This window comes from Faecalibacterium sp. AF28-13AC, from assembly GCF_003478405.1.
In the GTDB taxonomy this organism is placed as follows: domain Bacteria; phylum Bacillota; class Clostridia; order Oscillospirales; family Ruminococcaceae; genus Faecalibacterium; species Faecalibacterium prausnitzii_E.
Genome location: NZ_QUFG01000011.1, coordinates 1 through 57,671, shown reverse-complemented (window position 1 = coordinate 57,671; position 57,671 = coordinate 1). Strand labels below are relative to the sequence as shown.

The 57,671-nt window shown below is 60.8% G+C and carries 50 protein-coding genes and 2 riboswitches; of the genes, 33 read left to right on the top strand and 17 right to left on the bottom strand.

Going from position 1 to position 57,671, the window contains the following annotated elements:
• Positions 1-61 precede the first annotated feature (61 nt).
• The 3 genes from pflA to DWY95_RS14005 all read right to left on the bottom strand — a co-directional run bounded on the left by pflA (position 62) and on the right by DWY95_RS14005 (position 4,223).
• Entirely contained in the window at positions 62-811 is a 750-nt protein-coding gene (gene pflA, locus DWY95_RS14015; RefSeq protein WP_118553984.1) for a pyruvate formate-lyase-activating protein, read from the bottom strand.
• Entirely contained in the window at positions 798-3,050 is a 2,253-nt protein-coding gene (gene pflB, locus DWY95_RS14010; protein ID WP_118553983.1) for a formate C-acetyltransferase, read from the bottom strand. The genes pflA and pflB overlap by 14 nt, the downstream gene beginning before the upstream one ends.
• Positions 3,051-3,644: 594 nt before the next feature.
• Complete coding sequence (locus DWY95_RS14005) at positions 3,645-4,223, bottom strand: hypothetical protein (RefSeq protein ID WP_118553982.1); 579 nt, start codon at positions 4,221-4,223, stop codon at positions 3,645-3,647.
• Between the two features lie 148 nt (positions 4,224-4,371).
• Between DWY95_RS14005 and DWY95_RS14000 the strand changes: the two genes are divergently transcribed.
• On the top strand, positions 4,372-4,656 hold the full coding sequence (locus tag DWY95_RS14000) for a helix-turn-helix transcriptional regulator (protein ID WP_118553981.1): 285 nt from the start codon (positions 4,372-4,374) through the stop codon (positions 4,654-4,656).
• A 198-nt stretch (positions 4,657-4,854) separates the two neighbouring features.
• On the opposite strand, the gene DWY95_RS13995 is transcribed toward DWY95_RS14000, so the two are convergent.
• The 4 genes from DWY95_RS13995 to DWY95_RS13980 all read right to left on the bottom strand — a co-directional run bounded on the left by DWY95_RS13995 (position 4,855) and on the right by DWY95_RS13980 (position 9,955).
• Positions 4,855-5,895: a lysylphosphatidylglycerol synthase transmembrane domain-containing protein gene (locus DWY95_RS13995; protein WP_118553980.1), complete on the bottom strand. Its 1,041-nt coding sequence runs from the start codon at positions 5,893-5,895 to the stop codon at positions 4,855-4,857.
• 426 nt (positions 5,896-6,321) lie between these two features.
• The gene (locus DWY95_RS13990; RefSeq protein WP_118553979.1) at positions 6,322-7,923 is read right to left on the bottom strand and encodes a glycosyltransferase family 4 protein; all 1,602 of its coding nucleotides are present in this window, start codon (positions 7,921-7,923) and stop codon (positions 6,322-6,324) included.
• Between the two features lie 16 nt (positions 7,924-7,939).
• Positions 7,940-8,761, bottom strand: coding sequence for a hypothetical protein (locus DWY95_RS13985; protein WP_118553978.1), 822 nt, complete (start codon positions 8,759-8,761; stop codon positions 7,940-7,942).
• A 57-nt stretch (positions 8,762-8,818) separates the two neighbouring features.
• Positions 8,819-9,955: an acyltransferase gene (locus tag DWY95_RS13980; RefSeq protein ID WP_118553977.1), complete on the bottom strand. Its 1,137-nt coding sequence runs from the start codon at positions 9,953-9,955 to the stop codon at positions 8,819-8,821.
• 373 nt (positions 9,956-10,328) lie between these two features.
• Between DWY95_RS13980 and DWY95_RS13975 the strand changes: the two genes are divergently transcribed.
• From DWY95_RS13975 to DWY95_RS13965, 3 genes are all read left to right on the top strand, one after another.
• A complete protein-coding gene (locus tag DWY95_RS13975) occupies positions 10,329-11,840 on the top strand; it encodes a class I adenylate-forming enzyme family protein (protein WP_243082799.1) in 1,512 nt (503 codons plus the stop codon).
• 182 nt (positions 11,841-12,022) lie between these two features.
• The gene (locus DWY95_RS13970) at positions 12,023-12,265 is read left to right on the top strand and encodes an acyl carrier protein (protein WP_118553976.1); all 243 of its coding nucleotides are present in this window, start codon (positions 12,023-12,025) and stop codon (positions 12,263-12,265) included.
• Positions 12,266-12,270: 5 nt separating this feature from the next.
• Positions 12,271-13,473 carry a hypothetical protein gene (locus tag DWY95_RS13965; RefSeq protein WP_118553975.1) on the top strand — a complete coding sequence of 401 codons (1,203 nt, stop codon included), beginning with the start codon at positions 12,271-12,273 and terminating at the stop codon, positions 13,471-13,473.
• 46 nt (positions 13,474-13,519) lie between these two features.
• Here DWY95_RS13965 and DWY95_RS13960 read toward each other — a convergent pair whose 3' ends face one another.
• From DWY95_RS13960 to DWY95_RS13950, 3 genes are read right to left on the bottom strand one after another with little or no spacing between them, the layout of a single operon-like run.
• Positions 13,520-14,326: a TPM domain-containing protein gene (locus tag DWY95_RS13960; RefSeq protein ID WP_118553974.1), complete on the bottom strand. Its 807-nt coding sequence runs from the start codon at positions 14,324-14,326 to the stop codon at positions 13,520-13,522.
• A 13-nt stretch (positions 14,327-14,339) separates the two neighbouring features.
• Complete coding sequence (locus tag DWY95_RS13955; RefSeq protein WP_118553973.1) at positions 14,340-15,437, bottom strand: Trm112 family protein; 1,098 nt, start codon at positions 15,435-15,437, stop codon at positions 14,340-14,342.
• Between the two features lie 14 nt (positions 15,438-15,451).
• Positions 15,452-16,735: an SPFH domain-containing protein gene (locus DWY95_RS13950; protein WP_118553972.1), complete on the bottom strand. Its 1,284-nt coding sequence runs from the start codon at positions 16,733-16,735 to the stop codon at positions 15,452-15,454.
• A 120-nt stretch (positions 16,736-16,855) separates the two neighbouring features.
• Positions 16,856-16,963, top strand: a riboswitch (TPP riboswitch).
• Between the two features lie 176 nt (positions 16,964-17,139).
• Between DWY95_RS13950 and thiW the strand changes: the two genes are divergently transcribed.
• The 4 genes from thiW to thiC all read left to right on the top strand — a co-directional run bounded on the left by thiW (position 17,140) and on the right by thiC (position 20,955).
• Positions 17,140-17,655 (top strand): energy coupling factor transporter S component ThiW, encoded by a 516-nt coding sequence (thiW, locus tag DWY95_RS13945; RefSeq protein WP_097791352.1) that lies wholly within the window; start codon positions 17,140-17,142, stop codon positions 17,653-17,655.
• Between the two features lie 10 nt (positions 17,656-17,665).
• A complete protein-coding gene (gene thiM, locus DWY95_RS13940) occupies positions 17,666-18,481 on the top strand; it encodes a hydroxyethylthiazole kinase (protein ID WP_118553971.1) in 816 nt (271 codons plus the stop codon).
• The gene (gene thiE / locus DWY95_RS13935; protein ID WP_118553970.1) at positions 18,465-19,097 is read left to right on the top strand and encodes a thiamine phosphate synthase; all 633 of its coding nucleotides are present in this window, start codon (positions 18,465-18,467) and stop codon (positions 19,095-19,097) included. Before thiM ends, thiE begins: the two co-directional genes overlap by 17 nt.
• 547 nt (positions 19,098-19,644) lie before the next feature.
• A complete protein-coding gene (thiC, locus tag DWY95_RS13930; RefSeq protein ID WP_097791349.1) occupies positions 19,645-20,955 on the top strand; it encodes a phosphomethylpyrimidine synthase ThiC in 1,311 nt (436 codons plus the stop codon).
• Between the two features lie 75 nt (positions 20,956-21,030).
• On the opposite strand, the gene DWY95_RS13925 is transcribed toward thiC, so the two are convergent.
• The 5 genes from DWY95_RS13925 to DWY95_RS13905 all read right to left on the bottom strand — a co-directional run bounded on the left by DWY95_RS13925 (position 21,031) and on the right by DWY95_RS13905 (position 26,851).
• On the bottom strand, positions 21,031-23,136 hold the full coding sequence (locus tag DWY95_RS13925) for a heavy metal translocating P-type ATPase (RefSeq protein ID WP_243082796.1): 2,106 nt from the start codon (positions 23,134-23,136) through the stop codon (positions 21,031-21,033).
• Positions 23,137-23,197: 61 nt separating this feature from the next.
• Positions 23,198-23,485 carry a DUF6110 family protein gene (locus tag DWY95_RS13920; protein WP_097791348.1) on the bottom strand — a complete coding sequence of 96 codons (288 nt, stop codon included), beginning with the start codon at positions 23,483-23,485 and terminating at the stop codon, positions 23,198-23,200.
• Positions 23,486-23,716: 231 nt separating this feature from the next.
• Positions 23,717-25,036: an SLC13 family permease gene (locus tag DWY95_RS13915; RefSeq protein WP_118553969.1), complete on the bottom strand. Its 1,320-nt coding sequence runs from the start codon at positions 25,034-25,036 to the stop codon at positions 23,717-23,719.
• Positions 25,033-25,770, bottom strand: coding sequence for a response regulator transcription factor (locus DWY95_RS13910; RefSeq protein WP_118553968.1), 738 nt, complete (start codon positions 25,768-25,770; stop codon positions 25,033-25,035). Before DWY95_RS13910 ends, DWY95_RS13915 begins: the two co-directional genes overlap by 4 nt.
• 1 nt (position 25,771) lies before the next feature.
• Positions 25,772-26,851: an ATP-binding protein gene (locus DWY95_RS13905; protein WP_118553967.1), complete on the bottom strand. Its 1,080-nt coding sequence runs from the start codon at positions 26,849-26,851 to the stop codon at positions 25,772-25,774.
• Between the two features lie 228 nt (positions 26,852-27,079).
• On the opposite strand from DWY95_RS13905, the gene DWY95_RS13900 reads away from it, so the two are divergent.
• From DWY95_RS13900 to DWY95_RS13885, 4 genes are all read left to right on the top strand, one after another.
• Complete coding sequence (locus tag DWY95_RS13900; RefSeq protein ID WP_118553966.1) at positions 27,080-28,102, top strand: aminotransferase class I/II-fold pyridoxal phosphate-dependent enzyme; 1,023 nt, start codon at positions 27,080-27,082, stop codon at positions 28,100-28,102.
• A gap of 118 nt (positions 28,103-28,220) precedes the next feature.
• Positions 28,221-28,736 carry a PTS glucose transporter subunit IIA gene (locus DWY95_RS13895; RefSeq protein ID WP_118553965.1) on the top strand — a complete coding sequence of 172 codons (516 nt, stop codon included), beginning with the start codon at positions 28,221-28,223 and terminating at the stop codon, positions 28,734-28,736.
• A gap of 184 nt (positions 28,737-28,920) precedes the next feature.
• Positions 28,921-30,264 (top strand): dicarboxylate/amino acid:cation symporter, encoded by a 1,344-nt coding sequence (locus tag DWY95_RS13890; RefSeq protein ID WP_118553964.1) that lies wholly within the window; start codon positions 28,921-28,923, stop codon positions 30,262-30,264.
• 770 nt (positions 30,265-31,034) lie between these two features.
• Positions 31,035-32,549, top strand: coding sequence for a beta-glucuronidase (locus DWY95_RS13885; protein ID WP_118553963.1), 1,515 nt, complete (start codon positions 31,035-31,037; stop codon positions 32,547-32,549).
• A 159-nt stretch (positions 32,550-32,708) separates the two neighbouring features.
• On the opposite strand, the gene DWY95_RS13880 is transcribed toward DWY95_RS13885, so the two are convergent.
• A complete protein-coding gene (locus DWY95_RS13880) occupies positions 32,709-34,400 on the bottom strand; it encodes a M3 family oligoendopeptidase (protein ID WP_118553962.1) in 1,692 nt (563 codons plus the stop codon).
• A 298-nt stretch (positions 34,401-34,698) separates the two neighbouring features.
• A riboswitch (THF riboswitch) is annotated at positions 34,699-34,794 on the top strand.
• Positions 34,795-34,935: 141 nt separating this feature from the next.
• On the opposite strand from DWY95_RS13880, the gene DWY95_RS13875 reads away from it, so the two are divergent.
• From DWY95_RS13875 to DWY95_RS13840, 8 genes are all read left to right on the top strand, one after another.
• Complete coding sequence (locus DWY95_RS13875; RefSeq protein ID WP_118553961.1) at positions 34,936-35,451, top strand: folate family ECF transporter S component; 516 nt, start codon at positions 34,936-34,938, stop codon at positions 35,449-35,451.
• Between the two features lie 67 nt (positions 35,452-35,518).
• Entirely contained in the window at positions 35,519-36,799 is a 1,281-nt protein-coding gene (locus DWY95_RS13870) for a folylpolyglutamate synthase/dihydrofolate synthase family protein (RefSeq protein ID WP_118553960.1), read from the top strand.
• Between the two features lie 805 nt (positions 36,800-37,604).
• The gene (locus DWY95_RS13865) at positions 37,605-38,981 is read left to right on the top strand and encodes an MATE family efflux transporter (RefSeq protein WP_118553959.1); all 1,377 of its coding nucleotides are present in this window, start codon (positions 37,605-37,607) and stop codon (positions 38,979-38,981) included.
• An 18-nt stretch (positions 38,982-38,999) separates the two neighbouring features.
• Complete coding sequence (locus DWY95_RS13860; RefSeq protein WP_118553958.1) at positions 39,000-39,752, top strand: exodeoxyribonuclease III; 753 nt, start codon at positions 39,000-39,002, stop codon at positions 39,750-39,752.
• A 37-nt stretch (positions 39,753-39,789) separates the two neighbouring features.
• Positions 39,790-40,272: a small multi-drug export protein gene (locus DWY95_RS13855; RefSeq protein ID WP_118553957.1), complete on the top strand. Its 483-nt coding sequence runs from the start codon at positions 39,790-39,792 to the stop codon at positions 40,270-40,272.
• Between the two features lie 89 nt (positions 40,273-40,361).
• The gene (locus DWY95_RS13850; RefSeq protein WP_118553956.1) at positions 40,362-41,750 is read left to right on the top strand and encodes a Sapep family Mn(2+)-dependent dipeptidase; all 1,389 of its coding nucleotides are present in this window, start codon (positions 40,362-40,364) and stop codon (positions 41,748-41,750) included.
• On the top strand, positions 41,750-42,172 hold the full coding sequence (locus tag DWY95_RS13845; protein WP_118553955.1) for a DUF3842 family protein: 423 nt from the start codon (positions 41,750-41,752) through the stop codon (positions 42,170-42,172). Before DWY95_RS13850 ends, DWY95_RS13845 begins: the two co-directional genes overlap by 1 nt.
• A gap of 78 nt (positions 42,173-42,250) precedes the next feature.
• Positions 42,251-43,351 carry a glycosyltransferase family 2 protein gene (locus tag DWY95_RS13840; RefSeq protein ID WP_118553954.1) on the top strand — a complete coding sequence of 367 codons (1,101 nt, stop codon included), beginning with the start codon at positions 42,251-42,253 and terminating at the stop codon, positions 43,349-43,351.
• A 98-nt stretch (positions 43,352-43,449) separates the two neighbouring features.
• On the opposite strand, the gene epsC is transcribed toward DWY95_RS13840, so the two are convergent.
• Positions 43,450-44,121: a serine O-acetyltransferase EpsC gene (gene epsC / locus DWY95_RS13835; protein WP_118553953.1), complete on the bottom strand. Its 672-nt coding sequence runs from the start codon at positions 44,119-44,121 to the stop codon at positions 43,450-43,452.
• 440 nt (positions 44,122-44,561) lie between these two features.
• Between epsC and DWY95_RS13830 the strand changes: the two genes are divergently transcribed.
• The 13 genes from DWY95_RS13830 (at position 44,562) to DWY95_RS17125 (ending at position 57,451) form a co-directional block, all read left to right on the top strand.
• Positions 44,562-45,752, top strand: coding sequence for a dihydroorotase (locus tag DWY95_RS13830; protein ID WP_118553952.1), 1,191 nt, complete (start codon positions 44,562-44,564; stop codon positions 45,750-45,752).
• 81 nt (positions 45,753-45,833) lie between these two features.
• Positions 45,834-46,700, top strand: a complete 867-nt coding sequence (gene pyrF, locus DWY95_RS13825; RefSeq protein WP_118553951.1) for an orotidine-5'-phosphate decarboxylase — start codon at positions 45,834-45,836, stop codon at positions 46,698-46,700.
• Positions 46,681-47,454, top strand: a complete 774-nt coding sequence (locus DWY95_RS13820) for a dihydroorotate dehydrogenase electron transfer subunit (RefSeq protein ID WP_118553950.1) — start codon at positions 46,681-46,683, stop codon at positions 47,452-47,454. The genes pyrF and DWY95_RS13820 overlap by 20 nt, the downstream gene beginning before the upstream one ends.
• The gene (locus DWY95_RS13815) at positions 47,454-48,380 is read left to right on the top strand and encodes a dihydroorotate dehydrogenase (RefSeq protein ID WP_097791327.1); all 927 of its coding nucleotides are present in this window, start codon (positions 47,454-47,456) and stop codon (positions 48,378-48,380) included. Before DWY95_RS13820 ends, DWY95_RS13815 begins: the two co-directional genes overlap by 1 nt.
• A 145-nt stretch (positions 48,381-48,525) precedes the next feature.
• Complete coding sequence (pyrE, locus tag DWY95_RS13810; protein ID WP_118553949.1) at positions 48,526-49,119, top strand: orotate phosphoribosyltransferase; 594 nt, start codon at positions 48,526-48,528, stop codon at positions 49,117-49,119.
• A gap of 33 nt (positions 49,120-49,152) precedes the next feature.
• Positions 49,153-50,259 (top strand): carbamoyl phosphate synthase small subunit, encoded by a 1,107-nt coding sequence (locus DWY95_RS13805; RefSeq protein WP_097791325.1) that lies wholly within the window; start codon positions 49,153-49,155, stop codon positions 50,257-50,259.
• A gap of 1 nt (position 50,260) precedes the next feature.
• A complete protein-coding gene (gene carB, locus DWY95_RS13800; protein WP_118553948.1) occupies positions 50,261-53,500 on the top strand; it encodes a carbamoyl-phosphate synthase large subunit in 3,240 nt (1,079 codons plus the stop codon).
• Positions 53,501-53,641: 141 nt separating this feature from the next.
• On the top strand, positions 53,642-53,953 hold the full coding sequence (locus DWY95_RS13795; RefSeq protein ID WP_055190838.1) for an HU family DNA-binding protein: 312 nt from the start codon (positions 53,642-53,644) through the stop codon (positions 53,951-53,953).
• Between the two features lie 126 nt (positions 53,954-54,079).
• The gene (locus DWY95_RS13790; protein ID WP_118553947.1) at positions 54,080-55,267 is read left to right on the top strand and encodes a DEAD/DEAH box helicase; all 1,188 of its coding nucleotides are present in this window, start codon (positions 54,080-54,082) and stop codon (positions 55,265-55,267) included.
• 107 nt (positions 55,268-55,374) lie between these two features.
• Entirely contained in the window at positions 55,375-56,028 is a 654-nt protein-coding gene (locus tag DWY95_RS13785) for a MerR family transcriptional regulator (RefSeq protein WP_118553946.1), read from the top strand.
• The gene (locus DWY95_RS13780; RefSeq protein WP_097791320.1) at positions 56,009-56,320 is read left to right on the top strand and encodes a heavy metal-binding domain-containing protein; all 312 of its coding nucleotides are present in this window, start codon (positions 56,009-56,011) and stop codon (positions 56,318-56,320) included. Before DWY95_RS13785 ends, DWY95_RS13780 begins: the two co-directional genes overlap by 20 nt.
• Positions 56,317-57,222, top strand: a complete 906-nt coding sequence (locus DWY95_RS13775) for a CPBP family intramembrane glutamic endopeptidase (RefSeq protein ID WP_118553945.1) — start codon at positions 56,317-56,319, stop codon at positions 57,220-57,222. Before DWY95_RS13780 ends, DWY95_RS13775 begins: the two co-directional genes overlap by 4 nt.
• 67 nt (positions 57,223-57,289) lie before the next feature.
• Positions 57,290-57,451, top strand: a complete 162-nt coding sequence (locus DWY95_RS17125) for a hypothetical protein (protein ID WP_158577567.1) — start codon at positions 57,290-57,292, stop codon at positions 57,449-57,451.
• Positions 57,452-57,671 lie beyond the last annotated feature (220 nt).

The following is a 57,671-nucleotide window of genomic DNA, read 5'->3' as shown; positions in this document are numbered from 1 at the left end:
CCGCCTCTCAGAGCGCTGCAACGCACCGAAGGGCGGGGGTGGTTTGGTTCAGAGAGGACCGTTAGCCGGGGTATCTCCGGACCTCCAGCAGGTCCTCAGCCCGGCGGACCTGTTCCGCAGTGGGCGGAACCGCGTCGGGCAGGGGGTAGGGGATGTTCAGCTTCTGCCACTTGAACAGCCCCAGTGTGTGATAGGGCAGCACCTCTACCCGCTGCACGGTCTTCAGCGAACGGATGAAGTCTGCGGTCCTGCGCAGACCCTCTTCGTCGTCGGTCAGGCCGGGCACCAGAACATGCCGGATCCAGAGCGGGACGCCCAGATCGGAGATGTGCCGGGCCATGGCAAGGATGTTGGCGTTGTCCCTGCCGGTGAGCTGGCGGTGCTTTTCGGGGTCGATCTCTTTCAGGTCCAGGATGACCAGGCTGGTGGACTGCATGAGCGCGTCGAAACGGGCGAGATACGCCGGGTCCTGCCGGAACGGCTCCCCGGCGGTATCCAGCGCGGTGTGCACGCCTTTGGCGCGGGCCAGCTGGAACAAGCGGGTCACGAAGTCCATCTGCCGCAGCGGTTCGCCGCCGCTGACGGTGATGCCGCCCTTTTTGCCCCAGTAATTGCGGTAGCGGTAGACCCGCTGGAACAGCTGCTCCGGGGTCCACGCCTCGCCGCCGTCGGCCCAGGTCTCCGGGTTGTGGCAGAACTTGCAGCGCAGCGCGCAGCCCTGCAGAAAGACCACGAACCGGACGCCGGGCCCGTCCACGGAGCCGAAGCTCTCCAGTGAGTGGACGTACCCGATGGGGTTACAGGGCTGCATGGCAGGTGCGGGAGATGACGTCCATCTGCTGCTCGCGGGTCAGGTCGATGAACTTGACCGCGTAGCCGGAGACGCGGATGGTGAAGTTGGCGTACTCTTCCTTTTCCGGGTGCTCCATGGCGTCCAGCAGCTTCTCCTTGCCGAAGACGTTGACGTTCAGGTGGTGGGCACCCTGGTCGAAGTAGCCGTCCATGACCTGGACCAGATTCTCGATGCGCTCGCCCTCGCTGTGGCCCAGTGCGTCGGGGTTGATGGTCTGGGTGTTGGAGATACCGTCCAGCGCCCAGTGATAGGGCAGCTTAGCCACGGAGTTCAGAGAGGCCAGCAGGCCGTTCTGCTCGGCACCGTAGCTGGGGTTCGCGCCGGGGGCAAACGGGGTGAAGGCGGCGCGGCCATCGGGCAGAGCGCCGGTGTACTTGCCGTAGACGACGTTGGATGTGATGGTCAGGATGGACGTGGTCGCCTCGGAGTTGCGGTAGGTGTGGCGCTTCTTGATCATCTCCAGGAAGGTCTTCAGCAGCCAGACGCCGATCTCGTCGGCACGGTCGTCGTCGTTGCCGTATTTCGGGAAGTCGCCCTCGATCTCAAAGCCGGTGGCAAGGCCGGTCTCGTCGCGCAGGGCCTTGACCTTGGCGTACTTGATGGCGCTCAGGGAGTCGATGACGTGGGAGAAGCCTGCGATGCCGGTGGCGAAGGTGCGGCGGACATCGGTGTCGATGAGGGCCATCTCAGCCTCTTCGTAGTAGTACTTGTCGTGCATATACTGGATGAGGTTCAGCACATTGACGTACAGACCGGCCAGCCAGTCCAGCATCTGGACGTACTTGGGCAGAACTTCGTCATAGTTCAGGTACTCGCTGGTGATGGGGGCGTAGTTGGGGCCGCACTGCTCGTGGCTCTTCTCGTCCACGCCGCCGTTGATGGCGTACAGCAGGCACTTGGCCAGGTTTGCGCGGGCACCGAAGAACTGCATCTCCTTGCCGGTCTGGGTGGCAGACACGCAGCAGCAGATGGAGTAGTCGTCGCCCCAGACGGGCTTCATCACATCGTCGTTCTCATACTGGACGGAGCTGGTGTCGATGGAGACCTTGGCGGCGTACTTCTTGAAGGCTTCGGGCAGGGCAGAGGAGTAGAGAACGGTCAGGTTCGGCTCCGGGGCAGGGCCCATGTTTTCCAGCGTGTGGAGGAAGCGGTAGCAGTTCTTGGTGACCATGCTGCGGCCGTCCATGCCGATGCCGCCCACTTCCAGGGTGGCCCAGACCGGGTCGCCGGAGAAGAGCTGATTGTAGCTGGGAATGCGGGCGAACTTGACCATGCGGAACTTCATGACCATGTGGTCGATGAGCTCCTGGGCCTCGCTCTCGGTCAGGATGCCCTGGTCGAGGTCGCGCTGGATGTAGATATCCAGGAAGGTGGAGATGCGGCCCACGCTCATGGCAGCGCCGTTCTGGGTCTTGATGGCGGCCAGGTAGCCGAAGTAGAGCCACTGGCAGGCTTCCTTGGCGTTCTTTGCGGGCTGAGAGATGTCGTAGCCATAGGCCTCGGCCATCTTCTTCATGCCCTTGAGGGCGCTGATCTGGCGGGCGATCTCCTCGCGCAGGCGGATGACGTCATCGGTCATGGTGCCGTCGCCGCAGTTGGCGAGGTCTTCCTGCTTGAACCGGATCAGCGCGTCGATGCCGTACAGTGCCACGCGGCGGTAGTCGCCGACGATGCGGCCGCGGCCGTAGGTGTCGGGCAGGCCGGTGATGATATGGGTGTGACGGGCCTTCTTCATTTCGGGGGTGTAAGCGTCGAAGACGGCCTGATTGTGGGTGCGGGTGTAGTCGGTGAAGATCTTGTGCAGCTCTTCGCTGGGCTGGTAGCCGTAGGTGGTGCAGGCCTGCTCTGCCATCTTGATGCCGCCGTAGGGCATGAAGGCGCGCTTGAGGGGCTTATCAGTCTGCAGACCGACGATCTGCTCCAGATCCTTCAGCGATTCGTCGATGTAGCCGGGGCCGTAAGAAGTCAGGCTGCTGACGACCTCCGTCTCCATATCCAGCACGCCGCCCTTGGCGCGCTCTTCCTTCTGGAGCTTCTGCAAAGCTCCCCACAGCTGGTTGGTCGCCTCGGTGGGGCCGGCCAGGAACGACTCGTCGCCGTCGTACGGGGTATAGTTCTTCTGGATGAAGTCGCGGACGTTGACTTCCTCTTTCCAGATGCGGCCCTCAAAGCCTTCCCACTGTTCAAAATTGATCATTGGAACCTCCTTGCTCTTTACCATTTTCTCGATGGTTAGCATAATCTAACTAATGAGCCTTTGAAAAACCGCTTCTCGGCGGTCTTCTGGGGGCGTACGAATGAGCTGCAAGGCGCAGGCAGATGCAGACACCCAGCAGCCTCAAGAATATAATATCAGTGTTTTTTGCAAAAAGCAAGAGGGAACGGATGGATTTTACACAAAGGCGGGAAAGGTTTCTTAGTACAAGTGTCCAATTTTTGGAGAAAAAGCTTTTTCCGCAAAAAAATTTCAAATCGGGGCTTGACAGGCATGACAAACTATGGTATCCTGTTGTCACGGCAAGGTTAGTTAAATCTAACCAAGGCTGCGAAACCCTCTGCAAAGGGTTCCGATTCCTCCATTCCATACTCTCTTTTTCTTTTGGCAGGGTGCGGCATTCTGGTTTGCTCCGCCCCTCCTGCGCGGCAAAGGCGGCTCTGGTACAGCGGCCTTTGCGAAAACAGAAAACAAAAACGGGACACACAGCTTGACCACCTGTGTGCCCCGATTTTTGTTTGTATGGTAAATTTCAATCAGCTGCAAAGCTGCGCTCATGGATGGAATTTCATTTCATCAGTCTGCTTTTACCGGCGTTTCAGTCATGTCGAGGAAGTAGCCCAATACTTCACCGACATCTGTAATCTTACCTTTTACAACGATTTCATCACCGATGGACATATCCATAACGACCTGCTTTTGCTCGTCGTTTTTTATATAGCACTGAACACCAGTGATTGCCCACTCATCCGTGCTGTCAACGATACTGATGTATTTACCGTTGCTATCAATTACGCTGAGTCTTCCTGTCAATTCAACATACTGCCCTTTGTACTTGTCAGCGGCTTTCAAGGCGTTGCTGTCCAGATCCTCGGAAAGCTCGGTTACGGTATATGCAGTATACTCAATTGCAGCCTCAGAAGAAGAACTGGAAACGGCTGTTTTGGAAGTGGCCGTACTGGAGGTAGAACCGCTGGAGTCAGAACTGCCAGACCCTCCAATCGCAGCAAGAACAATGATTACGATAATCGCGATAAACCACCAACGTTTGTAGATCGGCGGTTTGTTTTTTCCACCGCAATGTGGGCATACTTTAGCACTGGCAGCGATTTCTTGTCCGCAATGTTTACAGGTTGTCATTTTGTCCTTTGCCATTTTAATCTTCCTTCTCTTTCTTTTTGATGAGCGGCAGTTTAGACTGTATAAAATACAAGCCTTTTTATCATAATACACCTGATAAGGTGTAAAGTCAATACATCTGATTGGATGTCAAGTATAGTTCCCATAGGTAGGGGGCTTGACTGTGTATTGTTATGAACGACTGCGCGATTTGCGTGAGGATGCCGATTTGACACAAAAAGAAGTAGGAACGATTTTGAATACGACCCAACAGCAATATGCAAAGTATGAACTGGGGGTGCAGGAGATTCCAACGCACCACCTGATTCGACTGGCCGAGTACTATGATGTGAGCATTGATTATATCGTGGGTCGCTTAGACTGGGAGGATGTACAGCTTTTGCGTGTTTTTCAACACTGGAAGCCGGAACAAAAGGCAAAAATTATAAAAAGCAGTAGTAAAAAATAAACACCTTGAGGAAAACTCTTCAAGGTGTTTTGTCATATCAACATTTTTGTCCTGACCATTTGTCAGCCGCGTATCGGGGAGCGGCAGTATTTGTGATCCCGACCATTTATCAGCCGCATATCGGGGAGCGGACACTATTTTGAGGCATCTCTGCCTTGTACTATTATTATACGATGAACCGGCAATTATGTCAATCGTTCAGGAGCGCTTCTGTGCATCCATCCGGTCCAGATGTTTCTGGGCAAACAGCGATGCCACGGCGGAGAAGCCGAAGACGAAGTAGTAGCTGGCGATGCGGAAGAGCATCAGGGTGCTCATGGCCTCGCCGCGTGTCATGAAGGAGCCGAAGACGAGGAGAAAAGCCGTCTCGATGGAACCCATACCGGCCACATTGGGCAGGGCATTGGAGAGGAAGAGCATCAGGCTGGCGAGCAGCTGCACCTGCCAGAAGCTGAGGCCGCAGGGCAGACCCATGAACCGGATGCAGAGATAGGGCAAGGTGTACATCAGAAAGAGCTTGAGGGTGTGCAGCGCGAAGATCTGGACGCAGCGGCCCCTGTCGGCGAGGAGGTGGCGGCTCTCGGTGCCGAGGGTGTCCAGCTGCTCCAGCCATTTTTCCCGGCGGGTCTGCCAGGAGTCCGTCCTGGGCAGGCAGCCCAACGCCCAGCGGGCCAGCCGCTGGATGAGGGGCGATACGCAGACCAGCACCAGCGCCACGATGATGGCGGCCACCACGGCATAGGCCATGGGCAGATAGTTCATCACGCCGGAGGTGTTGGCGGCGAGCCACCGGTGCTGCAGCAACAGCATCACGGTGGCGTAAAGCAGAACGGTGGTCTTGTGGAAGACGTATTGCAGGGTCATCAGGCCCACGCCGGGGCCAAGCGGCAGGCCGCTGCGGTAGAGGTAGTAGGACTGCATCGGCATGGCACCGGCACCCAGGCAGATGACGTTGCCGAAGGTGCCCATGAACGACGATTCCAGCGCCTGCCGCACGGTGAAGCCGGGCATCCGGCTGCGGATGATGACCCAGCTGACCAGACCTTCCAGCACCGGGTAGGTCAGGCCCACGGCCAGCACGAGCAGTACCTGCCAGAAGCGCAGCTGTGCCAGCGCGGCAGAGATCTCGGCCCAGTGGCGCTGGAAGATCCAGAAGACGATGCCGGTTAGCACCACCAGAACGGTGAGCGAGAGGATCGTTTTTTTGCGGGACGGCTGCTGCGGGGTGGACTGGTCCATCAGAGAAGGCTCCTTTCGAAATCGTTGGTTGCAGTATACCACAGCAGCCGGAGCGGTTTGTGAACTTGTACGAAATTTTTCTTGTCAATTTGAGCGAAGTGATAAAAAATCCTCCGTACAACCTCTCAGTCTCGCTCACGCTCGACAGCTCCCCTGGTAGGGGAGCCCTTGGCAGGCCGGGCAGGCCCTGCTGTTCGCTTGGGCCCAATCAGGCGCAAGGCGGCGGGCCCTGTCCGCATTGGCAGCAGCATTTGTATTGCTGCTGTGAATCTCAACAGCGGAGCCCGGTCGTTTCCGAAAGCAAAAACTTTACTCGTCCAGAACGACCATCACCGATTCGCCAGTGCCTCCCCTACAAGGGGAGGTGGCATTGCGAAGCAATGACGGAGAGGTTGTACGAAGGAAAAGTGAATCACAAATAAAACGTTAATGCCCTTCGGTCAGCTCTTTCACCGCAGCGGTGAGGGTGTCGGCGAAGGACTGCTTGGAATAGTGCTTCTCATAGAGCTTCCGGCAGTCGGCCCGCATGGCGGCGAGCTTCTCCGGGTGGAGGATGGCCCACTCCAGAATGGAGGCCAGTTTTTCCGGGTCGTCGTCCGGGTAGGTGAAACCATCCAACCCTTCGGTGATGAGACCGGCGGTGCCGGTGTGTTCCGACACGATGGAAGGTTTGCCGAAGATGAGGCCCTCGGTGACGAAGGTGGGCATCGGGTCGTCGCGGGAGGCGCAGACGAGGCAGGTGCACTGCTCCATCAGGTTCTTGATCTCATCCCGGCTGAGCCGCTTGCAGTAGAAGACGTTGGCCGGGTGCTCGGTGGTCAGGGTGCGGACGGCGTCCATCATCTCCTGGTCGGCAGCTTTGCCCACGAAGAGGAAGGTTGCTTTTTCCCGCACGGCGTCGGGCAGCAGGCGGATGGCCTTGCAGAAGATGTCCTGCCCCTTTCGGCGCTCGAACGAGCCGACCGTGGCGAAGAGGGGCTTGTCGGCGGGATAGCCCAGGTCGCAGCGGGGGAAATCCTCAGCGGCATAGTCCGGCAGGCCGTAGATGAGGGGGCGGATGTCGAACTGGGGGCGGACCGAGTGCATGGCGGCGGCAGCGTGTTTGCCGACCGAGTAGAGCTGCACATTGGGCGCAATGTGCTTGGGGATCTGGTGCGCGATGTGGGGGTAGCCCGCAAAGGCATCGTGGAGCCACCAGAGCACCGGCACCGGCGCGTTGCTCAGGGCGCGGATAACGCGGGCCTCGACCACGGTGTTGGCCAGCACGAAGTCGGCGCAGAGCGCCAGCCCCCAGAGGGTATTCGAGGAGGTGCAGCCCGCGCGGGTGATGACGGCGGCTCCGGCATCCACGAAGAGCTGGAGCGAGCCGGAATCGTCCGGGCCGAGGACCACGACCTCATAGCCCATGCTGCGGAGCACCGGCACGGCGCTGACCAGCACGATGGGGGCACCGGTCATGTCCAGCACATGGCTCATGACGAAGGCCCGCTTGCCGGAGGCGGAATAGGCATCCTCGGCGCAGATGTCCCGCTCGTAGTGGAGCAGGGCCTGCGGGATGCAGACCGGAGCCTGGCAGAGCTGCGCGGCCAAAGCCAGCAGCTCCGTGACGCTTTCGGGGTCCCGCGCGGCGGCGCGGCAGCGGGCCAGCAGGCCGCGGCTGACGAGGGCGAACTTGTTCTCGGCCAGATGCCCATGGCTCTGGTAGAGGGCCGTCTGCCCCGAAAAGCCGAAGACCGCGTTGCAGACGGCGTAGTCTGCGCCGTCCCGCAGGGCCTGGGCAAAATAGGTCAGGGTGGTGGAGAGGCAGGCAACGTCCTCGCTGACGAGGAGCACACCGGCCACCGCGTCGGTCAGCTCTCCGGCCAGATGGTCTACCAGACGGAATTTGCGGTGGAGCTGGTCCTGCAGAGCCTGCGCCAGAACGCGGCTGCGCAGCGGCGCATAGACGAGCAGATAGGTGCTCTGGGTGTCGGTGTAGGTCTGCTTTGCCAGCTGTTCCCGCTGCAGGGAAGTGTAACTGTTGTACATGCGCGTCCCTCCCGGCTCAGTGGCGGAACAGCCCCAGCAGGCGGCGCAGGGGCCGTGTCAGCTTCCAGCTGCTGCTGTTCAGGACGCCTTCCAGCGAAGTCTCGTAGGCCTGACGGCGGGTTTCTGCCTCGGCGTTCTTCTGGTGCAGTTCGCTGATCTGCTGCTGCAGCGCGGCAATGGCCTGCTGCTGTGCGGCGATTTGGTCGTTGAGACCAGCGATGTGCTGGGCCTCGCTGTCTCTGGTCTTCTGGCAGAACCGGAGGCCCTCCAGCACGGTGTTGAAGAGCGGTTTATCGGCCAGCGTTTCCAGCGGGCAGTAATGGTAGGAGACGCCCAGCTTCATCCCGGCGGGGAAATGGGTCACACCGTCCAGCAGATAGTTGGGGTCGCGGTCGAGGAAGAGAGTGCTGTCGCTGGGCAGAGTCAGGCCGTTGACCGGGCGGCAGAGCACCCGGTCGTCCGAAAAGCTCAGATTGGTGATGCAGCAGGGCAGTTCGCCCGGATCGAGCCGCAGGGCGCGGGCGGTCACGGGCAGCTCAAAGGTCGCGATGACGACACCCGTCAGCTCGTCCACCTCATAGTCCGGGGCGGTGAGGGTGTCTTTCTCCGAAAAGCCAAAGCCCGCATCGAAATAGAGGGTGGGCTGCAGCAGGGCGGGGGAGTCGGTGTGCTTCTCGTTCTGGGGATGGGCCGCAAGGTAGGACTGCACTTCCTGTTCCAGCCCAAGGCAGCGTTCTGCCAGACGGGAGACGCCCTCGTCTGAGAGTTTGAGCTGCTGTTCGAGGTCCGCGATGCGGGCCTGCAGGGCAGCCGTGGAGGCAGGAGCTTCGTTGTTCATAACCGGATTCTCCTCATTTTATATAAATTCACTTCAGCGGGGAGACCCCGCAAAAATTCAGTGTCTGGCCGCATAACGCCGCTGTGCCGGGCCCGCACGTCGGGCGGCCGCATTCCGGGCAGCGGTGCGCTGGAGCTTCCAGTCGCGGCGGCGGAGCAGCAGCTCGCAGATCAGCAGGATCGAACCCATGGACACCGCAAAGTGGGTCACAAGGCCCAGAGCCTCCCGGCCCGCAAACTTCTGCGCCATCAGATACCAGGGGATGGCGGTGAGCTCCACGGTGTGGATGCAGAAGATGTACAGCGACCGCTGGCCGATGGCCTGCACGCCGTGGGTGATGAAATTGTCCACATGGCGCTGGAAGAAGAGCAGCAGCGACAGCATACCCAGACCGGTCATCACATCCAGCAGGATGCTCACGGGGCCGAAGGTCCATTCGGCCATCGAGACACAGTCGGTGCTTTGGGTGGCCAGCACAAGGCCCGCCACAGCCAGCGCCGAGGCGATCATGCCGAGCTTGAGCTTCCAGGACAGGGGCCTGTCGAAGAGCTTGTGCTGCTTGGCCAGATACCCGACGTAGAGCGCCGGAACCGTGACCATGCCCTGGCCGATGCAGAAGGGGACCTCCCAGGTGATGCAGATGCCCCAGCCCAACAACATGGTGCCCAGCACGGCCCAGGGTATGTATGGTTCGGGGAAGATGTTCAGGATGACGTCCAGCAGGATCCACGCGATCATCAGCGAGAGCAGATACCACATCGGCCCGCAGGAGAAGAAGGTCTGCCCGGCGTAGAGGGAGGTATGGGGCAGGCCCAGCGCAAAACCGCCGAAGACCTTGAGGGTCTCTCGGACAGCGCCCTCGACCGAGCCGAAGGTGAGATAGTGGATGAGAAAATGGAAGAATGTCGTGGCAAGCCCGGTATAAAGGTAGGGCTTGAGCAGCGTTTTGAACTGCTGGTCGATGCACTTGCCGATGGACCGCTTGCGGAAGCCGTAGCCGCTGGCAATGTAGAACGCCGCCATCAGGGACTCCCGGTAGGCGAACAGATAAAAGGTCATGGGCGTGATGGTCGTTGTGGCACCCACCGGATACAGCTCGGCGGAGTGCGCGAACACGATGGTCAGCATTCCGATGCCCTTGAGAAAATCAAACATGCCCAATGAATTGGCTGTGCGGGGTTTGGTACCCTCCATGAAATGCCCTCCTTTGCGCCGAGATCACCGGGGGAGTGGCAGATGCCGAATTCGGGCGCAAGATGTTAAAAGTTACAAAATCGTTATAAATAAGTATAATGCTTTTTTGAGGTTCTGTCAATCAAAGACGGACAGCCTGCAAAAAGCCCTCCTGGTGCAGAAAAAGTGTACCACACCCGCTGCCCCTGCGCAATGAATGGGAGCAAATCCCATCTGTCTGCACAAGTTGGACGCAAGTTTATATTGCATATTTGTGCAATTAAAACTTGCATTCGGCTCCGGAATGCGGTATACTGAGAACCATAGACCCCAAACTTTGCCAAAAAGCGGGATTCATTGGAAAAACGCCAAACAAACAAGGAGTGTATAAAATATGACCAGAGAAGAGTGCTGCGCCGTTGTTGCTGAAAAAGACATGCCGAGGACGGTCTATGATATGATCGTTGCCATGCAGGAAAAATACGCCGAGCGCCCGGCATTCCGCTGGGTGGACGACGCCACCAAGACCGTGCAGGAGAAGACCTACGGCCAGTTCGTGGAGGACATCCGCAAGATGACCAGCTATCTGCAGGCAAATGTTGCCGATGTGAAGGGCCAGCGCATCGTCATCCTGAGCCGCACCAACTACGAGTACGGTGTGGTGACCTTCGGCACTGTGATGGCCGGTGCCGTCATCGTGACCCTGAACCAGAAAAAGACCTGGCCGGAGCTGGAGTATGAGCTGGGCCTGAGCGAGCCTGCCCTCATCTTTACCGACGGCATTGATTACGGCTATGCCGACGAGCTCAAGGCCGCCTACGGCGACAAGCTCCGCCCCATGAACGCCTATGAGGGCAGCACTCCGGCCGAGCTGGCCAACCGCATCGACCCCAACGCCCTGATGATGCTGATGTTCACCTCCGGCACCACCGGCCGCAGCAAGGGTGTCATGCTCAGCGAGAAGAACTACTTCAGCGCCGTGCGGATGTATGTTGCTGGCCAGGCGGCCGTTATGAGAAAGGCCCAGGAACTGGCCCCGAAGGATATGGACAAGCCCTTCAGCCACTTCACACTGGTGCCCATGTTCCACCTGTCCGGCTTCATCTGCTACTTCGCCTACGGCATCCATGGCTGGACCCTGAACCTCTGCGCGGACCCGCGCGACGTGCGCCGCGATATGTCCATGATGCACAGCGACGCCATGTCCACTCCGCCGGTGCTGGTGGAGATGATCTACAACGAGATCCGCCGCGGCAATCAGGACAAGCTGAACGGCCTGTGGAACCTGAGCTGCTCTTCCGCCATCCTCGACCCGGAGATCCTGAGCTACCTCATCGCCCACGGCTTCTACATCAACCAGTGCTACTCCATGACCGAGCTGGCCGGCTATGGCCTGCTGAACATTGCGCAGGAGGGCGAGCACCTGCGCGCTCTGGGCAAGCCGGACGGCTTCTGCGAGATCAAGCTGGATGAGACCGGTGAGATCTGCGTCCGCGGCGATGCCGTCATGCTGGGCTACTACAAGGACCCGGAGGCCACCGCCGAGGCCATCGACAAGGACGGCTGGCTCCACAGCGGCGACCTGGCCCGCATGGACGAGGACGGCTTCTACTACATCACCGGCCGCAGGAAGAACCTCATCATCCTGGACAGCGGCGAGAACGTCAGCCCCGAAGAGCTGGAGAAGCTGCTGGGCAAATGCACCGACATCAAGGAGTGCGTCGTCAAGGAGATGGGCAAGAAGATCGGTGCCGTCATCTGCTGCGAGCCGGACAAGGAGCAGACCGTCCGCGCCTTCGTCACCGAGCTGAACCGCACCCTGCCGCTGTACAAGCGCATCAGCGCGGTGGAGTGCACCGCAGAGCCGCTGCCCCGCAATGCCATGGGCAAGCTGCTGCGTAAGTAAGAGCGCATTTGTAGAAAATCTGTAAAGCTGTACGGCGAAATATTGCAATTCCCCTGAAAAACGGGTATTATAAAACTGCATGACGTCGGTACAGGCCGGGACCAGAATGGGAAAACCGGGCCGCGCGGGGCATCCCCTTGCGCTGCGACGCTGAAATCCATCATGGAAAGGAAGATTTTTTGATGCAAAGAGCAGAAATCGTGTCCCAGATCCTCGCGATCCTGGAGGACGTGGCAGAGATCAGCCCGGAGGACGTGAACGAAGACAGCGTCCTGATGGACGACCTCGACCTGTCCTCAATGGAGATCCTGACCATTGTGGCGGATCTGGAAGAGACCTTTGGTCTGCGCATCCCCGAAAAGGAGCTGCGCAACTTTGTGACCATCGCGGACGTGGCAGATTATCTGGCGGATAACGCGGGGTGAACTGATTGAACGAGACGCAGTGTGCCGTTTTTCAGGGCATCGTGTATTATTACCGCGCCAATCAGGTGATCTGCCGCTATCAGATCGCCCTGCACGACCCTGTGGACCCGGCGCTGCTGCAGCGGGCCCTGGACGAGATGCGCCCTCTGGCGGGGTGGTACTTCCAGAAAGTCGTGTGGGAAAAGCGGGAGGCGCATCTTGCGCCGAACGATGCGCCCTGCCGGGTGACCGTGGGAGAAGCCGCCCCTGCCATCCCGGAGGCAACGAACGATTATTTGTTTTCGCTCCACTGCGAGGGAACGACCATCTACTTCGACTGGTTCCATTTCCTTGCGGACGGACGCGGATTTTCACCGTTCATGACGCTGGTGCTCCGCGCCTACTGCAACCTGCGGTACGGCACGGCCTTTGCGTGTGAAACGCTTGCCGAGGACCCGCCCTATGACCCGGAGCGGCTGCTCAAAGAGTTCCCGGAGAGCCAGAAGGCGGGGGCCGAGCAGAACCAGCCCATCGACATCTTTGAGGGAAAGCCCGACCGCATCCGGCTCCGGCTGGACCGGGCCAGCCTCATCAAGGCGGCGGCGCGGGAGGGGGTCAAGCCCTTCACGGCTCTGATGGGCATCGTCTGCCAGGGCTGCGGGCAGTATCTGGAAAAGGACGAGCTTCTTTACAGCTTTGCCGCCGACCTGCGCGAGACGATGGGCCTGCCCAATGCCCGCTACAACTGCATCGTCACCTATCAGCTGCCGCTGAAGGGGGCGGCGGGTGCCCGGCTGAGCGCTTTTGCCAAGGCGCTGGATGCCGCCATCCGGGAGTATCTGAAGCCGGAACGCCTGCGCTACCGTTTGGCCGAGCAGATGGGCTTCGTCTGCCGGATGTTCCAGCAGAAGGCTCCGCTGAAGATCAAACAGCGCATCTTCCAGATGGGCGAGTACCTCAGCGGGAGCCCGGCGGATTTCTGGGTGAGCTATCTGGGCGACCCATTCGCCCCGCGCAGCCCGGAACTGGAAGCCTACGTGGAGGATTTCCAGACCTGGGTGCTGCCGGACGGCGCGTCTCTCGCCATGGAAGTGACCAGCCTGCACGGTGTGCTGACCGCCTGCATCGAGAACAAGGTGCATCGCCCCGGCCTTGCGCAGGCGCTGGCCCGCGCATTTGCCGCCGAGGGCGTCACGGTGCTGGAAACAGCGGAACTCGACGAACAATAAAAAAGGTGTTGCTGCGAATTTCTTGCAGCAACACCTTTTTTGGTTTTCAGAAGGAACCGCCCGACGAGCCGCCGAAGCCGTCGCTGTCGGTGGTGGAACCGCCGGAGTCGCTTTCGGGCTGGGGCGGGTCGTAGACCTCGACGCGGTCGGTGTGGGTGTAGCGGTCGGTCTTGACCCGAAGCTTGAGCCCGGCACCGATGTAGTCGTCGGCTTCGGTCTTGAGCTGGGCCGTCTTCATCCGGCTGTACAGGATGCCGCAGACCACGGCGGCGATGAGCATCGGGATGCCCACCACGATGAGGATGCCGATCAGGCCGAGGCCGCCGTCCGGGTCGTTGTCGTAATCCAGCGGCTCGCCGTTCTCGGCGTAGAAGTCCAGTGTGCTGGCGCAGAGGTCGATGTAGGTCTGGGCAGCATCGGCGTAGTCGCCGTCCGACAGCAGGGGCACGACCTCGTCTTCCAGCTGCTCAATGCGGTAGTCGGTAAAGGCGGTGACGCCCCCGCCGTAGGTGATGGTGACGTACTTGCGGGAGCCGAGGGCGATCATGAACAGGATGCCGCTTTTTCCGCTGCCGGAGCCAAGGTCGTTCTGCACATAATAGTTCTTGGCGTAGGCGCGCTGGTCGGTGTCGCCGATGCTGTCCACCGTGAGGAAATAGACGTCGCAGTCATGCCCGGCGGAAGCGTCCTCGGCGCTGGATTCCAGCTGGGCGAGGGTGTCGGCGTCGAACAGGCCGTATTCATCCCGCACAAGGGGCGCGTCGGCCAGCGCCGGGCAGGCGAGACAGACCGCAAGGACCAGAGCGGCAAGGAATGCGCAGAGGCTGCGCAGGCAATGGGTGTGAGGATTCATTCTGCGCACCTCCTTATAAGTAGAGCAGCCAGGTGAGGAAGGCCATCAGCGGCAGGCTGATGGCGGCAAACCACGCGGCCACTTTGGCTTTGTCCACAGGCAGGTCACCGATGAGCCGCCCGGTCTGACCGTTCATCGCGAAGAGGAAGTCGTTGTCCTTCCAGCGGGTGTGGAGCATCCAGACCGGCAGCAGGGCGTAATGCGCCCGGAACTTGCTGAGGTTGATGTCCTCGTGCAGGGTGTTGACCTCCGAATAGCCGTGGGTGGTCTCGTGCAGAGCCTGGGCCGTGGAGTTCAGCATCCGGGGGCGGGCCCGCTCGGCACAGGCGTCGGAGTCCTCGTCGTAGCGGTCGGCCAGAAAGCCCGGCAGATACGCAGTGGAAAAGGGCTTCAGATCGCTGTAATCAAACGGCTCAATGGCGTCCATGTGGGCGTTGGGCATCTTGCTGGAGCCGTCCACCGGAACGCGGGTGAAGAAGGCGGTGCCCTCGCGCCGGACGTCGTAGTGCTGGGTGGTGGTCACGTTGTAGTCGCCCTCGCGGTGGCTCTCGGTCGTCAGGCCCTCGTAGCTGCCCTGAGCGTCGGCCTCGGCATCGTAGAGCCAGAAGGGAACATAGACGCCCTGCAGCTCAGCGATGTGGTTCTGGCTCTTGAACGCCTTGGGCAGAAAGGCCTTGCCTTTATAGTAGTGGGTCAGCTGGGCGATGGCGGCATTCTTGTCCAGCTTGAAGGGCAGGATGTACTCCGGCTTGAGCTTGCCGGAGAGCTTGCCGCCCAGCACGGTGGGGTTGCCGCAGTAGGGACAGTTGGTGGCGGCAGTGGTGGCGTCGCAGACAAGCTCAGCCCCGCAGGTAGTGCAGGTGTAGCTGGTCAGGCTGGCGGCTTCCATCTCATCCCAGACGGGCGCAGACGCTTTGCGCTGCGCCGCTTTTTTCTGGTCTGCCTCGGCGGCAGAGTCGGCCTTTTTCTGCTTGGCCGCGTACTGCGCCTCGATGTCTGCCACCTCATACGCCGAGCCGCAGTAGTCGCAGACGAGCTTGCCGGTGGCGCTGTCGAAATGCAGCGGGCCGGTGCAGGCCGGGCATTGGTAATTCGTTACTTTATCAGCCATTCAGGATGCCTCTCTTATGCGCCGAAGGGGCTGCCGCATTCCGGGCAGAACTTCGGCGGGTGGGCCGGGTCGGCAGGGGTGAAGCCGCAGTTCGGGCACTTGCCTGCGGGCTTCGGCTTGCCGCACTCGGAACAGAATTTGCCGCTGTTCTTTGCGCCGCAGCTGCACACCCAGACGGTGGGCGCTTCGGGCCGGGGCTTGCCGCAGGCGGTGCAGAACTTGCCGGTGTTGCCGGTCTGGCCGCAGGCGCAGGCCCAGCCGGATGCCGGGGCGGCAGGCGTTGCGGGCTGCTGGGCCCCCATCTGGTAGAGGGTCTGGGCGTTGACACCGCCCGCCGCTGCCGCCTGATTGACCCCCATGAAGGCAATGGCCGGGCCGGCAGCGGTGTTGGAGGCAGCCGCCTGCATGGCAGCGGCCTGTGCGCCCACCAGATGGGCGGCGGCGCGGGTGGGGTCCATAAAGGCGGCACTGCGCTGCAGGTCCTTGATCATCTGTTCGTCTTCTTCGCTGGCCTTGACGCCGGACACGCCCAGCGAGACGATCTCGATGCCGCGCAGCTTGCTCCACTTGGCGCTGAGGGCCTGGTTGAGGGCGTCCGCCAGCTCGGTGGTGTGGGCGGGCAGGGAGGAATAGCGGATGCCCTGCTCGCTGATGCGGGCAAAAGCGGGCTGCAGGGCGGTCATCAGCTCGGTCTTGAGCTGGCCGTCCAGCGCGTCGCGGGTGTAGGCGTTTTCCACATTTCCGCAGACGTTGGTGTAAAACAGGATGGGGTTGACGATGCGGTAGCTGTACTCGCCAAAGCAGCGGATGGCGATGTCGAGGTCGATGCCGGCGCGCTGGTCCACCACCCGGAAGGGCACCGGGTTGGGGGTGCCGTACTTGTTGCCCACCAGCTCCTTGGTGTTGATGTAGTAGATGCGCTGGTCGGCGGCGGCCTGCCCGCCAAAGCCGAACCGCTTGCCCATCTCGGCAAAGACGCCGTCGATGTCCTTCAGCCCGCCGCTGAGCAGGGAGGGCTGGGTGCCGGTGCTGTAGGTGTACTCGCCCGGCTCGGCGCACAGCTCCACCACTTTGCCCTGCTCTACGATCAGGGCGCACTGGCCCTCCGCCACGGCCACGACGGAGCCGTCGGAGATGATGTTCTCATTGCCGTGCTTGTTGGCAGAGCGACGGTCGGTGCGCTTCTGCCCCTTGACGGCCAGCACTTCGGCCGGGAGGGCATCGCAATAGAAAAACTCTTTCCACTGGTCGGCCATCACGCCGGAGGCCGCGTTCATTGCAGCTTTTACAAGACCCATATTCCAAATCTCCTTTGAAGTGGTTTCGGTTGCGGAATTACCCTTAGTATAGCACAGAAGCACTGCAAAAGGAAACTGCCTCTTGCAATTTTGGCACGATGGGTGTAGAATACTCCCGACAACAAAATACAGGGGAGCTCGTCATGCGGGCTGAGAGGAAGTGCTCAAACTTCGACCCTTTTACCTGATGCGGATAATGCCGCCGTAGGAAGTCATCACGATGCGTTTTCACAGGGGCTTCCGCAGAGGGAGCTCCTGTTTTTGTTTTCTGCCGCAGCCGCCTTGTGGGCGGCTCCGGGCCGAGGGGGAGCGCCCTGGGCCTTGAATCGACGCGATGGGAAGCCGTGTTCCGGCGTGAGAGGAGACCAGAAAGTCTCGACCGCTTTGCAATAGGAGGAATCCTCATGAAAGCACTCTCTACGAAAAAGCTGGCTCTGGCCGGGATGCTCTGCGCCCTGGCCGTTGTGGGCAGCGTGTTCAGCTTCCCCATTTTTGGCAGCAAATGCGCCCCGGTGCAGCACATGGTCAACATCCTGTGCGCTGTGCTGCTGGGCCCCTACTACGGCATCGGCGTGGCCTTCGTGGCCTCGCTGCTGCGCAACCTGCTGGGCCTGGGCAGTCTGATGGCCTTCCCCGGCAGCATGTTCGGTGCCCTGCTGTGCGGCATCGTCTACCACAAGACCGAAAAGCTGCTGCCCACTCTGGTGGGTGAGGTGTTCGGCACCTCCATCCTGGGCGGGCTGTGCGCCTACCCGGTGGCCATCCTGCTGATGGGCAAGAGCGCGGGCGATATCGCATTCTATGCCTACATCGTGCCCTTCCTCGTCTCGACCGCAGGCGGTGCGGTCATTGCAGGTGTGCTGCTGGCCGCGCTGCAGCGCTCCGGCGCTTTGCGCTCCATGCAGACCAGCCTGAGCTGAGGAGGGCACCGTGACAGCGTTTGGAGCTCTTTTCGACCGGGTGCGGGAAACCTCGCCCCTCGTCCACTGCATCTCGAATCTCGTCAGCGCCAACGACTGCGCTAACATCGTGCTGGCGGCCGGGGCGTCGCCCATCATGGCGGATGACCCGGAGGAGGTGGAGGAGATCACGGCGCTGAGCCGGGCCCTCTGCCTGAGTCTGGGCACCCCGAACCCCCGCAAGGCCGAGGCCATGGTCAAAGCGGGCCGCACCGCCGCCCGGCTGGGCCTGCCGGTGGTCTTTGACCCGGTGGGCGTGGGCGCATCGCAGTTCCGCCAGAGCATCGCGGCCGAGGTGCTGCGGGAAGTGCCCGTCACCGTGCTGCGGTGCAACGCCTCGGAGCTGCAGGCGCTGAGCGGGCTTGCGCAGGTCTCACGCGGGGTGGATGCCGGCAAGACCCTGCCGCCGGAGGCCCTGCGGCCGCTGGCCGAGCAGTTTGCCGCGCAGCACCACTGCGTCGCGGCAGTGACCGGGGCCGAGGACATCGTGACGGACGGGAAGACGACCCACATCCTCCGCAACGGCACCCCGCTGCTGCGGCGTGTGACCGGGGCGGGCTGTATGTTGTCGGTCCTGACGGCGGCTTTCGTGGGGGCCAACCCCGACTGCCCGCTGGCCGCGGCGGCCGCCGCCGTCTGTGCGATGGGCCTTTGCGGCGAGACTGCCGCTGCCCGCCTGACCGGCGAAGAGGGCACCGGAACGCTGTGCATGTATCTGATGGATGCCGTGTCCAACCTGACCGGCGAACAACTTGACCAAGGAGCAAACGATGAACTGTACTGCTGAGATGCTGCGGCTCTATGCCGTGACCGACCGCGCCTGGGTGGGCGAACAGACCCTGCCCCAGCAGGTGGAAGCTGCCCTGAAGGGCGGAGCCACCTGTGTGCAGCTGCGGGAAAAAGATCTGGGCGACGCAGCCATTCTGGCAGAGGCGCTGGAGATCTCCGCCCTCTGCAAACGGTACGGCGTGCCGTTCATTCTGAACGACAACGTGGCGCTGGCCAGGCAGTGCGGGGCCGACGGTGTGCATCTGGGGCAGGAGGATATGGACCCCGCCGAAGCCCGGCGCATCCTTGGCCCGGAGGCCATCATCGGCGTGTCGGCCCACAATGTGGCCGAAGCCAGAGCCGCTGTGGAGGCCGGTGCGGACTATCTGGGCTGCGGGGCCATGTTTGCGACCGCCACCAAGACGAATGTGACCGCCCTGCCCAAAGAGACGCTGCGGGCCATCTGCACGGCGGTCCCCATCCCGGTGGTCGCCATCGGCGGCATCCACAAGCAGAATCTGCTCAGCCTTGCCCACTGCGGCGAAGCCGGTGTGGCGCTGGTCAGCGCCATCTTCGCGGCTAAGGATATCGAGGCCGAGTGCAGGGAATTGAGAGCATTGGTAGAACAGTTATAAAGTTGTCCTTCGTACAACCTCTCAGTCTCGCTCACGCTCGACAGCTCCCCTGGTAGGGGAGCCCTTGGCAGGCCGGGCAGGCCCTGCTGTTCGCTTGGGCCCGATTGGGCGCAGGGCGGCGGGCCCTGTCCGCATTGGTAGCAGCATTTGTATTGCTGCTGTAAATCTCAACAGCGGAGCCCGGTCGTTTCCGGAAGCAAAAACTTTGCTCATCCAGAACGACCATCACCGACTCGCCAGTGGTCATCCTCCCTCTGTCGCTATTCGCGACATCTCCCTCCGGCCGGAGGGAGTCTTTCCTACAAGGGGAGGTGGCATTGCGAAGCAATGGCGGAGAGGTTGTAGGGAGAAAATTATCATCTCGGCAGACCGGGGGCACCACCTTCTGCCGGAACAGACTTCATGCAAAGGAGCTTTGACATGAACACCGCAGGGTTTGTCTGCGGAGGCGCCGGAAACCACCCGTTTGATGGGCGAAGTCCGGCTCTTTCGTAACGATAGAAAAAAGAGCAAGAGCGTATCGACTTGTCAAACTGGAGGTAACAAGATGCAGAATTACACCACACAGATGGACGCGGCCCGCAAGGGCATCGTGACCAAGGAAATGGAGATCGTCGCCCAGAAGGAGTACCGCACCACGGAGGAGATCCGTCAGCTGGTGGCCGAGGGCAAGGTCGCCATCCCGGCCAACAAGCACCACACCTGCCTGAACCCGGAGGGCATCGGCAGCATGCTGCGCACCAAGATCAACGTCAATCTGGGCGTCTCCCGCGACTGCAAGGATTACAACATCGAGATGCAGAAGGTGATGAGCGCCGTGAACATGGGCGCAGAGGCCATTATGGATCTGTCCAGCCACGGCAACACCCAGCCCTTCCGCCAGAAGCTGACCCACGAGTGCCCGGTCATGATCGGCACCGTGCCGGTGTATGACTCGGTCATCCACTACCAGCGCGACCTCGCTACCCTGACGGCGCAGGACTTCGTGGATGTGGTCCGCCTGCACGCAGAGGACGGCGTGGACTTCGTCACCCTGCACTGCGGCATCACCCGCAAGACCATCGAGCAGATCCGCACCCACAAACGGAAGATGAACATCGTCAGCCGCGGCGGTTCGCTGGTCTTTGCCTGGATGTGCATGACCGGCAACGAGAACCCGTTCTACGAGCACTTCGATGAGATCCTGGACATCTGCGAGGAGCACGATGTGACCGTCTCGCTGGGCGATGCCTGCCGTCCCGGCTGCCTGGCCGATGCCACCGACGTCTGCCAGATCGAGGAGCTGGTCCGTCTGGGTGAGCTGACCAAGCGCGCCTGGGCCCACAACGTGCAGGTCATGGTCGAAGGCCCCGGCCATGTGCCCCTGAATCAGGTCGCCGCCAACATGGAAGTCCAGAAGAGCATCTGCATGGGTGCACCCTTCTATGTGCTGGGACCCCTCGTCACCGACATCGCCCCCGGCTACGACCACATCACGGCCGCCATCGGCGGCGCAGTGGCAGCGGCCAGCGGTGCGGCCTTCCTGTGCTATGTGACCCCCGCCGAGCATCTGGCACTGCCCAATGTGGACGATGTGAAGCAGGGCATCGTGGCTTCCAAGATCGCCGCCCATGCCGCTGACATCGCCAAGGGCATCCCCCATGCCCGCGACATCGACGACAAGATGGGCGATGCCCGCCGTGTGCTGGACTGGGATGCACAGTTCGCCTGTGCTATCGACCCGGAGACCGCCAAGGCCATCCGCGACGCCCGCCTGCCCGAAGACGACCACAGCGACACCTGCTCCATGTGCGGCAAGTTCTGCGCCGTCCGCAGCATGAACAAGGCTCTGGCCGGTGAATACATCGACATCCTGTAAGTTCTTCCTCTTTCAATAGAAACACAAAGCCCCCTGCACGCGGTATGTGCAGGGGGCTTTGCTGTTGGCTGGAGGTCAGCCTTCGAGCTGCGGTGCAGAAGAAGGATTCTGGATGAGGTTCGTCATGCTCCGGAGGCTGATGCCGATGGTGGACAGGTTGTGCAGCATGGCCGAAGCGGCGGGCTGCAGGATGCCCAGAGCCCCCAGCGCGATGAGGGTGGAGTTGAAGCTGAGCACGAAGCGGTAGTTCGAGCTGACACGGTGCTGCAGCGCATTGGCGATGGTCTTGAGGGTGACCAGCTCCTCCAGGCTGTCGGCCTTGATGGTGACATCCGCGATCTCGCGGGCGATGGCAGCGCCGGAGTTGATGGCGATGCCGATATCCGCAGCCGAAAGGGCGGGGGAGTCGTTGATGCCGTCGCCGATCATGACGACGGTGTGGCCTTCGGCTTTGGCCTTCTGGACGAAGTTGGCCTTGTCTTCGGGCAGGACTTCCGCGAAGAACTGGTCCACGCCCACCTGCCGGGCAATGGCCTCGGCGGTGCGGTAGCTGTCGCCGGTCATCATCACGGCGTTCCGGATGCCCAGCTTGTGCAGCTGGCGCAGCACGGAAGCGGCTTCGGGGCGGAGGGGGTCTGCGATGCAGATGACGCCCACCAGCTGGCCGGAAGCAGCCATGTACAGGTGCGAGTATTCGGCGGGCATCCGGTCGAACTTTTCCTGCTCGTCGGCGGGAACGATGCAGTGCTCGTCCTCAAAGACGAAGTGGTAGCTGCCGATGACCACCCGCTCGCCGCCGACCCGGCTGGCAATGCCGTGGGCCACAATGTATTCCACTTCAGAGTGCATCTCTTCGTGGGACAGACCCTGCTCTCTGGCGGCGCGGACCACCGCGTTGGCCATGGAGTGGGGGAAATGCTCTTCCAGACAGGCGGCCAGACGGAGCACATCGTCCTTCTCGCTGTTGCTGAAGGGGATGATGTCCACCACCTGCGGGGTGGCGCGGGTCAGGGTGCCGGTCTTATCAAAGACGATGGTGTCGGCCTTGGCCAGAGCTTCCAGATATTTGCCGCCCTTGACCGTGATGTGGGCCGTGCCGCACTCCCGCATGGCGGAGAGGACCGCCAGCGGCATCGAGAGCTTGAGCGCACAGGAGAAGTCCACCATCAGGATGGAGATGGCGCGGGTGACGTTGCGGGTGAGCGCATAGGTGACGACCGTGCCGGCCAGACACCAGGGCACCAGCTTGTCGGCCAGCTCCAGTGCGCGGTTCTCGGTGCTGGATTTGAGCTTTTCGGATTCCTCGATCATGGCCACGATCTTGTCGTAGCGGTTGGCACCGCCTGCGGCCTTGGCGAGGAAGACGCATTCGCCCTCCTCCACGACGGTGCCTGCGTAAACGGTGGCACCTTTTGCCTTGCGCACCGGCATGGATTCGCCGGTCAGAGCGGCCTGGTTGACCATGGCCTCGCCCTCGATGACGGTGCCGTCCAGCGGCACCATGTTGCCGGAGCGGACCACGATCTCATCGCCGGGCTGAACTTTGGTCAGGGGCAGGAGCACCTCGGTGCCCTGGCTGCGCACCCAGACTTTGTCTACATTCAGGGCCATGCTGCGGGCCAGGTCGTCCAGACTCTTCTTGCGGGTCCACTCTTCCAACAGAGAACCAAGGTTCAGCAGGAACATGACGGAACCGGCGGTGCTGAAGTCGCCGCGCAGGACGGAGACGCCGATGCTCAGAGCGTCCAGCACCTCGACTTCCAGCCTGCGGCGGAGCAGGCACCGGACCCCTTTCCAGACAAACGCGATGGAGCGCCAGACTGTGTAGGCGGCGCGGATGGGTGCGGGCAGGAACAGCTTGCGGAAGAAGTGGCCCGCCACGAGGTCGCACATCTTCTCCTGATACTCCTGATTGAGCTTCCGGCTGTCGGCGGTGGTGACAAGGGCGTCCAGCTCCGGCTGGTCGAATTTGTAGCGGCTCAGCGCCTGGACGGCATCGGCGCGTCGGCCGCAGTAATACAGGACCACATCGCCGGTCCGCTCATAGACGGTGGCTTTCTCGATGGCATCGTGGTGGTTGAGATAGGCTTCCAGCACATCGGCGCGGTGCAGGGTCATCCGCACGTTGCAGACATGCACGCGCATCCGGCCCCGGCCCTCATGTAAAATGGTGCATTTCATGGTTACGTTATACCTTCCTCAATAGAAAGAGCCGCCCGCAGGCGGCTCAAGCGCTCAAAAATTATTCAGCGTCCTCGGCGGCAGCAGCCTCTGCAGCTTCGTCCTCGATGACGGCGGCCTCTGCCTTGGCGGCGCGGGCCTCGTTGATGGCCTTTGCGTCGGCCAGGATGTCACCGGCCTGCTCCTGGACCTTGTTGACGGTCTCCATGGTGGAGTCCTTCATGCGCAGGACGGCTGCGGTGGTCTGGGTGTAGACCTTCTTGGCATCGCTGCTGGACAGGAGCTTGAAGCCTGCCGAACCAAACACAACGCCGCCGACGAACAGTGCGATCTTTTTCACATCTACCATAATCGTTTTCCTACCTTTATTCATGTTATTGCAAGCCCCGGATGGGGCGAAAAAACCGAACAGCCTTGCTGTTTCTGCGGATATTGTAGCACGGATTTTGGAATTTTCAAGGGATTTTCGAAATGTTAATCAGTGTAAACTTTTTACGTACCGTAGTTAGAAATGTCTATCCCTAGGTGGGTTTTTTGTCAGACTACAGTTAGTAATCAGAAACAAACCGGAAAGCGCCTCTCAGCGGCCCCAGACGGCCCACAGGTACAGATACCCGGCGGCAACGGCGGAAAGGGTGAAGGGGACGCCGATGCGCAGAAAATCGCGGGTGGTCACGGTCTCGCCGTGCTTGCGCAGGATGCCGATGGCGGCGATGTTGGCCGAAGCCCCGATGGGGGTCAGATTGCCGCCCAGCGTGGCCCCGGTGAGCAGGCCGAAGTAGAACAGCTCCGGCGGGAAACCGGCCCCGCCGTTCATCTGGGCGGCGATGCTCTGCACCACCGGCAGCATGGCGGCCACATAGGGGATGTTGTCGATGAAGGCCGACAGCCCCACCGAGACGACCACCAGCAGGGTGTACAGCCGGAAGGGGTCATCGCCGGAGAAGATGTAGAACAGCTGGGCCGCTGCGTCGATGACGCCCGCCCGGCCGATGCCCTCGATGAGGATGAAGAGGCCGAAGAGCAGCAGCAGGGTGTCGTAGTCCAGCGCCTGGGCCGTCTCTGCCAGCGGAGAGAGCGACCGTGCCCGCAGGCAGGCCCGCGCCACCCCGAACAGGCACAGGCTCATGCAGACGATGCCGCTGCGCAGATCGTAGAGGAGCCGCAGCACCCCGCCCGCCGGGCAGGGCAGGAAGGAGGCCGCGATGAGCAGCCCCACGGTGAGCAGCATCAGGGCGGTGGGCACATCGTCGGTGACTTCGGTCTCCACCGCGGCCTTTACCGGCTGGGTCTGCTTCCGGAAGAGAACGAGCAGCACGCCCAACGAGGCCAGCGCGCCCAGTTCCACCCCGAAAAAGATGCCGGGGCGGCCCTTCATCCAGAAAAAGTCGAAGAAGTTCATCTCCGCAAAGCCGCCCAGCAGGATGCTGGTGGTGTCGCCCACCAGCGTGGCCGCGCCCTGCAGATTGGAGCTGACGGCAATGGCGATGAGGACCGGCACCGGGGAGAGCCGGAGCTTCCGGGCAATGGCAAGGCCCACCGGGGCGACCATCAGCACGGTGGCGACGTTGTCCACAAAGGCGCTGATGACCCCGGCAAAGAGAGCCAGCATACAGACGGCCCACTTCACGTTGGGCACATGGACGATGAGCTGTTCGGCCAGGCGGGTGGGCATTTTGCTGGCAATGAAGAGGGACACGGTGCCCATGGTGCCCGCCATCATCAGCAGCACGTTGAAATCCACGGCCCGTGCGGCGTCGGTCAGGGTGAAGTCGTACACGCCCAGCTGCCCCAGAAGCAAAAAGGCCCCGGCTCCGCCAAGGGCCGCAAAGGGCCGGAAGCGGGGCAGGGCCAGCATCAGGCAGTAGGTGAAAGCAAACAGGATCAGGGCAAGCGTCATGCGTTCTCCTCATGGTCGGCGGGGGCGTCCGGGCCGTCGTGGTCGGCATCGATCATCCGGTAGCCTACGCCGAGTTCGTTCATGATGTAGTTGTTGTGGCCGGGGCGGCTGCCCAGCTTGCGGCGGATGTTGGCCATGTTGACCTGCAGCTTTTTGGTGCTGCCGCAGTCGGTATCGCCCCAGATGGCCCGGACGATGGCGGGGTAGGTCATCACCCGGCCCGCGTGTTCGGAGAGAAAGGCCACGATGTTGTATTCGGTCTGGGTCAGCTTGATCTCCTCCCCGCCCACATAGACCTTGCGCCGCTCGTACTGGATGAGCAGGTCCTGCGCCTGAAAGACGCCGGTGGGGTTGGAGCTGAAGCGGTTGAGCCGCAGTGCGGCCCGCACCCGCGCCAGCAGCTCGCCGGTGCTGAAGGGTTTGGTGATGTAGTCGTTCGCGCCAAGGTCCAGCGCTTCGATCTTGTCTGCCTCGGTGGTGCGGGCCGACAGCACGATGATGGGCGTCATGAATTTCTGGCGCACATAGTGGATGAGCTCGCGGCCGTCGCGGTCGGGCAGGCCCAGATCCAGGATGATGAGGTCGGGCAGGTAGGAGGTGAAGATGGATTTGCCCAGCTCACAGGTGGGGGCCACATAGGTCTTGTAGCCGTTGGTGTCCAGCAGGGTATAGATGAAGCTGCAGATGGTGGGTTCGTCTTCAACGATGAGAATCTTGAATTTGTTGTTGCTCATTTCAGATATTTTCCTCCAGATCAGTGGATTCGTCCGTGGATTCGGTCTCCAGCCAGAAGCGGATGGTGGTGCCTTCGCCGGGGCGGCTCTCGGCCTTGATCTCGCCGCCGTGGGCCTTGACGATGGCCGCGCACACCGCAAGGCCGATGCCCATGCCGTGCTTGCCGGGGCTGGCCGTGTCGTCGGCGGGCAGCATCCGGGTGAACAGCCCTTTCAGCCGCTCTTTGGGGATGCCGCAGCCGTCATCCGAGACTTCAAAGATGGCGTGGTCGCCCAGCGTAAAGACCCGGAGGGTCAGCCTGGTCATTCCCTCGGCGTGGAGCACGGCGTTTTCCAGCAGGTTCATCAACACCTGCGAGATGAGCATCGAGTCCATCGGGATGACCACGAAGCTGTCGGGCAGGTCTACCGTGACGTTCACGTCCGGGTAGTGCTTCTGGAACCGCACCAGCACGGTGTCGATCAGCTCTTCCAGCACGGTGGGGGTCTTCTGCACCGAGACGGTGCCGGTGTCGAACCGGGTGACTGACAGCAGGTTCTCCACCATCCGGTTGAGCCACTGGGCGTCCGAACAGACTTCGCCGAGAAGTTTTAACTTCTGCTCTTTGGCCAGCGAGTCATAATTTTCAATGACCGTGGAGCAGGCCCCATAAATGGAGGTGAGGGGCGTGCGCAGGTCGTGGGAGACCGCGCGCAGAAGGTTGGCGCGCATCTTCTCGGTCTCGCTCTCCATCCGGAGCTGCTCCTGCAGCTTGATGCGGGTGGTAAGGGTGCTGGTCATGATGGAGACGACCAGCATCACCAGCGCGGAGAACAGGTTCTCCGGCAGGGTGAAGTTGAAGGCAAAGTAGGGCGAGCGAAAGGCAAAGTTGACCGCCAGCACACACAGCAGCGAGGCGGCCAGACCCCACAGATAGCCATCGGTATACATCGAGATGAGAAAGACGGCCAGCACGAAGACCATGGAGGCTACGCCGTCGATCCGTCCGCTGAGCACCTGGATGCCGGACACCACCAGAAAGGCCGACGTGATGCCGGACAGCATCACCAGTGCATCGTGCCTGCGGGTGGAAGATCTCATAGAAATGTCTCCTTTCGGATGGATATTCGTTCGGTGTTCAAAGTATACCACACCGGCGGCTAAGAAACAGCAAAGGAGTCGGGAACAGGTGCCGAATGCCGCAGAGCCTGCCCCGATCATAGCACAAAAAGCGGAACGGTGCGAGCGCGGGCCGGGTTTTGCTGTTTGACATTTCCGCTGCAAAAGCATATCATAAAGTTACCTATTATAGAGAGGATGCAGAACACGATGTTTTACTTTGAGAACGACTACTGCGAGGGAGCCCATCCGGCCATCCTGCAAAAGCTGATGGAGACCAACTTTGAAAAGGTGTCCGGCTACGGCACCGACCCCTACTGTGCCAGCGCAAGGGAGAAGATCCGCGCCGCCTGTGCCTGCCCGGAAGCAGATGTGACCTTCATCTCCGGCGGCACCCAGACTAACGCTATCGTCATCGCGTCGATGCTGCACCGGTGGGAAGGGGTCGTGGCAGCTTCCACGGGCCATGTCAACGGCCACGAGGCCGGGGCCATCGAGTACACCGGCCACAAGGTGCTGGGCCTGCCCCACAAGAACGGCAAGCTGGACGCTGCCGACGTCCGCGACTTCTGCGCCACCTTCTACGCAGACGGCAACCACGACCACATGGTCTTCCCCGGCATGGTGTACATCTCCCACCCCACCGAGTACGGCACCCTTTACACCAAAGCCGAGCTGCAGGCGCTGCACGACGTCTGCCAGATGTACCACATGCCCCTCTTCGTGGACGGTGCCCGCCTGGGCTACGGTCTGGCGGCAGAGGGTACGGACGTCACCCTGCCCGACCTGGCCCGGCTGGCGGATGTCTTCTACATCGGCGGCACCAAGGTGGGTGCCCTCTGCGGCGAGGCCGTCGTCTTCCCCCATGGGGCACCGGCACATTTCATGACCATGGTGAAGCAGCAGGGCGCTCTGCTGGCAAAGGGCCGCCTGCTGGGGCTTCCGTTCGATGTCCTCTTCACGGATGACCTGTACCAGACCATCAGCCGGAACGCCATCGCCACGGCCAACGCTCTGAAGCAGGGGCTGGCCGCCAAGGGCTACCGCTTCTTCCTGGATTCGCCCACCAACCAGATCTTCATCGTTTTCTCCAACGAGCAGCTGGCGGCGCTGGAGGGCAAGGCCAAATTCGGCTTCTGGGAGAAGTTCGATGACACCCATACCGTCATGCGCATCGCCACCAGCTGGGCCACCCGGATGGAGGAGATCGACGGCCTGCTGGCCCTGCTGTAAGTGTCAAACATCGGTCCGTCTCTTTGTGCAGGATGCGGATTGCAATTTCCGGCACAGTATGATATCTTTATTCAGATGAAGGTCGCGCTGTGTGCAGCGCAGAAAGAAGGGTAATGATATGGGCTTTTTTGATAAGCTGTTCGGCGGCAAGAATGCAGCCGAGACGAAATTCAAGGGCGAAAAGAAGACGGTGATGATGCCGCTGGCAGGCAAGGTCATCCCGCTGGAGGAGCTGCCGGACGAGACGTTTGCATCGGCCATTCTGGGCGGCGGCTGCGGCATCGAACCCACCGGGGATACCGTTTACGCACCGTTTGACGGCACCGTCACGCAGGTGCCCGAAAGCCTGCACGCGGTGGGCCTGATGAGCGATGACGGCATCGAGCTGCTCATCCATGTGGGCATGGATACCGTGGAGATGAAGGGCAACGGCTTCACCTCTCTGACGAAGGAAGGCTCCAAGGTCAAGGCGGGCACCCCGCTGCTCAAGGTCGACCTCGACGCCATCCGCGCCGCCGGTCATCCCACGGCAACGGCCATCATCGTGACCAACGGCGACGACCTGTCCGAAATGTCGGTCGTGGCCTCCGGCGACACCGCCATCGGTGTGCCGCTGCTCAAGTTCAAGGCATAAGTGTTCCCACCCGGAAGAGCTTCTTCCGGGTGTTTTTTTGCGGTCAGCGCCTTAAAAGTATGACTATTGAAAGAAAATGCCGCATTTGGTCTGTTTTCTTCTTGAAGTGGGGAACGGCTTATGATAGGATAGACAAAGTGCGGGCCTGGGCCCGGTATCACCAAGGATTGTGAGGAAAGGTATTATGGAAACGAAAAAACCTGGTATGTCTTTAGCAAAACGAATGGCCATTTCGCTGGTCTGCGGCCTGGCGGCGGGCCTCGCCTTCATGTTCCTGCGCGAGAGCCTCATCTCCGGCGGGAAGAGTGAGATCTGGACCACGATCAACGAGCTCCTGTTCCAGGATATCACCGCAGAGGGCGCAGAGCGCTCCTTCGGCATCTTCTATATCATCGGCCAGCTCTTCATCAAGGCGCTGCAGCTGGTCATCATCCCGATGGTGTTCACCTCCATCGCGCTGGCCATCGGCAGCATTGCCGACACCCGCACCATGGGGCGCATCTCGGCCAAGACCCTGTTCTGGTTCCTGCTGTGCTCTTTCCTGGCTTTGCTGCTGGCCAGCAGCGTGGGCTACATCACCTTCTCGATGGGGCTGTTCAACACCCACATCGAGGGCCTGACCGAGGCCACCGGCTCCACCGGCTCCAACCCGCTGAACGTGGTGCTGAACATCATCCCCTCCAACATCATCACGGCCTTTGGCAGCAATGGTGCAGTCCTGAGCGCCGTCTTCCTGGCGGTGGCCACCGGCCTGAGCATGAATGCGCTGGGCGAGAGCCGCACCGCCACCCTGCGCCGCCTGCTGGGCGAGGTGAATGACGTGGTGGTCGTCTTCCTGAACTTCATCGTCAGCAAATTTGCTCCCTTTGCCGTCTTCGTGCTGCTCACCCGCACCTTTGCCATCTACGGCATCAACTACCTCAAGCCGGCACTGGTCTATGTGGTGGTCACGGTGATCCTGCTGCTGGTCTTCCTGGTGGTGGCCTACCCGCTGGTGATCGCTCTGGGTGCCAAGCTGAACCCCATTACCTTCATCCGCAAGATCGCCAATGTGGCCGTGTTCGGTTTCTCGACCTCGTCCAGCGCCGCCACCCTGCCCCTGAACATCAAGGTCTGCGAGGAGGAGTTCGGCGTGGATGAGAGCATCGCCTCCTTCGTGCTGCCTCTGGGCATGACCATCAACATGGACGGCACCGCCATCATGCAGGTCATCGCCACCGTCTTTATCGCGGGCTGCGCCGGTTATACCGTCACCCCCGGCCAGCTGGTGGTCGTGGCCCTGCTGGCTCTGCTGGCCTCGGTGGGCACCCCGGCTGCCCCCGGTGCAGGTGCCGTCATCCTCTTCACCATCCTGTCCGGCGTGGGCTTCGTCAACGACGGCGCTCTGCTGGCCTACTCCCTCATTCTGGCCATCAACCGTCCCATCGAGATGCTCGTCACCTCGCTGAACGTTGTCGGCGATGCCGTCGCCAGCATCTGTGTCGCCAGGAGCGAGGGCCTGCTGAAGGAAGAGGTCTACAACAAGTAATGGGATGAGGCTGCGCCCCATCTGAAATCGAAAAAAGCTCCGTCCCCCTCGCTGCCTCAGCGAAACGGGACGGAGCTTTTCTTGTGGGTCGGTTACTGCACGCCGGTCAGTTCAGCGAGCTTGTGATAGATCTCGGTGTTGTCGAAGACGCCGCGGAAGTTCTCTGCGCCGACGCCCTTGGCATAGAGGTTGACCATCTGGGAACGGTTTCATTCTACCGTTTTATCCCGCCGCCCGAAACCATGGCCGGGAAAAGAGTGGGTAAAACCTTTGGGGCGGAACCGCCGGAAAGGTAAAGAAGAGACTCGCTTTGTAAGTTTCTTGTGTTTTGTCAAAATCTGTGCTATTCTGTACTTGCCGCTCCACTCCGGCCCATTTTTATGGATGGGAGGTGATTTCCTTGGAGACGTTAACTACCTTTTTACTGTCCGTCGCAGCAAGCATAGCCGCTTACTATGTTTGCAAGTGGCTTGACGAACAGTTCTTTGTGAACGGCAAGCACTGATCCCATAGCGACAGGAAGCCCCTCGGTATTGCGACTACCGAGGGGCTTCTTGCTTGCTTTGGGATTTCCGTTGGACTCGAAATAACTACCTTTGTACTTTCATTATACGCACCTGTGGCAAAATGTCAAGTATTTGCATTCTTTACGGCTTGTTTCTTCAAAATTGAAATATTTTACGGTTTTATCACGAAATCGTCCTCATGGTCTGGCCGAAAAAATGGTATTATGGATGCAGACAAAAAACTTGAGAAAAGGAGAATTTCCCATGGCACAATTCGTGAACCTGAACCCCGGCTCCCTGCGCGAGCTGCACATTGGCAACGAGCGGCTGGTCTCCTACAACGTCGAGATGACCGAAGTCACCGGCGGCACCTTCTGGAAGGCTTACACCCCCGCTCAGATCGCGGGCACAGAGCCGTTCGTCCTCAAGGGCGGCTTCCTCGGCAACGCGACCGCAAGCACCGACCTGATGCAGTATTATGATCCCATCGACCTCTCCGACAAGAAGCTGCGCAAGCTGGCCAAAGAGATCGGCCCGGCCTGGGTGCGCGTGTCCGGCACCTGGTCCACCAAGACCTATTACGACTTCGACGGCCACACGAACGGCGTCATCCCGGAGGGCTACAACGCCATCCTGACCCGCGAGCAGTGGCTCGGTGTGCTGGATTTCTGCAAGGACATCGGCGCAAAGCTCCTGATCTCGGTGGCGGACTGTGAGGGTCTGCACCATGCCGACGAGCCCTGGAACCCCAGCCAGGCAGAGCAGATCTTTGCCCTGAGCAAGGAGTACGGCAAGGCCATCGACGCGGCTGAGTTCGTCAACGAGCCCAACCTGCTGGCCATGTCCGGCTGCCCCAAGGGCTACACCGCCGAGCAGTATGTCCGCGATCAGGACATTTTTATCCGCTGGCTGCATGAGAACTACCCCGACTGCCCCTTTGTCGGCCCCTGCTCCACCGAAGGTGTGCTGAAGAAGCACGGCGAGAAGGCACAGGGCGGCGGAGTCGGCGATATCCTGCCCCAGTGCTCGACCGACGACCTGATGAAGGGTGCCCAGGAGAAGCTGGATGTTTACAGCTACCATTATTACAATGGCGTGTCCGAGCGTCTGGAGCCTGTGATGCCGTTTGCCCACTGGAAAGCCGACAAGGCCCACACCGAAGAGTATCTGGCGGTCGCCTCCAATATGGCAAAGTTCCACGCCGAAAAGCGGGACATCTACTGCCTCGGCGGCGAGATGTGGGTCACCGAAGCAGGCGACGCGGGCGGCGGCGGCGACACCTGGGCTTCCACCTATCTGGATGTCTTCCGTACCCTGAACGAGCTGGGCAGCTTCTCGGTCGTGACCAAAGGCATCATCTTCCACAACACCCTGGCTTCCAGTGACTACGGCTATCTGAAGCCCGAAGTCTTTGACCCGCGCCCCAACTACTTCGCGGTGCTGCTCTGGAACCGTCTGATGGGCACCACCGTCTACGACGCCGCAGAGCCTATCCGCGAGGGTGCGCACGTCTACGCCCACTCCCGTGCGGACGGCAAGCCGGGCAAAGCATATCTGGTCATCAACAACAGCCTGACGGAGACCACCACCGTCACCCTGCCGAAGGAAGCGGAGGTCTACCAGCTCTCCGCCGAGACCCTGCGCTCCCAGACCATGCTCTGCAACGGCAAGGCGCTGGTCCTGGGCGAAGGCGATGCGCTGCCGGAAATCGCCCCGGCAGCAGCTCCGGCGGGCGAACTCGTTTTGCCTGCTGCGACCTGCACGTTTATTGTGCTGTGATCCTTACATTGTAAAATAGGATGAACGAAGCCCCACGACATTGCAATGTCGTGGGGCTTCTTGTTTATATGCAATCCGGGCGAGCTTGTCAGGAACAGCACGAACGCCACGATATAGCAAAACGCGCGCGGGAACTCAAGAGGTTTCGTTCGGTTTCGCTCAGACCTGATGGGCGGCGATCCACTGCTCCATTTCCTCGGCGATGGCCTTGATGGAACCATCGGTGAAGGGAACCTTCAGACCGGCCGTCTCGCACAGTTCCGCGTAGCTGGCCATACCGGCGCGGCGCACCAGTCGGAGGTAGCGCTGCCAGGCGTCCTTGTGGTCCTTGAGGCTGAGCAGGAAGAACTGCAGAGCGGCCATGGTGGACAGGCAGTAGTCGATATAATAGAACGGGCACTCATAGATGTGGAGCTGACGCTGCCAGCCTGCGCCGCGGCCGTAGAAGGGCAGGTTGTCGAAGTCGATCCAGGGGCGGTACTTGTGTTCCAGCTCCAGCCAGACGGCGTTCCGCTCGTCGGGGGTCAGGTCGGGGTTCTGGTACATCCGGTGCTGGAATTCATCCACGATGCAGCCATAGGCCAGGAAGAGGAAGCTGTCCTCGGCGTGGAGCAGGGCGTATTTCTCGGTGTCCTTGCCGAAGAGCAGATGATGCCAGGGGGCCGTCAGGAACTCCATTGCCATCGAGTGAATCTCGGCGCTCTCCATACCGGGGCATTCCAGGTCGGCGGGGACTTTCGGGTCCCGCTCGGCCACATAGCCCTCAAAGGCATGGCCGCACTCGTGGGTCAGCACATCCACGTCGGCGGAGGTGTTGTTCCAGTTGGCAAAGATGAAGGGAGCCTTGTAGGCGGGCAGGCTGGTCATATAGCCGCCGGACATCTTGCCGGGGCGGCTCTCGACATCGAACAGCTCGTTGTCCTGCATGAAGTCGATGAACGCGGCGGTCTCCGGACTCAGCTCATGGTACATGGTGCGGGAGGCGGCCATCCGGGCGTCGTAGCCCTCGATGGGCCTGGGGTTGCCGTCCCGGAAGGAGACCGGCAGGTCAGTGAAGGTCAGGTGCTCGATGCCGGTGCGCTTTTTGCGCAGCTCGATGACCTTTTTCAGCTGGGGAACCACATCGTTGGCCACCTGGTCGCGGAACTTCCGGATCTCTTCCGGGCCGTAGCCGATGCGGTTCATCCGCACGTAGGAAAGCTCACTGTAATCGTGGTAGCCCAGGATCTTTGCCTGCTCGTTCAGGTTCTTGACGATCTTGGTGTACAGCTCGTCCAGTTCGGCGCGGTGGGCGTCGAAGTAACCGGCCTCGGCCTCGTAGGCGGCGCGGCGGACGGCGGGGTCCAGATTTTCCTTATAAGGGCCAAGCTGGGGGATGGTCAGCTGCTTGCCGTCGAACTCGACCAGTGCACCGCCGTAGACCTGCTGGTACTGGCTGACCAGCGCGTTGTACTCCTTCTGGAGGTCGATGGTGCGGTCATCCATGCCCAGCACGGCGTTCTTCATGCCGGCCACGCAGGTGGTGCCGAAGGCCTCGGTCAGGGCATCGACGTGGGGGTTGGCCAGGAAGGCCCGGCTGATCTCCACGCTGGCGTTCTGCACGGCGGGGCCGTTGGCATCGAAGAAGTCCTGCTCAGCCTTCCAGGCGGCGTCGCGGGTGTCGCAGGTATAGTGGATGGAAGCCAGGTTGGCGGCGGTGTTGTAATCGGCAAATGCGCGGCTCTGCTCGTAGTAGACCGCGACCAGCGCTTCGCCGGAGGCAGCGGATTCGGCTTTGGCGGCCAGCTCCTTGCAGCGGGCCAGCAGCGCGTCGATGTCCGGGCGGGTGTAAGTCATCTCATGGAATTTCATAGACGGATACGTCCTTTCTGTATCAAGTTTGTTCCATCTTATCACGTTTTGCGCTGACAGTCAAAGAAAACCGTGAATGGTTTGACTTTTCATCACAGGCGCGTGTAATAAAAGGGATGAATGGAAACGCGTCTCCATGGAGACTCACAACAGCAAGCAAGAAGCCTCCCGGTATTCGCAGTACCGAGGGGCTTCTGCTTTTTTGGCAGAACTTCTAAAAAAGAGCGCCTCAAATTGTGAAATCTGTGGCAGAGGTGCGATTGAAACCGCCCGAAAAAAGGCATATAATAGCAGTATCAACAGAGTAAGACCATGCGCGTTAAGTGCCGCATCAACGGGGAGTTGTGCTGCGGACGAAGGGAGACCCGCGGTGCATGGTCTGCATCCCGCTGCTGCATGGACTTGGGTGCAGGCGAGACCGGCTGCGGCCCTGCCTGGAAGTGAAACTTGTTGGATTCACGCCCTCCTTTGTGCGGTTCGTCACAGGGGAGGGCGTTTTGTCTTCTCCTGCATCATCCGGAATGGAGGATCAACGATGAATCATTCCAAATTGTCCGTTCGTACCCTGACGATGCTGGCCCTGCTCACGGCCATGAGCATCATCTTTGCCCGCGTGTTCACGGTGTCCACCGGATTCCTGCGGTTCAACCTGGGCGCTCTGCCCACCCACCTGGCAGCAGTCTGGTTCGGCCCGGCGGGCGGTTTTGTCGTGGGCGCACTGGCCGACATGATCGGCGGCACCCTGTCCGGCTATTCCATCAACCCGCTCATCACGCTGGGAGCCGGTTCGGTGGGTCTGGTGTCCGGTCTGCTGTACCGGTCTCTGCATGAGATGCGCCTGGGCCTGCGGCTGCAGATCAGCATTCTGGCGGGCCATCTGGTGGGCTCTGTGGTCATCAACTCGCTGGCCCTCCACCTCTTCTATGGCTACCAGTGGGCGCTGCTGGCTGCCCGCATCCCCAACGCGCTGGTGCTGAGCGTGGTGAACACCCTCCTCGTCCGCATCCTGCTGGAAAACAAGGCGCTGACCGCTCTGGTCCGAAAAGCATAAAAAAGCATAAACCAGACCCTCTCTGTCTGCATAGATGGAGAGGGTCTCTCTGAAGGAACGTGGCATCATGAACTATGAAGAAGCAATGCAATACATCCACGCGGTGCAGTGGGCGGGGCATAAGCCTGGCCTGACCCGCACCCGCACCCTTCTGGCTGCGCTGGGCAACCCCCACAAGCGGCTGAAGTTCGTCCATGTGGCGGGCACCAACGGCAAGGGAAGCACCGCAGCCATGCTGGCGTCCTGCCTGCAGGCGGCGGGGTATCGGGTGGGGCTGTACACCTCTCCCTTCATCAACCGGTTCAATGAGCGCATTCAGGTGAACGGCGAGCAGATCAGCGACGAGGAACTGGTGCGTCTGGTGGAAACGATCCGGCCCGCCGCAGATGCCATGGCCGATGTGCCCACCGAGTTCGAGATCATCACGGCGCTGGGCATGCTCTGCTTTGCCGAGCAGCACTGCGACATCGTGGTACTGGAAGTGGGGCTGGGCGGTGCGCTGGATTCCACCAACGTCATCGACCCGCCGGAGTGTGCGGTCATCACGGCGCTGGGCATGGACCATGTGAAGGAGCTTGGCCCCACCATCGCGGACATCGCAGCGGCCAAGGCGGGCATCCTCAAGCCGGGCAGCCCGGTGGTGAGCTACGGCGGTGTGCCGGAGGCCGACGCCGTCATCGCCCGCACGGCGGCAGAGCAGAACGCCCCGCTCCATGTGGTCGATTTCTCGAAGCTGACCGTGGAGGGCGGCGACCTGGACGAAGTGACCTTTGACTTCGACGGCCTGAACGGGGTGCGCCTGCCGCTCATTGGCAGCTACCAGCCCCGGAATGCTGCCGTCGCCATCACGGTGCTGCGGGTGCTGCGGGAAAAGGGCTGGAACATCCCGGAGGAGGCCATCCGGCAGGGGCTGGAGACCGTCCGCTGGCCGGGCCGGTTTGAGCTGCTGCGGCACACGCCCGCTTTCCTACTGGACGGCAGCCACAACGCCCACGGGATGCGGGCCACGGTCCAGAGCCTGAATGACCGTTTCCCCGGCCAGAAATTCGTCTTTCTGCTTAGCATCATGGCCGACAAGGACGTGGACGAGATGCTGGAGCTTCTGCTCCCGCTGGCAAACCGGTTCGTGACGGTGGCAGCGCATACCCCGCGCGCCATGCCCGCCGAAACGCTGGCGGAGCATATCCGGGTGCGGGGCGGCACGGCGGAGCCTGCCCCGTCCATCGAAGCCGGAGTGGCCCGCGCAGTGGAGTTGGGCGGCACCGGCCCCGTCTGTGCGCTGGGGACGCTGTACTTCTCCGGTGAGGTGCGGGAAGCGTTTCGGAAGATCTGCCCTCTCAGTCGCTAACGCGACAGCTCCCCCAGAGGGGGAGCCACTCGCGAGCCGGTTTTGATCGTGCTGAATGAGCAGAGTTTTTCAAAACCATAAAATAGAGTGCTCCGCTGTTTCGATTCACAGCATCTGCACAAACGCTCTTTTGTTAGAGCCATCGTGTAGATGCCGCTGGTCTTGACAGCGGAGCACTTTCGTTTACGGGATTCGAAAACGTTCAGCGTTCAGCAGGGGGTTGCCCGGCCTGCCAATGGCTCTCCCTTTGGGAGAGCTGGCAACGCGAATGCGTTGACGGAGAGGGTACGAAAAAGCGCTTCCCCATGCAGGTTGGGGAAGCGCTTTTTCTGTCCCGTACAGGACAGGGTAAATGATAAGAAGGTAAATGAAGAAAATAGCAATATAAATTAGAAGGATGAACACAAGAGCCGTGGGGGCAAAGCTCGTCGCAGCCGTTGTATCCCACTGCCGCTCTTGTTGGATACAAGATAGCACTTTTCGAAGCAAAATGCAAGAGGTTTTTTGAAAAAAGTTCTGGAAATCGAACAAAAATCTGATATTTTGTCATAACGCACAAAATTGGCAGGACATTCTCGGCAAAACTGATAAAACAAGCTCCCCTAGCACCGGGAACATCCGCAAAAACACGTGGGTAGGGAAAGAATCTGCAAAACCCGCAGATGGATTCTTTACAACCGAAACCGGGTGTGTTAAGATGAATACAAGCATGTTAAAATGCGGCATTGCGGCCTGCAAAGACGGCAGGAGGGGAGCCGAGCCTTTTTGCGCCCGGCGGCCCGGAAAACGAAACGTGAGGAACTCTATGGAACGAACGATCACCAAAGAAAAAATCCGGTTCGGCGGGCGGGAGCCGCTGTTCACCCAGAAAGAGCTGCTGCTTCTGACCGGCCCGCTGCTGGTGGAGCAGCTGCTGGAAGTGACGGTGGGCATGGCGGATACGATGATGGTCTCCCGCTGCGGCGAAGCGGCCATCTCCGGCGTCAGCCTGGTGGATATGATCAACAACCTCATCATCGTGCTGTTCGCGGCGCTGGCCACAGGCGGTGCGGTGGTGGTCAGTCAGTATCTGGGGGCCAGAGAGCAGAAACACGCGGATGCCAGCGCCGGTCAGCTCATCCTGCTCAGCGGTCTGTTCGGCGCGATGGTGGGCGTCGTCTGCTTTGTGATGGCCCGGCCCATGATCCGCCTGTTTTATGGCTCGATCGAAACCGACGTACTGGACGCCGGTGTGCGCTACCTGAAGGTCATTGCCCTGAGCTATCCGTTCCTGGCGCTGTACAATGGCGGTGCCGCTCTGTTCCGGAGCATGGGCAACTCCAAGATCTCGATGCAGATCAGCCTGTTGATGAACGTCATCAACATCGTGGGCAACGCCGTCTGCATTTTCGGACTGAAAATGGGCGTTGAGGGTGTTGCGTGGCCCAGCGTCCTCTCCCGCGTGGTGGCAGCGGCCCTGATCCTGCGCAAGTGCTATCATAAGGAGACCGGCAATGTGCTGCGCGTCCCCAAAACGCTGCGGCTGGATGCCGGGCTGTCCCGGCGTATCCTGGGCATCGGCATCCCGTCTGCCTTTGAGAATAGTCTGTTCGAGGCAGGCCGCATCCTTGTGGTCAGCATGATCTCGACGTTTGGCACAGTGCAGATCGCCGCCAACGCTGTGGCCAACAACCTCGATGGCATGGGCGTCATCCCCGGCAAGGCGATCAGCCTGGCCATGATCACGGTCGTGGGCCGGTGCATCGGTGCGGGGGATCACGAGCAGGCCATCTATTACACCCGCAAGCTGCTGCTCTGGGCGTACCTTACCATGAGCCTTTCCAATGGCGCGATCCTGCTGTTCGTGAAGCCGCTGGTGGGCATCTATGAACTTTCCGGTGCGACCATGGAACTGGCCATTCTGCTGGTGCAGATCCATGCGGGCTGCGCCTTGTTCCTGTGGCCGACCTCCTTCGTGCTGCCCAACGCGCTGCGCGCTGCCAACGACGTGAAGTTCACAATGGTGGTATCCATCCTCAGCATGGCGTTCTGGCGGCTGGGCTTCAGCTACCTCATCTGTGTCCGGATGGGGCTGGGCGCGGTCGGTGTCTGGATCGCCATGGTGGTGGACTGGGTCTGCCGCGTGACCTGTTTTGCTGCCCGCTTCCACAGCGGTGCATGGAAGACGAAATATCAAGCATAACATCAAAGGAGCAATGCGATGAAACTCATCAGCTGGAACGTCAATGGCCTGCGGGCCTGCCTGACCCACGATTTTGCCGCGAGCTTTGCGGCGCTGGATGCCGATATCTTTTCGGTGCAGGAGACCAAAATGCAGCCCGGTCAGGCGGATTTCGCCCCGGAGGGCTACACCGAATACACCTATTCCGCCGAGAAGAAGGGCTACTCCGGCACGGCCTGCTGGTGCAGACAGCCGCCGCTGGCGGTGACGACCGGCATCGGCATCGAGGAGCACGACCATGAGGGCCGGGTCCTGACGCTGGAATATCCGGCGTTCTACCTCGTCAACTGCTACACCCCCAACAGCCAGGACGGCCTGAAGCGGCTGGATTACCGGATGACCTGGGAGGATGCGTTCCGGGCCTATCTGCTGGCGCTGGATGCGAAAAAGCCGGTCATCCTCTGCGGCGACCTGAATGTCGCCCACACCGAACAGGACATCAAGAACGCAAAGACCAACCGGATGAGCGCGGGTTTCACCGACCAGGAGCGGGCCAAGATGACCGAGCTGCTGGAGGCCGGGTTTACCGACAGCTTCCGGGTCATTCACCCGGATGAGGTGAAATACAGCTGGTGGAGCTACCGCTTCCATGCCCGCGAGAAGAACGCAGGCTGGCGCATCGACTACTTTATCGTTTCCCGCCGCATTGCCGACAAGATTCGCGCGGCGGAGATCCACAACGAGATCTTCGGCTCTGACCACTGCCCGGTGGAACTGGTCATCGACCTGTGAGCTTCCATTCATTTTGAATCAACAAAGGAGAGTATCCATGCTCAAGAACTATCTGCTCGTCTTCTTCGTCTCGATGGTGCCCGTGGTGGAGCTGCGCGGTGCCATCCCCATCGGCCTGGGTCTGGGCCTGCCGGTGCTGCCCACCTACGTCATCTGTGTGCTGGGCAATATGCTGCCGGTGCCGTTCATCTATCTGTTCGCCCGGCGGTTCCTCATCTGGGGCTACAATAAGCCGGTCATCGGCCCCATCTGCCGATTCTTCATCGTCAAGGGCGAAAAGGGCGGCCGCAAGCTGGAAGAGAAGGCCGGCAAAGGTCTGACCGTGGCGCTGCTGCTCTTCGTGGGCATCCCGCTGCCCGGCACCGGTGCCTGGACCGGTACGCTGGCGGCGTCCATCCTCGACATGAAGTTCAAGGATGTCCTCATCGCCTGCATGGGCGGTGTGCTGCTGGCCGGTATCATCATGGGTCTGGCCAGCATGGGCGTTCTGGGCGCGGCCAGCAGCCTGTTTGCGGTATGACGGCGGCTGCCGGGCTGGCAATCTTGCGCGAAATGTGTTAGAATAAACAGCAATGTGTCTGTTAAGACAAAAGAAAGGACGAACCAACCATGGATCAGGCTTTGAACCAGAAGATCGACGCATTCATTGCGGCGAACAAGGAGCAGTGGCTCAAGGATATTGAGGCGCTTGTTTCCATCAACAGTGTGGAGAGCACCCCCGCAGAGGGCGCACCCTTTGGCCAGGGTGCACGCGCAGCGCTGGATAAGACGCTGGAACTGGCCGCAGGCATGGGCTTTGCCACCCGCAACTGCGAAAACTACATCGGTTATGCAGAGCTGCCCGGCGCAGACGCTGAGAAGTACCTGGCCACCATCTGCCATGTGGACGTCGTGCCCGAAGGCAACGGCTGGACGGGCGACCCGTTCCAGATGGAGGTCCGGGACGGCTGGCTCATTGGCCGCGGTGTGGCCGACGACAAAGGCCCCATGATCACCATCCTGTATGCCCTGAAGTTCCTCAAGGAGCAGGGCTATTCGCTCAAGTACCCCATCCGCGCCCTCGTCGGCGACAACGAGGAGACCAGCATGGCCGATGTGAAGTATTACCTCAAGCATTACCCGGCCCCGGTCTTCTGCTTCACCCCGGATGCGGAGTTCCCGGTCTGCAACGGCGAAAAGGGACACTTTGGCGCGGAGCTGGTCAGCCCGGTCTGCAACGGTGAGATCAAGGATTTCGTGGGCGGCGTGGCTAACAATGCCGTGCCGGACCGTGCCAGTGCGCTGGTCGAGACTGACATCACCAAGCTGAAGAACGCCCCCAACATCACGCTGGAGCCGGAAGGCAACGGTGTGCGCATCCGCGGCTGGGGCAAGTCCGGCCATGCAGCGACCCCGCAGGGCACCGTCAATGCCATCGGTCTGGTGGTGGACTACCTGCTGGACAACGGCCTGTGCAACGAGGCCGAGCGCGCCTATCTGGAAGCGCTGAAAAAGCTGCACTCTTCCACGGCCGGTGAGGGCATCGGTGTCGCCTGTGCCGACGGCCCCTTCGGCCCGCTGACCGTCATCGGCGGACGCATCTTCATGCGGAACGGCAGATTCGTGCAGACGCTGGACAGCCGCTATCCCACCTGCACCACCGGCGACCGGATGGCAGAACAGATCCGTGCGGCCATCGGCGAGGGCGCTTCCCTCGAAAACGTCGAGAGCGCTGAGCCGTTCTACATCGGGGCCGACACCCCTGCCATCAAGGCCTGCATCGACACCTACAACGAGGTCACCGGGGAGAACGCCACCCCGTTCACCATGGGCGGCGGCACCTACGCCCGCCACTTCCCCTATGCGGTCAGCTTTGGCCCGGAGCACAACGACATCAAGCTGCCTGCTTTCGGCGGCCCGATGCACGGTGCCAACGAGTCGGCTCCCATCGACAAGCTGCTGGAGGCCATGAAGATCTACATCGTGGCTCTGCTGCGCCTTGAGGAGATCGACTTCTGATGGCGGCGAAGGTGCTTGTCATCGACGGGCAGGGCGGCGGTTTGGGCCGGCAGCTGGTGTCTGCCCTGGCAGCGGCCTGCCCGGAGGCAGAACTGACCGCAGTGGGCACCAACAGCCTGGCCGCGAACGCTATGCTCAAGGCGGGGGCCTCCCGCGCTGCCACCGGCGAGAACGCGGTGGTGGTCAACTGCCGCCGTGCAGACGTCATCGTGGGGCCCATCGGCATCGTCATTGCGGATGCCCTGCTGGGCGAGATCACCCCGGCCATGGCGGCTGCGGTCTGCCAGAGCGGGGCCAGAAGGGTGCTCGTGCCCATCAACCACTGCGAGAACTACGTGGTCGGTGTGCCGGATCAGCCCGTCAGCCAGCTCGTGGCGGCTGCGGCCCAGAAAGTGAAGGAACTTTGTTCCGGGATCGGTTGAGCGGACTTTTTTCAAACTTCTTGAAACAGGGAAGGCCGCATGTTAAAATAAGAGCCAAAAGCTCTGGAGGAAATGCGGATGAAAACAAAGTGTGCGAAGCAGCCGCGGGTCAGCGTCATCGTTCCGGTCTACAAGGTGGAAGCCTATCTTCAAACCTGTGTGGACAGCATTCTGGAACAACCGTATGAGAATATCGAGATCATTCTTGTGGACGATGGTTCGCCGGATCGCTGCCCGATGATCTGCGAAGAGTATGCGAAAAAAGACCCGCGTATCCGGGTGATCCATCAGGAGAACCGGGGTCTGCCTGGGGCGCGGAACACGGGCCTGCGGGCAGCAAGCGGGGAATGGATCATCTGTGTGGATTCGGATGATCTGTGGAAGTCCGATCTGCTGGAATCGGTCATGGCGGTCGCGAGCGATGCGGTGGACCTGATCGCCTTCAGCTATATGCCGTATCCGGAAGGACAGCCGCTGCCGCAGCCCAGCCCGCTTCGCACGGGAACCTACCGCACCGGCAAACGGGAACTGCTGAACGCGCTGCAGCTCGGTCTGCTGGATGAATATCACCGTGCCGTGCCGTATTATTTCGGAGCCTGCTGGATCGAACTGGTGCGGAGAGACTTTCTGGAAGAGAACCATCTCTATTTTGATGAGAGCCTGAAGCAGTGCGAAGACATGATCTGGAACCTCAACCTGCTGGAACGGGCGCATTCCGTGGGGCTTCTGGACAAAGACCTTTACTATTATCGGCTGCGTCCGGACTCCATGTGCCATATTCATGACAAGCGGCTGCCGGGCTATCTGGATACAGTCGATCAGCGGGTCATGGAATTTGGTCAGCGGGAAAAGAAGGGCGCAGACTTCTGGGCGGCCTACGATATCTGGCTCATGAAGACGTATGTTCGCCTGTTGGATAAGTGCTATTTCAACCCCGCAAATCCGGACGGCCCGCTCCAGGCCTGGCGCGCCTGGCGGAAGATGATCGACGACTGCCCGACGCTCCGGCGCCTTTCGAAAGTGTCCCTCAAGGAATTTTGGAACAACCGGAAGCGCTATGTCCCACTGTTCTTTTTCCGGTTTCGGGTGCCGCTGTATCTGATGACACGGCTCACATACGGGAAATTGCAACGGCACGATCAGGGGTATGCGGACAAAGCCCGCCGCCGTGCGGAATGAGTTCCCATGTCGGCGCTTGAAAACACATCCTGACGGAAAAAAACATCCTGACCGGACGCATCCGGTCAGGATGTTTTTTTGCTGCGGCAGGATGCCGGTCATTTCGGGCTGCGTTTCCGGATGTCGTGGATGGTCGGCGGCACATCGCCCTGCGCGGCCTTCTCCATGGCACTGATGCGGCGGTCGAGGTCGGTGATGCGCTGGGCGACCACATCGGGCAGATCCTGCTGGTCGAGGTCGTCGGCGGGGTTGACGGCCTTGTTGTTGATGCGGACCACCTCGGCGGGTACGCCGACGGCGGTGCAGTTGGCGGGCAGGTTCTTCAGCACCACGCTGCCCGCGCCGATGCGGGCATTGTCGCCGATGTAGACCGGGCCAAGCACCTTGGTTCCTGCGCCGATCAGCACGTTGTTGCCCAGCGTGGGGTGGCGCTTGCCGGTGTCCTTGCCGGTGCCGCCCAGCGTGACGCCGTGGTAGATGGTGCAGTTGTCGCCGATCTCAGTCGTCTCGCCGAAGACGATGCCCATGCCGTGGTCGATGAACAGGCACCTGCCGATCCGGGCACCGGGGTGGATCTCGATGCCGGTCTTATGCCGGCCGCGCTGGCTGACCCATCGCGCCAGAAAAAAGTGCCCGCGCTCATACAGCCAGTGCGCGATGCGGTGATAGACCAGAATGTGAAAGCCGGGGTACAGCAGAATGACCTCCAGCACGCTGCGCGCGGCGGGGTCCTTGCGCTGGATGTTCCGTGCGTCCTCCAATAAACCCATGTGGGGAACCCTCCCTTTTCCAATGCCGCCCGCGGCGGCTTTCTCGTTTGAGTATTATGATAACACATCTGAACTTTAATGTACAGCATTTTGCTAGGGATTGCGGCCTCAGATTTCCGGTTCGGAGGGGGGATTTTGGTTTTTCGGTAGAGTAGCTAAAATTTGCTGAGTTCGGCCCGAAACCTTTTTACAAAGAAAAAAGCCCGGAAGCATTGACACATTTCGCGCTTCTATGCTAAAATATAACGAAACAAATGCACGAACAAAGGAGACGCCGACATGCTGTCAAAAATGAACGCAAAACTGGAAAATCAGTTTGCTGCCTTTTTTGCAGTGGGTTCCGTGTTTCCTTTTTTGCGTGATTCGAACTTTTCCATTTGAGGAAAAGTTCTTTTTTTTGCCCAATCGAGCGCACACCAAAAACAGGGAGGTATCGTACCATGCTGCTTGTAAACGCTGTCAACACGGAAGGACGCCCCGTGGAGCTGTTCGTCAGGGACGGAAAGATCGCGGCGGTCGGCCAGGATCTGGAGGCTCTGGCCGGGGAGAACGAGGTCGTTCTGGATGCCGGGGGGCTTACCGTGCTGCCCGCCTTCGTCGATCTGCACTGCCACTGGCGCACACCGGGCTTTGAATATAAGGAGGACATCGAGACGGGCAGCCGTGCGGCGGCTGCGGGCGGCTACACCTTCGTCAACCTGATGCCCAACACCAAGCCCGTCTGCTCTTCGGCTGCGCAGGCCGCAATGGTGGAGCAGAAGGCCGCAGAGGTGGGCCTGTGCGATGTGAACCAGACCGTCTCCATCACCGAGAACTTTGATGGCAAGACGCTGGACCACCTCAAGACCCTGCCCGCCAGCGTCCGGTTCATCACCGAGGACGGCCACGGTGTGCAGGACAACGCCACCATGGCGCGGGCCTTCGCCATCTGCACCCAGCGGGACATCACCGTGATGAGCCACGCCGAGGATATGGAGATCAGCCCCTGGGACTACCGCCTGGCCGAGGATATCGAGACGGTGCGCAACTGCTGGCTGAGCGAGTATTACCAGACCCGGCTCCACATGTGCCATGTGTCCACCCGCGGTGCCATCGAGGCCATCCAGATGGCCAAGCTGCGCGGGGCCCCCGTCACCTGCGAGGTGACCCCCCACCACCTGTGGTTCACCAAGGACACCTGCGACTACCGCGTCAATCCGCCCATCCGCACCGCAGACGATGTGGCCGCCCTCATTGAGGCCATCCGCACCGGCGTGGTGGATGCCATCGCCACCGACCACGCACCCCACTCGGAAGAGGACAAGCTCAAGGGCATGGCCGGTATGGTGGGCAGCGAGACGGCCTTCGGCGTCTGCTACACCAAGCTCTGCAAGGAGGAGGGCCTGCCGCTGGAACTGCTGGTCCACCTGATGAGCACCCGCCCGGCAGAGATCCTGGGTCTGGCCAAGGGCCAGCTGGAACCCGGCTACGACGCCGACTTCGTGCTGGTGGATCTGGATACCCCCTATACGGTGGACAAGGACAAGCTCCACTCCAAATCCCACAACTGCCCCTTTGATGGCGCACAGCTCTACGGCAGGGTCTTTGCCACCGTCAAGGGCGGCGAGCTGACCTATCAGGCAGAAGCGTAAAAATAGAATCTCAAAACAGCATTCGCTGTTTTGAGATTCGCCTACATACATAAGAGTAAGAGAGCAACGGAGGAACCAACTATGACGAACATGGACAAACTGTACGAAGCTGTTGAGGCACGCGGCCCGGTCTGCGTCGGCCTGGATACCGACTTCAGCTATCTGCCCGCGGACTTTGTGGACAGCACCCTGTCCAAGGGCGAGAACATCGTCCGCTTCAACAAACAGCTCATCGAAGCCACCAAGGCGGTCGCCGGCTGCTACAAAGTCCAGATCGCGTACTACGAGGCGCTGGGTCTGGACGGCATGAAAGCCTATGCCGACACCCTGAAGGCCGTCCGTGAGGCAGGCGTGCCCGTCATCGCTGACATCAAGCGCGGCGACATCGCCAAGACTGCTGAGATGTACGCCATGGGCCACTTCACCGGCGACTTTGAGGCCGACTTTGTCACCCTGGCCCCCTACATGGGTCTGGATTCCATCAGCCCCTATCTGCCCTACGCCGAAAAGCAGGGCAAGGGCATGTTCGTGCTCTGCCGCACCTCCAACGGCGGCGCCAAGGACTTCGAGTATGAGAAGCTGGCCGACGGCCGCCACGTCTACGACCTGGTGGGCGACAAGCTGAACGCGCTGGGCAAGGACTACATGGGCGAGCACGGCTACTCCTCCATCGGTCTGGTCATCGGCGGCACCCACATCGAGGAGGCCACCGAGATCCGCGCCAAGTATCAGGACAGCTTCTTCCTCATCCCCGGCTACGGCGCACAGGGCGGCAAGGCCGAGGATATCGCCCAGTACCTCACCAAAGGCAACGGCGGCGTGGTCAACTCCAGCCGCGGCATCCTGCTGGCTTACAAGAAGCAGCCGGGCACTGCCTTTGACGAGGCTGCCTATAACGAGTGTGTGAACATGAAGGAGGCCATCGCCCATGCGTGCAGCCTGCTGTGAAGCCACCGTTCTGAGCCATGAGGTCATCGCGGCAGACATCCGCCTGCTGCGCGCCCTCTGGCCGGACCGCGAACATCTGCCCCACGCAGGTCAGTTCTTCACCCTGCGTGCCTGGGGTGCCGACGAGGCCCCCTTCCTCTCCCGGCCCATCAGCGTCCATAAGTGGGAGCCGGAGACCCAAACCATCGAGTTTCTGTATCAGGTCATCGGCGAGGGCACCCACAAGCTGGCCGCGCTGAAAAAAGGCGATACCTTCCAGCTGACCGGCCCGATGGGCAATGGGTTCGACATCCCGGCGCTGGCCGGACAGTATCGAAAGATCGCTGTGGTGGGCGGCGGCATCGGCACCGCGCCGATGTATCAGGTCACCCGCGAACTGGCCGCAGCAGGCGTCCGGCCCGATGTCTTCTTCGGCTTCCGGGATGCGCCCTACTGCATGGAGGAATACCGCTCCATCGCCAACCTCGTCAAGGTGTCCACCGACACCGGCGCGGTGGGCTTCCACGGCTTTGTCACCCAGCTGTATGACCCGGCGGATTACGACGCCGTCCTCGTCTGCGGCCCGACGGTCATGATGAAGAACGCCGCCCGCCTCTGCGCGGAGAAGGGGACCCCCTGCTTCGTCAGTCTGGAAAAGAAGATGGCCTGCGGCATCGGGGCCTGCCTCGGCTGCACCTGTGAGACCAGGGGCGGCGAAGGCAAGAGCGTGTGCAAGAATGGCCCGGTCTTTGATGCAACGGAGGTGTTCTTCTGATGGCAGATCTGAAAACGAACCTGTTGGGCTTTGTGATGAACAGCCCCATCATCGGCGCATCCGGCACGGTCGGCTACGGCGTCGAATACGAGGAACTGGCCGATTTTTCCAGGATCGGCGGCATCTCCGGCAAGGGCCTGACCCTGCACGGCCAGTACGGCAACAAGGGGGAGCGCCTGTGGGAGACCCCCTCCGGCCTCATCAACAGCATCGGCCTGCAGAACCCCGGCGTCCAGCACTTCATCGACGTGGAGCTGAACGAGATGCTGGAGCTGCGGCAGAAATACGGCACGGTGGTCATCGCGAACCTCGGCGGCCACAGCGAGGAAGAGTACGTCGAGGGCGCTGCGATGCTGAGCGACAGCGCCGTGGATATCGTGGAGCTGAACATCTCCTGCCCGAACGTCAAGGTGGGCGGCATGGCCTACGGCGTCAAGGCGGAAGCAGCCGGTGAAGTGGTCCGGATGGTCCGCGATGCCTGCAAAAAGCCGCTCATGGTCAAGCTCAGCCCCCAGGCCGAGAACATCCCGGAGATGTGCAAGGCCGTCGAGGCAGCCGGTGCGGATGCCATCAGCCTGACCAACACCTTCCAGGCCTGCGCCATCGACCTCGAAAAGCGCAAGCCGGTCTTCAACAATATTTTCGCGGGCCTGTCCGGCCCGGCGGTCCGCCCCATCGCACTGCGGATGGTCTGGCAGGCTGTGGGTGCCGTGAACATCCCGGTCGTGGGTCTGGGCGGCATCGCTACCGGCCGCGACGCGCTGGAGTTCATCATGGCCGGTGCCACGGCCGTGCAGGTGGGCGCTGCCAACTTTGCGAACCCCCGCGCCATGGAGACCATCGCCGAGGAGATGGCCGCCTGGATGGACAAGAACGGCGTCAAGACGCTGGACGAGATCCGCGGCTGCGCCCGCAGCAATGGATAAAACTTGGAATTAACCACATAAAAATGCAAATATTCACAAGAAACAGAAAATCGGTGAATAAATTTGCGTTTCCATAAAAAGCGTGGTACAATACTGCGTGATCGTACGAAAAACATGAACTGAAACAAAGAGAGGGAGAAGTACAATGAGTGAAGCACTTGAGATCCTGAAGAGCTGTGACGCATTCCTGGAGGGCCATTTCCTGCTCTCCTCCGGCCGCCATTCCAGCGCCTACTGCCAGATGGCCTATCTGCAGCAGTATCCCGACCGCTGCGCCGAGGCCATGAAGGCCGTGGCCGACAAGGTCAAGGAGCTGGATGTGGATGTCATCGTCGGCCCGGCCATGGGCGGCATCGTCTACGCTTACGAGCTGGCCCGCCAGACCGGCAAGCGCGCCATCTTCACCGAGCGCGTTGACAATGTGATGACCCTGAAGCGCTTTGCCATCCATCCGGGTGAGAAGTGCCTCATCGCGGAGGACGTTGTGACCACCGGCATCTCCTCTCTGGAGACCAAGCGCGTCATCGAGGAGAACGGCGGCATCTGCGTGGGCATCACCTGCGTGGTGGACCGCACCAAGCCCGAAGCTCCGTCGCCCATCCCCATCGTGGCAAGCGCCCTCAAGCTGGACCTGCCCAACTACGCACCCGAAGAGTGCCCCATCTGCAAGGAGGGCAAGCTGCCGCTGGTCCATCTGGGCAGCCGCAAGATGAAGCAGGAAGCGAAGCAGACCCTGTAAGGCCGCGCATCTGTGTTGAAACAAGGAGTACCTATGAACGCATATCTTCTTTTGGCGAACGGCATGGTCTTTGCGGGCCAGTCGGTGGGCGCAGAGGGCGTCACCGTGGGCGAGGTCGTCTTTGCCACCGGTATGGTCGGCTTTGAAGAGACCCTGACTGACCCCAGCTATTATGGCCAGATCATCACCCAGACTTACCCCCTCATCGGCAACTATGGCATGAACCAGGGCGACATGGAGTCCGACCGCATCTGGGCCAGGGGCTACATCGTGCGCGAAGCCTGCACCACGCCCTCCAACTGGCGCTGTGAGGAGACGCTGGACAGCTTTTTGAAGAAAAACAACACCATCGGCATCGAGGGCATCGACACCCGCCACCTGACCCGCATCATCCGGGAGAGCGGCGTGATGAACGGCGCCATCCTGACCACCTTTGACCCCGCGGACCCGGCCAACAAAGCCGAGACGGACAAGCTGCTGGAGACCATCCGCGCCTATGCCGTGACCGACGCGGTCAAGAACGTCACCTGCGCAGCGCCCGAAGTCTTCAACGAGAAGGGCGAGACCCACATCGTGCTGATGCACTACGGCTGCAAGCGGAACATCGTGCGGTGCCTTGTTAAGCGCGGCTGCAAGGTCACGGTCATGCCGGCCTTCGCCACCGCCGAGGAAGTGGCCGCTCTGAATCCGGACGGCATCATGCTGTCCAACGGCCCCGGCGACCCCGCCGAGCCGGTGGAGGTCATCGAGAACCTCCGCCATATCTTCGAACTGGGCATCCCCACCTTCGGCATCTGCCTGGGCCACCAGCTGTCCGCTCTGGCCGCCGGTGCCAAGACCATGAAGCTCAAGTACGGCCACCGCGGTGCCAACCAGCCCGTCACCGACTTTGAGTCCGGCCGCACCTTCATCACCAGCCAGAACCACGGCTATGCAGTCGTGGGCGACGAGCTGCCCGCCGAGATGGGCGAGGTGGCTCAGGTGAACGCCAACGACGGCACCTGCGAGGGCATCAAATACAAGAAGTGGAACTGCTTCACCGTCCAGTTCCACCCCGAAGCGAACGGCGGCCCCAAGGACACCGAGTTCCTGTTCGACCGCTTCCTGAACAACGTCAAAGCAGCAAAGGAGGCACGCTGAAATGCCTAAGGACCCCAGAATCAAAAAGGTACTGGTCATCGGCTCCGGCCCCATCATCATCGGTCAGGCCGCCGAGTTCGACTACTCCGGTACGCAGGCGTGCCGCGCACTGAAGGCAGAGGGCATTGAGACCGTTCTGCTCAACTCCAACCCCGCCACCATCATGACCGACCCCGACGTGGCCGACCATGTCTACATCGAGCCGATGACCCTCGAAGTCGTGGAGCGGATCCTGGAGATCGAAAAGCCCGACTCCGTGCTGCCCAACCTGGGCGGTCAGATGGGCCTGAACCTCTCGATGGAGCTGGCCCGCTCCGGCTATCTGGACCGCACCGGCATCCGCCTGCTGGCCTGCAAGCCGGAGACCATCGACCGCGCCGAAGACCGTGAGCTGTTCAAGGAGACGATGGAAAAGCTGCACCAGCCCATCATCCCCTCGGAGGTCGTTGAGACGCTGCAGGACGCACTGGCCTGCGCCGACCGCATCGGCTACCCGGTCATCGTCCGCCCCGCCTTCACCATGGGCGGCACCGGCGGCGGCATCTGCGAGACCCGCGAAAAGCTCATCGAGATCGGCACCAACGGCCTGCGTCTTTCCCCCATCCATCAGATCCTGGTGGAAAAGTGCATCGCCGGCTGGAAAGAGATCGAGTATGAGGTCATGCGCGACCACAAGGGCAACGTCATCACCGTCTGCAACATGGAAAACCTGGACCCCGTCGGCATCCACACCGGCGACTCGGTCGTCGTGGCTCCCTCCCAGACCCTGACCGACCACGAGTATCAGATGCTCCGCACCGCTGCGCTGGACATCATCACCGAGCTGGGCATCGAGGGCGGCTGCAACTGCCAGTTCGCCCTCAAGCCGGACAGCTACGATTACGCGGTCATCGAGGTCAACCCCCGTGTGTCCCGTTCGTCTGCACTGGCTTCCAAGGCCACCGGCTATCCCATCGCCAAGGTGGCCACCAAGATCGCCATCGGCTATACGCTGGACGAGATCACCAACGACGTCACCGGCAAGACCTGCGCCTGCTTCGAGCCTGCGCTGGACTACATCGTGGTCAAGTACCCGAAGTGGCCCTTCGATAAGTTCGTCTATGCCGACAAGTCTCTGGGCACCCAGATGATGGCTACCGGCGAGGTCATGAGCATCGGCAACAGCTTCGAGGCTGCCATGATGAAGGCCGTCTCCTCCATCGAGCTGGGCATGGATACCCTGACCCACAAGCCCTTTGAGAAGCTGACCGATGACGAGATCGTGGCACACCTGCATGTGCAGGATGCAGAGCGCGTCTTCTGCGTCTACGAGGCCCTCAAGCGCGGCATCGACCACCAGACCATCTGGAACATCACCAAGATCGACTGGTGGTTCCTGGATAAGATGCAGCACCTGGCCAACCTTGAAAAGGGCCTGGCCAACTGCCACGGCGTTCTGAGCGCTGCGCAGTACAAGGAGGCCAAGAAGTACGGCTTCCAGGATAAGACCATCCGGCGTCTGGCCGAGGTGGACGAGCTGCCCATCGCGAACTACCGCGCCGGTTTCAAGATGGTCGATACCTGTGCAGCCGAGTTCTCGGCCAACACGCCGTATTTCTACTCCACCTACGACGGCGACAACGAAGCCGCCGCGTTCATCGCGGAGAAGGAAGCCGCTGCCCCTGAAAAGAAAAAGAAGGTCCTCGTCTTCGGTTCCGGCCCCATCCGCATCGGTCAGGGCATCGAGTTCGACTACTGCTCGGTCCACTGCGTCTGGACGCTCAAGAAGCACGGCTGCGAGGCCATCCTGGTCAACAACAACCCGGAGACCGTCTCCACCGACTTCGACACCGGCGACCGCCTGTACTTCGACCCGCTGAACCCGGAGAGCGTCGATAACATTATCGCCACCGAGAAGCCCGACGCCTGCGTCGTCCAGTTCGGCGGTCAGACCGCCATCAAGCTGGCCAAGCACATGGATGAGATCGGTCTGCCCATTCTGGGCACCCCGGCGGATGCCATCGACGAGGCCGAGGACCGCGAGCGCTTCGACGAGCTGCTGGAGCGCTGCGGCATCCCCCGCGCCCCCGGCCGCACCGTCTTCAACCTGGAAGAGGCTCTGGCGGCTGCCGACGAGATCGGCCTGCCCGTCCTGATGCGCCCCTCCTACGTGCTGGGTGGCCAGAACATGATCGTCGCCTACACCAAGGCCGACGTCATCGAGTACATGGGCGTCATCACCGAGCACGTGGATATGGACCACCCCGTCCTGCTGGATAAGTACATCATGGGCACCGAGTGCGAAGTGGACGCCATCTGCGATGGCGAGAACTTCCTCATCCCCGGCGTCATGGAGCAGATCGAGCGCACCGGTGTCCACTCCGGCGACTCCATCTGCGTCTACCCGGCCCAGCATCTGACCCAGGCCGAGATCGACACCATGGTCGATTATACCGGCCGCTTTGCCCGCGAGCTGCACGTCACCGGTCTGGTGAACGTCCAGTACGCGGTCTCCAACGGCAAGGTCTATGTCATCGAGGTCAACCCCCGCTCTTCCCGTACTGTGCCGTACATTTCCAAGGTCACCGGTGTGCCCATGGTCGATCTGGCTGTCCGCTGCTGCCTGGGCGAGAAGCTCACCGACATGGGCTACGGCACCGGCCTGCACCCCAACGCCCCCTATGTGGCGGTCAAGGTGCCCGTCTTCAGCTTTGAGAAGCTGCACGGCGTCGATACCCAGTTCGGCCCGGAGATGAAGTCCACCGGCGAGGTGCTGGGCATCGCGCCCAACTTCCACGACGCCCTGCTCAAGGGCCTGATCGGTGCGGGCTACACCTTCAAGACGCCCGGCCCCGCTTCCTGCTGCATCTTCACCGTGAAGGACAGCGACAAGCCGGAGTTCGTGGACATCGCCTGGAAGCTCAAGAGCATGGGCTACAAGCTCTATGGCACCTCCGGCACCTGCGCCTGGCTCAACAAGCACATGGTCCCCTGCAACGAAGTGCGCAACATGTCCGGCGAGTCGCCCAACATCGTGGACCTGCTCCAGAGCGGTCTGGTGGACTATGTCTTCTCCACCAGCGCCAAGGGCCGCGACCCCAAGCGCGACTCCGTCCGCCTGCGCCGCAAGGCCGTGGAGCTGAGCATCCCCTGCATCACCGCCGTGGATACGGCCAATGCGCTGGTGGAATGCCTGCGCAGCGAACACGAGCTCAAGAATATCCCTCTGGTGGATATTGCAACGCTGTATCATAAGAATTGACGGTCTGAATGTAACTCGTGCGCAAATAGATGCGTTTCGTGCGCAATCCATCGTAATGAAGAGCCGCATTTGTTATAATCAACAACGCAAAATTTGCCAAAAGACGTTACTTTTGGACGTTCCAGGAGGATATCGATAAAAATGACTCGTTCCCAGATGATTGAGACCGTGGCGCGCAAGACCGGCTTCACCGAAGCACAGGTCGAGACCACGATGGACGCTTTGTTTGACCAGATCGCAGACTGCCTGCGCGCAGATGAAAAGGTGACCATCGCCGGCTTTGGCCGCTTCGAGATGCGCCCCCGCAAGCCGAAGGCTTACACCAACCCCAAGACCAAGGTCTCCAGCCGTTTGGAGTCCACCTCCATCCCCGGCTTCAAGGCCAGCGGCCGTTTCAAGCAGAAGCTCGAAGCAGGCCGTGCCGCTGACAAGAGCGTCGAAGAGACTGCCTGATCCCTGCAACAGAGATCTGCATCCAAGAGCTGTGCTCCCAAATGGGGGCATGGCTCTTTTTGTTACTGACAAGCGCGGCATTTCATGGTATACTGTAAGAAAATCGGAACGGAATGGAGAAGGATCATGCTGTACAGTGAACTGCATTGCAGCGAAGCCATCCACAAGGCTGTGGAGCAGATGGGCTTTGCGGAAATGACCGAAATTCAGGAAAAGACCATCCCCGTCATGCTGGCGGGGCGGGACGTCATCGCCAAGGCTCCCACCGGCACAGGCAAGACCTGTGCCTTCGGCATCCCGGTGGCCGAGCAGATCGACCCGGCCCAAAAGGTGCCGCAGGCGGTCATTCTGGCCCCCACCCGTGAGCTGGCCCAGCAGATCGCCGAGGAGCTGACCGCCCTCACGGCCTTTATGCCGGGCGTTGCAGTCGCCTGCGTCTACGGCGGCGCCAACATGGAAAAGCAGGCCAGACGCCTTGCAGAGGGGTGCCAGATCGTGGTCGCCACCCCCGGCCGCCTGATGGACCATTACAAACACCACAGCATCGACCTCTCCCACGTCACCCAGATCGTGCTGGACGAAGCCGACGAGATGCTGAACATGGGCTTCTATAAGGATGTCCGCCACATCATCGAGCTGATGAAGGCCCGCAAACACCTGTCCATGTTCTCGGCCACCATCAGCCGCGAGGTCATGGACATCGGCTGGCTGTACCAGCACAACGCCGAGGAGATCACCGTCCAGCCCAGGGAGGAGAGCCAGCCCAAGATCACCCAGTACATGCTGGAGACCTCCGGCCGCAACAAGCTCTCCGACCTAGCCCAGATCATCATCGGCGAGGGTTACAAGCGGGTCATGGTCTTCTGCGATACCAAGTTCAACACGGCCACGCTGGCCAACCAGTTGGCCCGCCTCGGCTTCTCGGTGGACTGCCTCCACGGCGACCTCTCCCAGAAAGAGCGCAACCAGATCATGCAGAACTTCCGGGACGGCAAACTGGCCATCCTCGTGGCCACCGACGTGGCGGCCCGCGGCATCGACGTCTCGGACGTGGACGCCGTCATCAACTACGACGTCCCCGGCGACAACGAACATTACACCCACCGCATCGGCCGCACCGGCCGCGCCAAAAAAGAGGGCGTCAGCTACCTGTTCTATGTGCCGGAGGAAAAGAAGCGGGTGCAGGAGCTTCTCCGCCTGACCCGAAACACGGAACTGTGCACCCCGGTCCACTTCGATTTCAACCATGAGCGGATCGTGGTGGAAAAACAGGCCGACCATGCCGACCGGTTCCAGATCAAGTGCTATTTTTAAGCGCAAAAAGTCTTTCTCTCGGCGAGGGGAAGACTTTTTTGCTGAAACCCCTTGACCTTCCCCTTTGTGGAAGGTGTAAAGTAGGTGCGTAAGGAGGCCGCCGAGCGATGAAGATCAACGAAGTAGAAGCTGCTGTGGGCGTGACCAAGAAGAACATCCGCTTTTATGAGGAAGAAGGGCTCATCAGCCCCCGGCGGGAACCCGGCAACGGATACCGCAGCTACTCCGAGGCGGACGTGGAACGCCTGCGCCGCATCAAGCTGCTGCGCAAGCTGGACGTCCCGCTGGCAGAGATCCGCCAGATGCTGGAAGGGGAGTGCACCCTTGCCGACGGCATGGCCCGCCAGATGGAACGTCTGTGCGCCCGCCGCACCGACCTCGACGAAGCCATCAACTTCTGCGAGCGATTGCAGCGGGAACCCGGCAGCCTCAGTGAACTGGATGTGGAGCAGACGCTGGCGCGTCTGTCCGCAAAAGAGGAACAGGGGGTGTCCTTTGTGAACATTGAACAAGTAGACCGGAAAGCCGAGCGCATCAAAGGGGCGTTGGTGGGCGCAGGCCTGTTTACCGCGATCATGCTGCTGACCATGGGCATTACCGCGTGGGCCATCTGGATGGACCCGCAGGATATGCCGCCGCTGCCGCTGCGGGTGCTGCTGTTCGGCATCCCGGCGGGCTGCATCCTTGGTACGCTGAAGGTTCTGGCAGACCGGATCCGAGAGATCAGAAAGGGAGAAGAAGATGCTTATCGTAACTATTAACGAAGTCCCCGGCAAAAAGATGGAGGCCCTGGGCGTGGTGCGGGGCAGCACGGTGCAGAGCCGCAACTTCGGCCACGACATCATGGCCGGGTTCCGCACCCTTGTGGGCGGCGAAGTTACCGACTATGCTGAGATGCTCACCGAAGCCCGGCAGATCGCCACTGGCCGCATGGTCAAGAACGCCGAAGAGCTGGGCGCGGATGCTGTGGTCGGAATGCGGTATGCGTCCGCCAGCGTCATGCAGGGCGCAGCGGAAGTCATTGCGTATGGAACGGCGGTGAAGTTCGTATGAGCAGCAGAGAAAAACAGAGTTTTGGGATCTACTTTTTAACGGCATTCGGTCTGGCCTGGCTGTGTCAGGTGTATGCAAGCATGCAGCTCCTTCAGGGCAATGCTGCGGTATACCGTGCGCTGCTGTCCGTGAGCATGTTCTGCCCTCTGGCGGCCGTGCTTGCGGCGAAAAAAGTCTATCTGCATCAGCCCACCGGCATCGGCTGGAAGGTGCAGGGCAAGCGCCGCTATTGGCTGGCCGCCTGGTTTGGCCCGGCGGTGTTCACCGTGCTGGCAGCGGTGCTCTATTTTGCCGTGTTCCCGCATCGGCTGGACGTTTCGGGCAGCTGGCTGGTGGCGGCTTACGGCGGCGAGATGGACGCCCAGACTTTGAAAAGCCAGCTGGGGGTATCCAATGTCAGCTACATGCTGCAGACCGGCCTGCTTGCCGTGACGCTGGGTCCGCTCATCAATATGTTCTTTGCCGTGGGCGAGGAGGCCGGGTGGCGCGGATATATGATGCCCTGCCTGAAGGAACGGTTTGGCCTGCTCAATGGCCGTCTGCTGGGCGGTGTCATCTGGGGCGTCTGGCATTGGCCGCTGATGCTGCTGGTGGGTTATGAGTACGGCACGGACTATCTGGGCGCACCGGTACTCGGCCTTGTGGTATGGTGCGTGTTCTGCTTTGCCATGAACAGTCTGCTGGATCTTCTCTATGAAAAGACCAGCTGCATCTGGGTGCCGGCCATCGCGCATGGTGCATTCAATGCAGTTGCGGCATTGTTCATGGTGCTGACCTACCCGGCAGATGCCTATTATAATGTGCTGGGTCCCACGCCCATTGGTCTGATCGGGCTGCTGCCGGTGCTGGCAGCAGCCGTCTGGCTCACGCTGCGCGAGATGAAACAGGAAGAGAAAAACTGAATCCAGGCTCCATGCCTGCATCCTCCGATGCCAGGCGTGGAGCTTTTCTATATAATAGGAAGAAAGCTTGAAACAGCAGCACATTGGCAGCGAAAAAGAGAGACCGATCTGCCCCGAACGCAGCAATTTGAATTTTTTGAAAAAAATTTGTAAAAAAGTGTTGACATCCACCCCGGTGTATGGTATTATACTTGAGCGCCAAGCGCTGAGACAAAAGAATGACTTCTGAAGTCCCAGCTGAGAAGCGAGAGAAAAGAACCAATAGACGCCAAAAGATTCCAGTCAGTTCTGAGAAATCGGAAGCGCTCCAAGTTCAAAACGTTCGAAACGCTTCGAAAAAGTGCTTGACAAAAAATCACTTCTGTGATAAAATAATCAAGTCGTCAGCCAGTCGGCTGAGGCGCACAGGACCTTGAAAATTGAACAATATCGAAAAACTTGTAACGGAA

Coding starts and splice junctions, on each gene's coding strand:
- thiC (WP_097791349.1), top strand. CDS start 19,645: ATGCAGAATTACACCACACAGATGGACGCGGCCCGCAAGGGCATCGTG.
- DWY95_RS13925 (WP_243082796.1), bottom strand. CDS start 23,136: ATGAAATGCACCATTTTACATGAGGGCCGGGGCCGGATGCGCGTGCAT.
- DWY95_RS13850 (WP_118553956.1), top strand. CDS start 40,362: ATGGATCAGGCTTTGAACCAGAAGATCGACGCATTCATTGCGGCGAAC.
- DWY95_RS13775 (WP_118553945.1), top strand. CDS start 56,317: ATGAGCAGCAGAGAAAAACAGAGTTTTGGGATCTACTTTTTAACGGCA.
- DWY95_RS13785 (WP_118553946.1), top strand. CDS start 55,375: ATGAAGATCAACGAAGTAGAAGCTGCTGTGGGCGTGACCAAGAAGAAC.
- DWY95_RS13860 (WP_118553958.1), top strand. CDS start 39,000: ATGAAACTCATCAGCTGGAACGTCAATGGCCTGCGGGCCTGCCTGACC.
- DWY95_RS13815 (WP_097791327.1), top strand. CDS start 47,454: ATGGCAGATCTGAAAACGAACCTGTTGGGCTTTGTGATGAACAGCCCC.
- DWY95_RS13795 (WP_055190838.1), top strand. CDS start 53,642: ATGACTCGTTCCCAGATGATTGAGACCGTGGCGCGCAAGACCGGCTTC.
- DWY95_RS13865 (WP_118553959.1), top strand. CDS start 37,605: ATGGAACGAACGATCACCAAAGAAAAAATCCGGTTCGGCGGGCGGGAG.
- DWY95_RS13875 (WP_118553961.1), top strand. CDS start 34,936: ATGAATCATTCCAAATTGTCCGTTCGTACCCTGACGATGCTGGCCCTG.
- DWY95_RS13870 (WP_118553960.1), top strand. CDS start 35,519: ATGAACTATGAAGAAGCAATGCAATACATCCACGCGGTGCAGTGGGCG.
- epsC (WP_118553953.1), bottom strand. CDS start 44,121: ATGGGTTTATTGGAGGACGCACGGAACATCCAGCGCAAGGACCCCGCC.
- DWY95_RS13885 (WP_118553963.1), top strand. CDS start 31,035: ATGGCACAATTCGTGAACCTGAACCCCGGCTCCCTGCGCGAGCTGCAC.
- pyrE (WP_118553949.1), top strand. CDS start 48,526: ATGAGTGAAGCACTTGAGATCCTGAAGAGCTGTGACGCATTCCTGGAG.
- DWY95_RS13880 (WP_118553962.1), bottom strand. CDS start 34,400: ATGAAATTCCATGAGATGACTTACACCCGCCCGGACATCGACGCGCTG.
- DWY95_RS13970 (WP_118553976.1), top strand. CDS start 12,023: ATGCAAAGAGCAGAAATCGTGTCCCAGATCCTCGCGATCCTGGAGGAC.
- DWY95_RS13805 (WP_097791325.1), top strand. CDS start 49,153: ATGAACGCATATCTTCTTTTGGCGAACGGCATGGTCTTTGCGGGCCAG.
- DWY95_RS13845 (WP_118553955.1), top strand. CDS start 41,750: ATGGCGGCGAAGGTGCTTGTCATCGACGGGCAGGGCGGCGGTTTGGGC.
- DWY95_RS13995 (WP_118553980.1), bottom strand. CDS start 5,895: ATGGACCAGTCCACCCCGCAGCAGCCGTCCCGCAAAAAAACGATCCTC.
- DWY95_RS13985 (WP_118553978.1), bottom strand. CDS start 8,761: ATGAACAACGAAGCTCCTGCCTCCACGGCTGCCCTGCAGGCCCGCATC.
- DWY95_RS13855 (WP_118553957.1), top strand. CDS start 39,790: ATGCTCAAGAACTATCTGCTCGTCTTCTTCGTCTCGATGGTGCCCGTG.
- thiW (WP_097791352.1), top strand. CDS start 17,140: ATGAAAGCACTCTCTACGAAAAAGCTGGCTCTGGCCGGGATGCTCTGC.
- DWY95_RS13890 (WP_118553964.1), top strand. CDS start 28,921: ATGGAAACGAAAAAACCTGGTATGTCTTTAGCAAAACGAATGGCCATT.
- DWY95_RS13980 (WP_118553977.1), bottom strand. CDS start 9,955: ATGGAGGGTACCAAACCCCGCACAGCCAATTCATTGGGCATGTTTGAT.
- thiE (WP_118553970.1), top strand. CDS start 18,465: ATGAACTGTACTGCTGAGATGCTGCGGCTCTATGCCGTGACCGACCGC.
- DWY95_RS13950 (WP_118553972.1), bottom strand. CDS start 16,735: ATGGGTCTTGTAAAAGCTGCAATGAACGCGGCCTCCGGCGTGATGGCC.
- carB (WP_118553948.1), top strand. CDS start 50,261: ATGCCTAAGGACCCCAGAATCAAAAAGGTACTGGTCATCGGCTCCGGC.
- pflA (WP_118553984.1), bottom strand. CDS start 811: ATGCAGCCCTGTAACCCCATCGGGTACGTCCACTCACTGGAGAGCTTC.
- DWY95_RS13920 (WP_097791348.1), bottom strand. CDS start 23,485: ATGGTAGATGTGAAAAAGATCGCACTGTTCGTCGGCGGCGTTGTGTTT.
- DWY95_RS13895 (WP_118553965.1), top strand. CDS start 28,221: ATGGGCTTTTTTGATAAGCTGTTCGGCGGCAAGAATGCAGCCGAGACG.
- DWY95_RS13900 (WP_118553966.1), top strand. CDS start 27,080: ATGTTTTACTTTGAGAACGACTACTGCGAGGGAGCCCATCCGGCCATC.
- DWY95_RS13910 (WP_118553968.1), bottom strand. CDS start 25,770: ATGAGCAACAACAAATTCAAGATTCTCATCGTTGAAGACGAACCCACC.
- pyrF (WP_118553951.1), top strand. CDS start 45,834: ATGACGAACATGGACAAACTGTACGAAGCTGTTGAGGCACGCGGCCCG.
- DWY95_RS13975 (WP_243082799.1), top strand. CDS start 10,329: ATGACCAGAGAAGAGTGCTGCGCCGTTGTTGCTGAAAAAGACATGCCG.
- DWY95_RS14005 (WP_118553982.1), bottom strand. CDS start 4,223: ATGGCAAAGGACAAAATGACAACCTGTAAACATTGCGGACAAGAAATC.
- DWY95_RS13990 (WP_118553979.1), bottom strand. CDS start 7,923: ATGTACAACAGTTACACTTCCCTGCAGCGGGAACAGCTGGCAAAGCAG.
- DWY95_RS13780 (WP_097791320.1), top strand. CDS start 56,009: ATGCTTATCGTAACTATTAACGAAGTCCCCGGCAAAAAGATGGAGGCC.
- pflB (WP_118553983.1), bottom strand. CDS start 3,050: ATGATCAATTTTGAACAGTGGGAAGGCTTTGAGGGCCGCATCTGGAAA.
- DWY95_RS13915 (WP_118553969.1), bottom strand. CDS start 25,036: ATGACGCTTGCCCTGATCCTGTTTGCTTTCACCTACTGCCTGATGCTG.
- DWY95_RS13840 (WP_118553954.1), top strand. CDS start 42,251: ATGAAAACAAAGTGTGCGAAGCAGCCGCGGGTCAGCGTCATCGTTCCG.
- DWY95_RS13960 (WP_118553974.1), bottom strand. CDS start 14,326: ATGAATCCTCACACCCATTGCCTGCGCAGCCTCTGCGCATTCCTTGCC.
- DWY95_RS13955 (WP_118553973.1), bottom strand. CDS start 15,437: ATGGCTGATAAAGTAACGAATTACCAATGCCCGGCCTGCACCGGCCCG.
- DWY95_RS13820 (WP_118553950.1), top strand. CDS start 46,681: ATGCGTGCAGCCTGCTGTGAAGCCACCGTTCTGAGCCATGAGGTCATC.
- DWY95_RS13830 (WP_118553952.1), top strand. CDS start 44,562: ATGCTGCTTGTAAACGCTGTCAACACGGAAGGACGCCCCGTGGAGCTG.
- DWY95_RS13905 (WP_118553967.1), bottom strand. CDS start 26,851: ATGAGATCTTCCACCCGCAGGCACGATGCACTGGTGATGCTGTCCGGC.
- DWY95_RS13790 (WP_118553947.1), top strand. CDS start 54,080: ATGCTGTACAGTGAACTGCATTGCAGCGAAGCCATCCACAAGGCTGTG.